At 43.2% G+C, this 57,671-nt stretch carries 52 protein-coding genes and 1 riboswitch (2 of these 53 only partly in view); of the genes, 4 read left to right on the plus strand and 48 right to left on the minus strand.

The features are described 5' to 3' along the window. The 10 genes from flgL to B9Y67_RS06625 all read right to left on the minus strand — a co-directional run. Window positions 1–740 carry the 5' portion of a flagellar hook-associated protein FlgL gene (gene flgL, locus B9Y67_RS06580; RefSeq protein WP_085505961.1) on the minus strand. The gene continues 142 nt to the left of window position 1, outside the view, so 740 of the gene's 882 nt are visible here — the first part of the coding sequence; its start codon is at window positions 738–740; its stop codon lies beyond the left edge, outside the window. Between the two features lie 9 nt (window positions 741–749). Next, window positions 750–2,336 carry a flagellar hook-associated protein FlgK gene (flgK, locus tag B9Y67_RS06585; RefSeq protein WP_085505962.1) on the minus strand — a complete coding sequence of 529 codons (1,587 nt, stop codon included), beginning with the start codon at window positions 2,334–2,336 and terminating at the stop codon, window positions 750–752. Window positions 2,337–2,354: 18 nt separating this feature from the next. Then, a complete protein-coding gene (locus tag B9Y67_RS06590) occupies window positions 2,355–2,846 on the minus strand; it encodes a flagellar protein FlgN (RefSeq protein ID WP_176223924.1) in 492 nt (163 codons plus the stop codon). A 13-nt stretch (window positions 2,847–2,859) separates the two neighbouring features. Next, window positions 2,860–3,126: a flagellar biosynthesis anti-sigma factor FlgM gene (gene flgM, locus B9Y67_RS06595; RefSeq protein ID WP_085505964.1), complete on the minus strand. Its 267-nt coding sequence runs from the start codon at window positions 3,124–3,126 to the stop codon at window positions 2,860–2,862. A gap of 104 nt (window positions 3,127–3,230) precedes the next feature. After that, a complete protein-coding gene (locus B9Y67_RS06600; RefSeq protein WP_085505965.1) occupies window positions 3,231–3,491 on the minus strand; it encodes a hypothetical protein in 261 nt (86 codons plus the stop codon). Between the two features lie 64 nt (window positions 3,492–3,555). Then, complete coding sequence (locus tag B9Y67_RS06605) at window positions 3,556–4,239, minus strand: ComF family protein (protein WP_085505966.1); 684 nt, start codon at window positions 4,237–4,239, stop codon at window positions 3,556–3,558. A 1-nt stretch (window position 4,240) separates the two neighbouring features. Further along, the gene (locus B9Y67_RS06610) at window positions 4,241–5,680 is read right to left on the minus strand and encodes an ATP-dependent helicase ComFA (RefSeq protein ID WP_254901731.1); all 1,440 of its coding nucleotides are present in this window, start codon (window positions 5,678–5,680) and stop codon (window positions 4,241–4,243) included. A 41-nt stretch (window positions 5,681–5,721) separates the two neighbouring features. Beyond that, window positions 5,722–6,564: a DegV family protein gene (locus tag B9Y67_RS06615; protein ID WP_085505967.1), complete on the minus strand. Its 843-nt coding sequence runs from the start codon at window positions 6,562–6,564 to the stop codon at window positions 5,722–5,724. Window positions 6,565–6,758: 194 nt separating this feature from the next. Further along, window positions 6,759–7,439: a response regulator gene (locus B9Y67_RS06620; protein WP_062441436.1), complete on the minus strand. Its 681-nt coding sequence runs from the start codon at window positions 7,437–7,439 to the stop codon at window positions 6,759–6,761. Between the two features lie 164 nt (window positions 7,440–7,603). Then, window positions 7,604–8,752, minus strand: coding sequence for a sensor histidine kinase (locus tag B9Y67_RS06625; RefSeq protein WP_085505968.1), 1,149 nt, complete (start codon window positions 8,750–8,752; stop codon window positions 7,604–7,606). A 159-nt stretch (window positions 8,753–8,911) separates the two neighbouring features. Between B9Y67_RS06625 and B9Y67_RS06630 the strand changes: the two genes are divergently transcribed. Then, entirely contained in the window at window positions 8,912–9,553 is a 642-nt protein-coding gene (locus B9Y67_RS06630; RefSeq protein WP_085505969.1) for a YigZ family protein, read from the plus strand. 190 nt (window positions 9,554–9,743) lie between these two features. Here B9Y67_RS06630 and B9Y67_RS06635 read toward each other — a convergent pair whose 3' ends face one another. The 12 genes from B9Y67_RS06635 to B9Y67_RS06690 all read right to left on the minus strand — a co-directional run bounded on the left by B9Y67_RS06635 (window position 9,744) and on the right by B9Y67_RS06690 (window position 21,288). Beyond that, window positions 9,744–9,956 (minus strand): helix-turn-helix domain-containing protein, encoded by a 213-nt coding sequence (locus B9Y67_RS06635; protein ID WP_085505970.1) that lies wholly within the window; start codon window positions 9,954–9,956, stop codon window positions 9,744–9,746. 232 nt (window positions 9,957–10,188) lie between these two features. After that, entirely contained in the window at window positions 10,189–10,680 is a 492-nt protein-coding gene (locus tag B9Y67_RS06640; RefSeq protein WP_085505971.1) for a hypothetical protein, read from the minus strand. Window positions 10,681–10,965: 285 nt separating this feature from the next. Further along, window positions 10,966–11,127, minus strand: a complete 162-nt coding sequence (locus B9Y67_RS06645; RefSeq protein ID WP_139823747.1) for an anti-repressor SinI family protein — start codon at window positions 11,125–11,127, stop codon at window positions 10,966–10,968. 26 nt (window positions 11,128–11,153) lie between these two features. Next, a riboswitch (cyclic di-GMP riboswitch) is annotated at window positions 11,154–11,262 on the minus strand. 85 nt (window positions 11,263–11,347) lie between these two features. Then, window positions 11,348–11,641: a hypothetical protein gene (locus B9Y67_RS06650; protein ID WP_085505973.1), complete on the minus strand. Its 294-nt coding sequence runs from the start codon at window positions 11,639–11,641 to the stop codon at window positions 11,348–11,350. A 113-nt stretch (window positions 11,642–11,754) separates the two neighbouring features. Next, window positions 11,755–13,479: a phospho-sugar mutase gene (locus B9Y67_RS06655; protein WP_085505974.1), complete on the minus strand. Its 1,725-nt coding sequence runs from the start codon at window positions 13,477–13,479 to the stop codon at window positions 11,755–11,757. Window positions 13,480–13,640: 161 nt separating this feature from the next. After that, window positions 13,641–14,597 (minus strand): mannose-6-phosphate isomerase, class I, encoded by a 957-nt coding sequence (gene manA, locus B9Y67_RS06660; protein WP_085505975.1) that lies wholly within the window; start codon window positions 14,595–14,597, stop codon window positions 13,641–13,643. Between the two features lie 176 nt (window positions 14,598–14,773). Further along, window positions 14,774–15,703, minus strand: coding sequence for a manganese-dependent inorganic pyrophosphatase (locus B9Y67_RS06665; RefSeq protein WP_085505976.1), 930 nt, complete (start codon window positions 15,701–15,703; stop codon window positions 14,774–14,776). A 130-nt stretch (window positions 15,704–15,833) separates the two neighbouring features. Next, window positions 15,834–16,700, minus strand: a complete 867-nt coding sequence (locus B9Y67_RS06670; RefSeq protein ID WP_085505977.1) for an ROK family protein — start codon at window positions 16,698–16,700, stop codon at window positions 15,834–15,836. 29 nt (window positions 16,701–16,729) lie between these two features. Beyond that, the gene (locus tag B9Y67_RS06675) at window positions 16,730–18,187 is read right to left on the minus strand and encodes a sucrose-6-phosphate hydrolase (RefSeq protein ID WP_085505978.1); all 1,458 of its coding nucleotides are present in this window, start codon (window positions 18,185–18,187) and stop codon (window positions 16,730–16,732) included. 76 nt (window positions 18,188–18,263) lie between these two features. After that, a complete protein-coding gene (locus B9Y67_RS06680; protein WP_085505979.1) occupies window positions 18,264–19,661 on the minus strand; it encodes a sucrose-specific PTS transporter subunit IIBC in 1,398 nt (465 codons plus the stop codon). Between the two features lie 188 nt (window positions 19,662–19,849). Next, window positions 19,850–20,839: a LacI family DNA-binding transcriptional regulator gene (locus B9Y67_RS06685; RefSeq protein WP_085505980.1), complete on the minus strand. Its 990-nt coding sequence runs from the start codon at window positions 20,837–20,839 to the stop codon at window positions 19,850–19,852. Between the two features lie 119 nt (window positions 20,840–20,958). Then, on the minus strand, window positions 20,959–21,288 hold the full coding sequence (locus B9Y67_RS06690; protein ID WP_085505981.1) for a hypothetical protein: 330 nt from the start codon (window positions 21,286–21,288) through the stop codon (window positions 20,959–20,961). Between the two features lie 297 nt (window positions 21,289–21,585). On the opposite strand from B9Y67_RS06690, the gene B9Y67_RS06695 reads away from it, so the two are divergent. Beyond that, window positions 21,586–21,996, plus strand: coding sequence for a hypothetical protein (locus B9Y67_RS06695; protein WP_085505982.1), 411 nt, complete (start codon window positions 21,586–21,588; stop codon window positions 21,994–21,996). Between the two features lie 44 nt (window positions 21,997–22,040). On the opposite strand, the gene B9Y67_RS06700 is transcribed toward B9Y67_RS06695, so the two are convergent. The 5 genes from B9Y67_RS06700 to B9Y67_RS06720 all read right to left on the minus strand — a co-directional run bounded on the left by B9Y67_RS06700 (window position 22,041) and on the right by B9Y67_RS06720 (window position 26,936). Continuing rightward, window positions 22,041–22,199, minus strand: coding sequence for an aspartyl-phosphate phosphatase Spo0E family protein (locus tag B9Y67_RS06700; protein WP_085505983.1), 159 nt, complete (start codon window positions 22,197–22,199; stop codon window positions 22,041–22,043). Window positions 22,200–22,239: 40 nt separating this feature from the next. Beyond that, complete coding sequence (locus tag B9Y67_RS06705; protein WP_085505984.1) at window positions 22,240–22,962, minus strand: hypothetical protein; 723 nt, start codon at window positions 22,960–22,962, stop codon at window positions 22,240–22,242. A 151-nt stretch (window positions 22,963–23,113) separates the two neighbouring features. After that, complete coding sequence (locus B9Y67_RS06710; RefSeq protein ID WP_085505985.1) at window positions 23,114–24,955, minus strand: M6 family metalloprotease domain-containing protein; 1,842 nt, start codon at window positions 24,953–24,955, stop codon at window positions 23,114–23,116. Between the two features lie 277 nt (window positions 24,956–25,232). After that, on the minus strand, window positions 25,233–25,595 hold the full coding sequence (locus B9Y67_RS06715; protein WP_085505986.1) for a hypothetical protein: 363 nt from the start codon (window positions 25,593–25,595) through the stop codon (window positions 25,233–25,235). Between the two features lie 405 nt (window positions 25,596–26,000). After that, the gene (locus B9Y67_RS06720) at window positions 26,001–26,936 is read right to left on the minus strand and encodes an LCP family glycopolymer transferase (protein ID WP_085505987.1); all 936 of its coding nucleotides are present in this window, start codon (window positions 26,934–26,936) and stop codon (window positions 26,001–26,003) included. Window positions 26,937–27,104: 168 nt separating this feature from the next. Between B9Y67_RS06720 and B9Y67_RS06725 the strand changes: the two genes are divergently transcribed. Then, on the plus strand, window positions 27,105–27,695 hold the full coding sequence (locus B9Y67_RS06725) for a hypothetical protein (protein ID WP_085505988.1): 591 nt from the start codon (window positions 27,105–27,107) through the stop codon (window positions 27,693–27,695). A gap of 68 nt (window positions 27,696–27,763) precedes the next feature. On the opposite strand, the gene B9Y67_RS06730 is transcribed toward B9Y67_RS06725, so the two are convergent. The 17 genes from B9Y67_RS06730 to B9Y67_RS06810 all read right to left on the minus strand — a co-directional run bounded on the left by B9Y67_RS06730 (window position 27,764) and on the right by B9Y67_RS06810 (window position 50,997). Further along, window positions 27,764–28,516: a sirohydrochlorin chelatase gene (locus tag B9Y67_RS06730; protein ID WP_176223925.1), complete on the minus strand. Its 753-nt coding sequence runs from the start codon at window positions 28,514–28,516 to the stop codon at window positions 27,764–27,766. 19 nt (window positions 28,517–28,535) lie between these two features. Then, the gene (cobA, locus tag B9Y67_RS06735; protein WP_085505990.1) at window positions 28,536–29,315 is read right to left on the minus strand and encodes a uroporphyrinogen-III C-methyltransferase; all 780 of its coding nucleotides are present in this window, start codon (window positions 29,313–29,315) and stop codon (window positions 28,536–28,538) included. Between the two features lie 51 nt (window positions 29,316–29,366). Beyond that, on the minus strand, window positions 29,367–29,696 hold the full coding sequence (gene nirD / locus B9Y67_RS06740) for a nitrite reductase small subunit NirD (RefSeq protein ID WP_085505991.1): 330 nt from the start codon (window positions 29,694–29,696) through the stop codon (window positions 29,367–29,369). Between the two features lie 16 nt (window positions 29,697–29,712). After that, window positions 29,713–32,124 (minus strand): nitrite reductase large subunit NirB, encoded by a 2,412-nt coding sequence (gene nirB / locus B9Y67_RS06745; RefSeq protein WP_085505992.1) that lies wholly within the window; start codon window positions 32,122–32,124, stop codon window positions 29,713–29,715. Window positions 32,125–32,236: 112 nt separating this feature from the next. Beyond that, entirely contained in the window at window positions 32,237–33,694 is a 1,458-nt protein-coding gene (locus B9Y67_RS06750; protein WP_085505993.1) for an MFS transporter, read from the minus strand. 54 nt (window positions 33,695–33,748) lie between these two features. Next, entirely contained in the window at window positions 33,749–35,884 is a 2,136-nt protein-coding gene (gene nasC / locus B9Y67_RS06755; RefSeq protein WP_085506712.1) for an assimilatory nitrate reductase catalytic subunit NasC, read from the minus strand. Window positions 35,885–35,911: 27 nt separating this feature from the next. Then, entirely contained in the window at window positions 35,912–38,263 is a 2,352-nt protein-coding gene (gene nirB / locus B9Y67_RS06760; protein ID WP_085505994.1) for a nitrite reductase large subunit NirB, read from the minus strand. Between the two features lie 228 nt (window positions 38,264–38,491). Further along, window positions 38,492–39,805 (minus strand): YjiH family protein, encoded by a 1,314-nt coding sequence (locus B9Y67_RS06765; protein ID WP_254901780.1) that lies wholly within the window; start codon window positions 39,803–39,805, stop codon window positions 38,492–38,494. A 99-nt stretch (window positions 39,806–39,904) separates the two neighbouring features. Next, window positions 39,905–40,891: an agmatinase family protein gene (locus B9Y67_RS06770; protein ID WP_085505996.1), complete on the minus strand. Its 987-nt coding sequence runs from the start codon at window positions 40,889–40,891 to the stop codon at window positions 39,905–39,907. Next, window positions 40,888–42,162, minus strand: coding sequence for an imidazolonepropionase (gene hutI / locus B9Y67_RS06775; RefSeq protein WP_085505997.1), 1,275 nt, complete (start codon window positions 42,160–42,162; stop codon window positions 40,888–40,890). Before hutI ends, B9Y67_RS06770 begins: the two co-directional genes overlap by 4 nt. 16 nt (window positions 42,163–42,178) lie before the next feature. Continuing rightward, window positions 42,179–43,843: a urocanate hydratase gene (gene hutU, locus B9Y67_RS06780; RefSeq protein ID WP_085505998.1), complete on the minus strand. Its 1,665-nt coding sequence runs from the start codon at window positions 43,841–43,843 to the stop codon at window positions 42,179–42,181. 209 nt (window positions 43,844–44,052) lie between these two features. Further along, window positions 44,053–45,516 carry a response regulator transcription factor gene (locus B9Y67_RS06785; protein WP_176223926.1) on the minus strand — a complete coding sequence of 488 codons (1,464 nt, stop codon included), beginning with the start codon at window positions 45,514–45,516 and terminating at the stop codon, window positions 44,053–44,055. Between the two features lie 132 nt (window positions 45,517–45,648). Then, the gene (locus B9Y67_RS06790) at window positions 45,649–46,359 is read right to left on the minus strand and encodes a LutC/YkgG family protein (RefSeq protein ID WP_085506000.1); all 711 of its coding nucleotides are present in this window, start codon (window positions 46,357–46,359) and stop codon (window positions 45,649–45,651) included. Continuing rightward, window positions 46,359–47,783, minus strand: a complete 1,425-nt coding sequence (locus B9Y67_RS06795; RefSeq protein WP_085506001.1) for a LutB/LldF family L-lactate oxidation iron-sulfur protein — start codon at window positions 47,781–47,783, stop codon at window positions 46,359–46,361. The genes B9Y67_RS06790 and B9Y67_RS06795 overlap by 1 nt, the downstream gene beginning before the upstream one ends. Window positions 47,784–47,804: 21 nt before the next feature. After that, complete coding sequence (locus B9Y67_RS06800) at window positions 47,805–48,518, minus strand: (Fe-S)-binding protein (protein WP_085506002.1); 714 nt, start codon at window positions 48,516–48,518, stop codon at window positions 47,805–47,807. Between the two features lie 113 nt (window positions 48,519–48,631). Then, window positions 48,632–49,339: a FadR/GntR family transcriptional regulator gene (locus tag B9Y67_RS06805; protein WP_085506003.1), complete on the minus strand. Its 708-nt coding sequence runs from the start codon at window positions 49,337–49,339 to the stop codon at window positions 48,632–48,634. 71 nt (window positions 49,340–49,410) lie between these two features. Next, window positions 49,411–50,997, minus strand: coding sequence for an L-lactate permease (locus tag B9Y67_RS06810; protein ID WP_085506004.1), 1,587 nt, complete (start codon window positions 50,995–50,997; stop codon window positions 49,411–49,413). Window positions 50,998–51,439: 442 nt separating this feature from the next. On the opposite strand from B9Y67_RS06810, the gene B9Y67_RS06815 reads away from it, so the two are divergent. After that, window positions 51,440–52,792, plus strand: coding sequence for a glucoamylase family protein (locus B9Y67_RS06815; protein ID WP_085506005.1), 1,353 nt, complete (start codon window positions 51,440–51,442; stop codon window positions 52,790–52,792). A gap of 89 nt (window positions 52,793–52,881) precedes the next feature. On the opposite strand, the gene B9Y67_RS06820 is transcribed toward B9Y67_RS06815, so the two are convergent. From B9Y67_RS06820 to B9Y67_RS06835, 4 genes are all read right to left on the minus strand, one after another. Next, window positions 52,882–53,865, minus strand: a complete 984-nt coding sequence (locus B9Y67_RS06820) for a quinone oxidoreductase family protein (RefSeq protein WP_085506713.1) — start codon at window positions 53,863–53,865, stop codon at window positions 52,882–52,884. A 688-nt stretch (window positions 53,866–54,553) separates the two neighbouring features. Continuing rightward, window positions 54,554–56,173: a long-chain-fatty-acid--CoA ligase gene (locus tag B9Y67_RS06825; RefSeq protein ID WP_085506006.1), complete on the minus strand. Its 1,620-nt coding sequence runs from the start codon at window positions 56,171–56,173 to the stop codon at window positions 54,554–54,556. Between the two features lie 266 nt (window positions 56,174–56,439). Next, entirely contained in the window at window positions 56,440–57,132 is a 693-nt protein-coding gene (locus B9Y67_RS06830; protein WP_254901733.1) for a YesL family protein, read from the minus strand. 26 nt (window positions 57,133–57,158) lie between these two features. Then, window positions 57,159–57,671, minus strand: the 3' portion of a protein-coding gene (locus tag B9Y67_RS06835) for a sugar phosphate isomerase/epimerase family protein (RefSeq protein WP_085506007.1). It continues 456 nt past the right edge of the window; only the last 513 of its 969 coding nucleotides appear in the window; its start codon lies beyond the right edge, outside the window; the stop codon is at window positions 57,159–57,161.

Consider the following 57,671-nt stretch of genomic DNA (forward strand, 5'->3'; position numbering starts at 1 on the left):
GCTGTTATTTCTTGCTGAGCCAGCCGGTCTTCCACCAGTTCCACACGGTTCATCCTGGCCCCTAGATCAGCACGCTCGTCCACAATATTATTGATATGCCCATCCACTATATTAAGGTAGCTGTTTAATTCCCCCTCTTCACCAGAAGACAGTGCTTCTTCCAAGCCTTTCAGATCACGAAATAAGTCTTCTGAAAATACTCTGCCTCCGTCAACATTGGCCTTTAAAGCATTACCTTTAGAAATCTCTATGTTCACTGTCCCTTTATTTTCACTAATATCAAGTTGGCCTTCTGTCAATTGACGGATAGGGGGGGTCAAAGTGTCATTACCATTGAAAATATATTTATTGTTCACTTTTGTATTAGCGATATCAATTAGATGATCCCGCAATTGGGAGATTTCTTTTGCAATATTTTCCCGTTGTTCTTTGTCATAAGTTCCATTGCTGGCCTGGACCGTCAGTTCCCGGACACGCTGCATCGCCTGTGTCGCTTTGTCCATGGCACTATCCGAATTTTCCATCCAGTTATGTATCTCTCCAAGGTTCCGCTGAAATTGCTTCACCTCATTAAGTTGGGTACGGTAATTCATCCCCTTCATAGCGACCACAGGATCATCAGAAGGGCGCGTGATTTTTTTTCCGGTGGAAAGCTGGTCCTGAAATTTCCCCATCCGCTCATAACTGTTCCCGAGGTTCCGGAGCATGTTATTACTTAACATTCCTTGCGTAACACGCACGTTACTCACCTACCTTCCCACTAATCCCATTTGATTGATGATACGGTCAAGTATTTCATCTACGGCAGTCATATTACGCGCTGAAGCGTTGTAGGCATGCTGGTACTTGATCATGTTCGTCATTTCTTCATCAAGGGAGACGGCACTGACAGATTGCCTGCGTTGTTCAACAGATTCTTTCAGAATTGTCGAGTTATCCGTCAGACGCTTGTATTCTTGTGCCTCGACACCCATCTTTCCAATTACGCCTTCATAAAAACTTTTTAGACTTACAGCCTTACCTAGTTCAGGAAGCACTTCATCCTTCACCTCTGCCATAGCGAGCGCATTACTTCCATCGCCCCCAAAAGGCTGAAGCCGGGATGCAGCAGCAATATTATCCGTATCATCCTTGATTGCCTGATGAACATTCAGACGACCAGCTGCACCAATAGATTCATCTTCATCCTGTGTCGAGTTTTTAGTACCAAAAGTGAAGAATGATTGGGAACGGAATGCTTTATCTGCCCCATTCGCTTTTTCTTCGATATCCTTCAAGGTTGCTCCGTCTTCGTGAACTTCATTGAAACGGTTGGCGAAAGCAAAAGCCATTTTATCCAAATCCTCAGACATACCGTGCAGCATTCCCTTTAATTCCCCTGCACTATCCTGGAACCCATGTGCTTCCTTCAAGGCCAGCAGTCTCCCTTGTGATAGGAAGTCTGCTCCTTCCTTTTCATTAGCGGATGGAACAAGGGATATTCCCGCCACCACTCTACGCCCTCCGACTTCTTCAAAAGTAACCTCGAATTGTGGAGTAGATAAAGACTCTTCATTAGAGCCTCCTTTTACAATGGTTTCCCTATCCCCCCCATTTACCAAAAAGACAGTTGCCTGTCCCATTGCTGCAGCATTGGGATTGCCTTGTCCTGACTCATATTTCACCTCTATATCAATCATCAGAGACAAGTCATCAATCAGTCTGTCGCGTTCATCATATAAATCATTCGGAACATACCCATGCGGTTCTACATTACCTATCTGGCGGTTAAGCTGATCGATTTGCTTCAAGGTGGAGTTAATATCTTTGATGGTGACATTCATCTCATTCTCCAAGTCTTTTTGAATTCCTTTTAACGAGCCGGAAAGGTGATTGAATGTTTCCGCAACAGCTATCCCTCTTTGGCGGACGACCGATCTCGCTCCGGCATCTTCCGGATTGGTCGCTAAATCCTGCAGTGATTCCCAAAAACGATCCATTGTCTTTGCCAGTCCTTGTTCGCTCGGTTCGTTCATCACTTCTTCCATTTTGCCGATCGAGCCAGCCAGTGTTTCCCAATAGGCAGTTTTATTTGATTCCCCGCGATATTGAAGATCGAGAAACTGCTCACGTACTCGCTCTATCGATCCTGGCTGGACGCCACTCCCTATTTGTCCCGGAATATTCGGCCGATTTCGTGAAGCAGGAGGAAAAGGAGCCGTCTGTTCAAAATTGACTCGCTGCCTTGTATAGCCTTCTGTATTAGCATTTGCTATATTATGGCCTGTTGTATGCAGTGCGGATTGCTGTGCAAACAGCCCGCGCTTCGCTACCTCTAATCCATGGAATGTCGACATCTTATTCAGGCTCCTCTCTTACGCTTTCGAATCGAATATGGACCGTTTATCACCATGTGGTATCTCCGTTTTTTTGCCGTAGTTCATTTGGTTGATATCCGGCTGAAGCATGTCCAGGGATATGTGAATGAACTGCAAGGATTGTTTAGTCAGCTCAGCATTCAACTGTTGCTGTCCCTTTAGTGCAAAAATGAGGGAAGTCATTTCTTCCAAATTATTTTGCAATATGTCTTTTTCCTCACCATCGTCTAAGATTTCAAGCAAACGGGATGCCTGGGGGGATTCTTCTACAATATTTTTCTGTCTGTACCATTCTGCTACTGCCTGTATGCGATCATTTTCTACCTTTTCTATCGCCTGCAGGTGCTTTCTTTCTTTCGGCAGCAATTGTTGGAGTTTATCCGTGTCCCCTGCTTTTAACACCCCTGTTCGTTCTTTTGTCAGCTGCAACAGGCTTACGTGTAATTGCTTCAGTTTCTCTATCTGCTGGTTTATCTTCACGATAGACACGGCAGGAGCCCCCTTATTTCCGACTGTTCCAGAATTCAATCATTTTCTGAGCCGTTTTCTCTGCATTTACTTTATATTCTCCCTGTTCAATTGACTGTTTGATATCTGCTACCTTCTTTTCTCGCGCAGGATCCGTGCTGGCGTTTTCTTGTAAACTCTTTGCCTTATGGGAGATTTCCACCTTGTCTTCCTGCTGGAAAGATTGCTTCATCGCCGTTTGCCTATTCAAACGTTTGTGATAAGGATTCAAATTAACATGATTTGATCCGTTTATTTTCATTCTCGTTCACCTCACTCTAATGTTTGCCGTCACTTATATTTACTCTTTTTATCGTCTTATCCACTCTATAGTTTAATGCTACTTTTTTCCCTTTTTCAAGGCTCTCAGGTTTGCGACTTATGCCTATCTGATACGATTGTACGTAGCCGCTCCTCCCTGACAAACTTCATAATACGGTCATGCGCTACACCTGTTTCGGCCATTACTTCGGCGACAGAGGCTTCACGGCTTTTCCGCTTCCTGATGAAATCATAGATTTTTCTATACTCGGCTTCTTCTTCTTGAAGACATTGCTGGCATAAAGCGTGCCTGTTTTGCACGAATATCTTCCCGCATCGGCGGCAATTAGATAGTTTGTCCTCCATACAAAACCCTCCTTGCTTTCCAGTTACTTAATATATCGGCAAACCAGCCATATCCGACAACCTTTTATCCACTCCGAACCAAAGTAAAGGAATAGACGGCCGGCGCTCCTCCTTCTTTCAACAGTTTAGCCGCATGTCTCAATGTGGTGCCAGTAGTATAAATGTCATCTACCAAAAGAACAGGCTTTGAGACTTGTTCTAGGAGTTGAAATGGGTTTTCCGTATTCACTCTTTCTTTTCGGCTCTTCTTCGACTGTTTTTCTCCATGGATGCGAGTCAGCACTTCACGCACCGGGGCCTTTATTAGTGATGCTATAGCCAAAGCCTGATTAAAACCTCTCTCACCCATACGTTCTTGGCTGAGAGGAATAGGTACAAGCAAAAGATCCTGTTGACTGAAATGCAGCTGAAATACCTCCTGGAGTTCATATTTGAACATTTCTATCAATATATAGTCGCCCCTATACTTCCAACGAGCTACGATACCTTTCATCGTTTCATTATAATTAAAAACAGCTACGTTTTTTTCAAGTATCCCCCGCCATGATTCTTCACTCTCCCAGCGCTCACAATCCTGGCAGATTCCATTAACATCCATAGGGCGGGCACAAATGGAGCATTGAGGGAGGCTGATCCTTTCCAACTGAGAAAAACAGTTTTCACATATTTTCTTATCGGATGGAGGGGAGAAGAGGTTGGACCAGGTAACCTGATGTAATATTATTTCATGACAGTTTAAACAATGCATGCTACATCCTCCGTCCCAGCTTGTTCATTTTCCAAATAGTCTCCACAGCCTTCACCATCGCCTCCGTTTTACCTTGATGAAAAAATATTACTTCTCCATCCGGGTCGTCCGGGCTTCGGCCAGCACGACCGGCAATTTGAATCAAGGCTGCCTGATCAAATACATGGTGTCCGCTATCAAATACCAGGACATCAACAGAAGGAAACGTAACACCTCTTTCTAAAATTGTTGTTGTAACTAAAGTTTCATAAGATTTATCACGGAAAGATTGAATTTTTTGGCTTCGCTCAGGGTCGGAAGCATGTACGGAAGTAATGGATGGGATATAGAAGGATAAGATGTCGGTAACGATAACTGCATCTTCAATCGTAGGAACAAAGATTAATAATTGACGGTCAGCATTAACTCGCTTCTTGAGCCAATTCAGGATTTTAGGTGAAAGCTCACGATGTTTTAGGGTCTTTCTGAAGTCAAAGGCAGTGATAAATTGGGGAACAGGTAGAGGGTGTCCATGAAAACGCCGCGGTACAAATACTACCGGAAGTCGTTTACGGGCAATCTCTCGTTCGTGTTTAGGACGGGGAGTAGCTGTTAGATAAATACGGGCCGCAGTTTCTTTTGCCGCACGGTCAGCAGCATAAGTTAGCGATTTATCCTTATGAAATGGAAAAGCATCAATTTCATCGATAATCATAACATCAAATGCTCTTCCAAAGCGGAGCAGTTGGTGAGTGGTGGCAATAATGAATGGAGCACTTCCACTTTTATCATCGCTGGTGCCATGCAGTGCCTGGATCTCTACGCTCGGAAATGCCGACTGGAAACGGGGAAGCAGCTCCTGAACAACATCAGCACGAGGCGTTGCAAGGCAAACCCGCTTCCCCTGGGCAAAAGCAAGGTTTAATCCTGGAAACAGCATTTCTGTTTTGCCGGCCCCACACACCGCCCAGACTAAAAGTCGAAGGCTGTCTTTACCAATGGCAGATAGAATTTGGTTTGCAGCATGTTGTTGAGCAGGCGTCAGTTCCCCATTCCATTGGCAGGCGTCAACATGCTTTGGCCATTGGACATCAGGTCGATAAGCATATAGGTGTTCCTTTTCGGAAACACGCCCCATCATAATACAGTTCCGGCAATAGACCGCTCCATCAGGAAGGGAAGCGAACAGATGACGTTTTCGATTACCACAGCGGCGGCATTTATATCCCCACGGGTGTTTTTCGATTGCGGGAATCGTGGCGAGCAGTTCAGATGATTCCATTTGCTGAAATGATTCATTATCTAAAGGAATTTCATTGCGTAGCAATAATTTGCCAGTCAAGAAGGCAGAGAAGTGCTCATGGCGAGGATCGGGAGGGGCTGTTGCTCTTTCCAGTGAGGAAGGAATCCAGGAGAAATCGTGGAAAAATGATTCCTGGAAGTAGGAGAATAACTTATTCAATTGGGATCACTCCAGTTATAAAAGGAGGAAGAAGCCCCTCCTTATTTTTTATACCAGCCAAGTCCAAGTGCGCCTTCACCAAGGTGCGTACCGATGACTGGCCCAAAATAGCTGGTTGTTACTTCAATATTAGGGAAACGTGATTCTAAATCCTGCTTGATCTCTTCTGCATCAGCTTCACAATTACCATGGATAACCGATGCTTTTATTGTATCTCCTTTTTTAGCGTCCTCTTCAAATAACGAAATAATCCGTTTAACTGCTTTTTTTCTCGTACGGATCTTTTCAAACGGGACAATTTTTGTATCGACAAAGTGCAGCACCGGCTTCACCTGCAACAGACTTCCGACAATTTTTTGTGCGCCTGATAGCCGTCCTCCACGATAGAGATTAGTCAAGTCATCTACCATAAAATAAGCACGCATGGTCTGTTTCATTTCTTCTAATCGAGACAAAATCTGCGCCGGTGTTGCCCCGTTATCTGCCATTTCAGCTGCCTCCAGCACATAAAAACCTTGCATCATAGCACTCAATTCAGAATCAAATGGATAGACATCGATTTCCTCGACCATTTCACCTGCTGTAACAGTCCCCTGGTAGGTTCCACTGATACCACTGGAAAGATGGATAGCCACAACCGCGTCATAGTCACGGGAAAGCTCCTCCAGTTTTTCTGTCACATAACCGATGGATGGCTGCGAAGTTTTAGGTAATTCTTCACTTTGACGCATCATGTCGTAAAATTCACCAGCCTGGATATCAATTTCTTCCCGGTAGGATTCATCGTTTATGATTACATTCAATGGAACCATATGTATATGATAGGCGTTGCGCAGGCCTTCAGGTATATATGCCGTACTATCAGTCAACACCGCTGTTTTCATAGGGCATCGTGCTCCTTCTGCTTATTTCTATTACTTGCTTTCATTTTACATGAACGACAGCCATTTTTCATCAAACTGTGCTATGGAAATAAAAATAATACTCCATGTACTACAAAAGTGAGTATCACTGTTATATCAACACGCAGATCATTTAAAAAGCCTCTGGACGAGTCGTCCAGAGGCTTTATCCACAATTAAAGTACTTCAACCCAGCCATTCTTGATAGCTGTTACTACCGCCTGCGTGCGGTCGTTTACATTCATTTTTTGCAGGATATTGCTTACATGGTTTTTAACCGTTTTTTCACTGATGTACAATGATTCAGCGACGCCCCGGTTACTTTTTCCATCAGCCAAAAGCTGTAGAACCTCGCATTCGCGACGTGTCAGCAAATGTAATGGCTTCCGGTATTCAATTGTCTGGAAGGACTGACCGTTCTCAGCAGTTTCGGAGAGGCGACGGTATTCAGCAACCAGATTGTGGGTGACCTTCGGATGAAGGTAAGAACCGCCCTCGCTTACCACTTTGATAGCTTCAATCAGAGCATCGGAATCCATCTCTTTCAACAAGTAGCCCTGTGCCCCGGTTTTCAGCGCATGGGTTACATAGTTTTCATCATCATGGATAGAGAGTACAATCACTTTCAATTCCGGGTAACGGCTGATCAGTTCGGCAGTTGCCTCAACCCCATTCATATTCGGCATATTGATATCCATCAATACAACATCAGGATCATGCTGTTCCACCAAATCCACCGCTGTATCCCCATCGTCACCTTCTGCTACAACTTCAAAGCTGGCTTCAAAGTCTAAAATTCGCTTAACGCCTTCTCGAAAAAGTTTATGGTCATCAATCAATACGATTTGTGTTGTCATTGTCCTTTTCCTCCCCATCTCATAATTTCTGGGTAAACTACGTGACTAAATTCCCTATACTTCCGCTCAAAAAACTTCAAATTGAAGTATCGAACAAAATATAAGTCTATATTCCTATATTATTATTCATTATAAATCATTTTTTAAGATTTAGGTAGTCTTGCCTAAAATTCCCTTTCCAAAGGAATCTGGATAATAACGGCTGTTCCTTCATCAATCTTAGAATCAATGGTAAGCTCGCCTTCCAGCATATCGACACGCTCCTTCATTCCTAAAAGTCCGAATGATTTATCTTTTTTTACTGCAGTGTCAAACCCCTTGCCATTGTCCTTAATGATTAAAATAGCAGCCTTCTGCTTCAACTCTACTTTTACCTGGATTTCAGTAGCCTCCGCATGCTTCACTGCATTCTGAACAGCTTCTTGCACCAGGCGAAACAACGCAACTTCATATTTGCTGTCGATACGTCTTTCTTTACCCATATTGGTAAAAGGCACCGTTAAGCTGTCGTTATATTCCTCTACCGTGTGTAAATATTTTTTCAAGGTAGGGATCAAACCCAAATCATCTAACGCCATCGGTCTCAAATCATAAATAATCCGCCGTACTTCATACAAAGCAGATCGAACCATCTGCTTTACGCTTTTGATTTCAGCCAAGGCTTCTTCAACACCGCGTTCACGGAATGTCCGGTCCACCAGGTCAGAGCGGATCATTACATTGGCGAGCATTTGAGCTGGCCCGTCATGAATATCCCGCGAAAGTTTTCTTCGTTCATCTTCCTGAGCTTCAATTATTCGCAACCCAAACTCCTGCTTTTCTTTAGCGTCTTCCAGCGCCTCCGAGACATTGCGAAAGTCTTCATTCAGGTAATTAAGAACAACCGATATCTTGCTTACCAGTCCTTCCGCCCGCTGGACAGTTGACTCCAGGCTTTTCAGCCGTCGCTCAAGATCATTCCGCCGTTCCCTCAACTGTTTTTCTTTTTCTCTCTTAACAGACAGATCCATTTGCAATTGGTGTGTCTGTTCATAAACCTCACGGATCTGGCTTTCTGAATATTGATCGAAATATTTGCTGACTTCTGATAGACGCTTTCGGGATAATCGGACCCGCTGTTCGAGCTTGTCCCCCTCATCTATGAGAGAAATGACCTGTCTTTTTGTCTCTTGCAGCTCTTTTTGAAGTATCTCAAATTCACTTCGGGACTCTTCTCCTATATGGAAGATCTCATCCTTGCTGTTCGTGACATTCTCTATCATTTCTTCAATGACATCATCAAGTGCTTTTTCCTCAATTCTCGTCTCTTTCATCGCTCGACTCCTCCATCAATATTCACATACTCATTCGAATTTCCTAAGTATTTTTGTGGGGGTGTTGCTGGAATTTATTTATTGGTCATCTTATGGTTAATTCATTTGCCGGTAGATAGAAACCCTTATATAATAAAGTTCTTAGGAGGTTTTATTACTATGTTAGAAAGCTATTATACAGTAAAAGCTGAAGGTTCTGAAGAAATAACCATCCAAAAGTCACGGTTTATTGGTTACATAAAACGTTGCGAGACAGAAGAAGCAGCCCAATTGTTTATCCAGGAGATCAAGAAAAAGCACAACGACGCTACTCATAATTGCTCCGCTTATTTAATTGGGGAACACGATTTAATTCAAAAGGCGAACGATGATGGAGAGCCAAGTGGGACTGCAGGAGTGCCAATGCTTGAAGTCTTGAAGAAAAAAGGGTTGAAAGATACTGCAGTAGTTGTAACGAGGTATTTCGGCGGCATTAAGCTCGGGGCAGGTGGTCTCATCAGAGCTTATTCCAGTACGGTTTCCGCCGCTATCGAGTCTACCGGGATAGTTAAACGACAACTGATGAAGGAAATGAAAATCACCGTAGATTATAAACTGCTAGGGAAGTTGGAGAACAGCCTTAGAAATTCAGATTACTTATTAAAAGAAATAAATTATTTGGAAAACGTGGAATTCATTGTATTTGTTGAAAATGAACTAGAAGATTCATTTTCTAAATGGGTCATTGACCTGACCAGTGATCAGGCCACTATCCAACCAGGGGAAGTTAGTTATATAGAACAAAATGTCTCCGGTAAGTAAAACTAATTATCTTTAATTTTTGACAAAATATTTCCTGGGAAATAAAACTATGGCGATAAAAACGTCAAATACTGAAGCTTATTATGATATTTACGGGAAAATGATTATTTTAACCGACAAAAAACAAGCCAGGTTCAGTAATTATACCGAGCCTGGCTTGTTCAGATCTTTATATAAATACAATGATAACTCAATCGCCTTTCCCCATTTTCCATGCTGCCAGATCATCTAAGGGAACATCCAGCGTTTCCGCTAATTTTTTCATAACAATTAAAGAAGGGTTTGTCTGGATTCCTCGTTCAATATTACTAATGTAAGACTTAGAAACACCCGAATATTTAGCTAGAGCACTTAAGGACAGGCCACGCTTCTCCCGCAACTCTTTTATACGATCCCCAACCATGAATACCCCCCCTCACCATTTTTCCTGAGAGACTTTAATATTAAAAATTCCTGTTCATTATAACGAATGATACTATAAGTATATAGAATTAACTAGGAAAAGAAAATAGGCAAATTATAATTCAGAAAACATTTTTCCTTCCAATCTCTTCACTTTATGTATCTATACTTATTTTTCTAATAAATAGTATTTCCAAAGAAAGACACTCCACTAAAAAGTGGAGTGCCTTTCTTCATGCAAAATTCTTTTTATCCAATAAATCATAAAATGTGTCCCGGTCTCGATTATCCAAAGCCATATCAATCATACGACTAAAATTAAGTTGCTCTAATTCCTTGAAAAGAACATCTAATTCCATTTCTTCCTTCTGATTTTTTGTTTTCATTACTGGATCTACCTTTCGTTTATTGCTTTTGGCTTCCGGTTTTTCATTCAAATACGGACGTACAATCGAATTTAAGTGAGTCAGAAAGTCAGGCAGTTGGAGAAGATCCGTGATGGATACATAAATCATCTTTTTACCTCGTTGAAATACAAAGATATCCAAGACATTGTGCACTTTCTTTTTATCGCGATCAATAATAATTTCTTTCGCTTCAAGCGGGACAAAATGATAGAGCTCTCCATCGACATATAACGAAAAATACTGGTAGGCCAGAACGACACGGACATAGTGCTCGTCGTCTTTAACATAATAGGGCTTCAACATCTTAATAGATAACATATCTGACCACCCTCCATTTAAAATCTGAATATTCAGTATTTTATATATATTATGACGTATTTTGAAAGATATGAAAAGTAAAAAATACTGGTAGTTAGAAAAACTTGGTTTATCGCCAAATTCTTACGGCTAAGTTTTAGTTTTACTTATTTATTTATAGAGATAAAAAGACAAGCCATGTGCTCTGAAGCCAACACAGCTTGTCTTTTTACTTTATATTCTCTTGAATTGTTCCTTGCTTTTACCAGATGCTACTGCTGTATGGGTCGATCTCCAGCCGATTTATCATTTGGTGAAAATCATATTTATTGGCTTCACATGGGCACTTTTTTCCCGCAACTTAAAAAACTGCTCCACTTCCGCTTTCGTAATCCCTAAGGCTCGGGCTTCTTCCATCAGCACTATCCACTCCAAATCCAACCGACTGTCCAGCTGACTTCTTTTCATGAATGATCCCTCCATCACTCATCACCCTAGGCAGCCCGGCGATCGTAGCCTTTAAATATGTAGTTACCATCGTATGCAGGCGTTAGACCCGTAGCTTTGCGTCCTTATCTTTAGATAAGTTTGCCTTTTCAAAAGCGACTTATTAAAATATTCTGATATCTTTAATTCTACTATGGTTTCCTCCATTTTTCTAGTAAAATATCATCATTTTTATAGTTCATTAGTCCTGTTTTTCATCCGGGAACATATGAAATAAGTAGACATTTTCGTGTTCTTCTGAAGAAAGCTGGAAGGATTCGATATCAACATCATCAAATTGAGTACCATCTTCCTGGATAAAACTGATGGATGTAACGAAACTATCCTCCTCGCTTGAAGGGGAAGGAGCAGGGTTTATGACTTCGATTACCCACTCGTAATCAAACCTTTCGATGCATGCTCGTTGAAAGGAAATACGTTGATCATCAAGCCGGATTTCTTTAAGTTTAAGAATATTCCTTTTGTTTTGGAGCATTTCTGTCCCTTCTTTCTCATTTCTTGATATAGTTATTTTCCCTTTTCAAGCAAACCAGAAACTAATGAAAAGGGACAACGCCCTGCCAATATATGGAGGACGTGTCCCACTCATCATAGTGCTGGTAAATAGGCGGCTAATGCTTGCTTTAATTTCTCCAGTCTTTCCAGGCTAGCAACTTTTGAAGATGATTTCACGCCGTAATAAAATTTTATTTTCGGTTCTGTACCAGATGGACGGAGACAGAACCAGCAATCATCCTCAAGTACAAATTTCAAGACATTCGATGCAGGAAGAGTAATGGTCTCTTCTACACCAGTCTTCACTATCAATCTGCGGGAAGATGCATAGTCTTCGACAGCTAGAACTTTCAAGCCGGCCACTTCAGTCAGCTCCTCATGGCGAAAGGTATCCATGATTGCTTTGATTTTCTCTTCGCCTTGCTTTCCATCTAATTTGATAGATTGCAAATCTTCCATATAATAGCCGTGGCGTTTGTATAATGCATCCAGTGCTTGAAGCAGCGTTTTTCCTTTTACTTTCCAAAACAATGCCAATTCTGTTGCCAGTACAGCTGCCTGCACAGCATCTTTATCACGAGCAAAATCTTTAGCTAGAAAACCGTAACTTTCTTCATAACCAAATAAAAACTCATATTCTCCAGTCCGTTCGAATTCTCGGATTTTCTCTCCAATAAACTTGAATCCTGTTAAAGTGTCGAGCGTTTCGATATTATAATAGGATGCAATTGCGCGACCGAATTCAGAAGTGACAATGGTTTTAATCATGATTCCATTGTCAGGAAGGTCGAGGTGCTGGGAAAGCAGGTAGTCAAGCATCAAGGCACCCAACTGGTTACCTGTCAGAACCCGGTATTCTCCATCTTCATCGGGCACTGCCACTCCAAGTCTATCCGCATCCGGATCTGTTCCGATTAATATATCGGCACCTACTTGTTTCCCTTGGGTGATTGCCATTTTGAAAGCTTGATGCTCTTCAGGATTTGGTGACGCTACTGTGGAAAATTCAGGATCCGGATCGGCCTGCTCAGTAACTACATGAACATTTTTGAAACCGGCTTGCTCCAGTCCTTTGCGCACTAATACATTTGCCGTACCGTGCAAAGGAGTGAAAACTACCTGAAAATCTTCTCCGGCATCATGGGTAATATGCGGGTTCATATTGACCCCTCGAAGCTCCTTGAGGTATGCCTCATCCACTTTTTTATCAATCCATTCCAAAAGGCCGTTGGCTTCCAAATCACCTTGATCGGCTGCTTCTACCTGTAATTCATTTTCAATCTGATTCACCATTTCGATCACTGCGCCGGCTTCAGCGGGCGGCAGTTGTCCACCATCTTCATTGTAAACCTTGAACCCATTATATTCTGGAGGATTATGACTTGCCGTTATGACGATACCGCCAACCGCATATAAATAACGCACCGCATAAGACAACACTGGTGTTGGACGGAGGGATGAAAATACATACGCTTTAATTCCATGATTGCCTAAAACTTTCGCAGTCTCTATCGCAAATTCCTTAGACATATGCCGGCAATCATAGGCAATGACAATACCGTTCTTCTTCCATTCTTCACCACGGGCTTCTATGTATCTAGCAAGACCTTCCGCTGCACGGCGGATGGTGTAAATATTCATCCGGTTGGTACCAGGCCCTAATTTGCCACGCATGCCTCCTGTACCGAACTCCAAATTTTTATAAAAAGCATCTTCCAGGGATTGTTCATCTGTTTGAATCTGGTTCAATTGAGTTCGCATTTCTGCTTCTAACTTATCAAAATCGTTCCATCGTTGATATGAAGTCTGCCAGGTCATAGGATCATCCTTTTTTGTTAGAATAATATACTCCTGCTCATTATATCAGAGTCCATTCGTTTTTTTATGACATATCGTGTCGAAAAGTATTAAAAAACATTTGTTATTGTGACGAAAGACCGTGAAATCCCCGAGGTGTTGGTTACACCTCGAGGTTTTACTTATATATTGGACCAGGAAACGACCATTTTTGCCTTTCCTTCCAGCTCGAACGGCTCCATCGTTGTTGGAAGAATGAAATGGCTCCCTTTTTTGATAGCATGACGCTGATTGCCAACTTTGACCATTCCTTTTCCTTCAATGACACTAACTAAAATATACTTTTCAAATCGAAATTCAGGAGAGCGACCGTCCAGTTCCCACAGCACAACACCGAAGTAATCCGCCTTCACCAGACTCTCTTCCTTCAGGCCTTTGTCTTTGCTCGACTCACGATCCAACTGAGGATCTTCATGTGGGACAGTAGTTACTTCTAATGACTCATTTAGATGGAGCTCTCTTTTATTCCCATCAGCTCCGACACGATCATAGTCATAGACACGGTATGTGATATCCGAACTTTGTTGGGTTTCAAGAATCTGGACACCTGCTCCAATCGCGTGGATCGTACCGCTCGGAACATAAAAGAAATCACCAGGATGAACTTTTACTTTTCGCAGAAGTTTGTCCCATTCACCATTTTCTACCATCGCCTGTAATTCTTCACGGGTTGTCGCATGGTGGCCGAAGACAATTTCAGCACCTTCTTCACAATCGATAACATACCAGCATTCTGTCTTGCCATATGCTTCGTTTTCTTTCTCCTGTGCATAAGTATCATCTGGATGTACCTGCACAGACAAGTCTTTTTTCGCATCAAGAATTTTGACCAGTAAAGGAAACTCTTCACCTGCTTGATCGCCAAACAGCTCCCTGTTCTCCTCCCACGCTTCCGTTAGCGTTTTACCTGCGAGCGGGCCGTTCATAATTTCATTCGGACCATTCGCATGGGCTGAAATTCCCCAGCATTCTCCAGTTTGATCGGAAGGAATGTCATAGTTGAACAATTCGTGCAGCTGTGTCCCTCCCCATATTCTTTCTTTGAAGACAGGCTTTAAAAAAATAGGTTCGTTGTACATGAATTCTGCTCCTTTTGTCGATAAGTCATAGTATGTTAATAAGAATTTTACTACACCATAGGAATGATACAAGTCATGGATAGAAAACAAAATAAAACAGGTTAAATCGAACTTGTATTAAAATGCTTTGAAATGCAAAAAAGCTTCCCCTTCATAATGAAAGAGAAGCTGATTTTTTATGAAGACAAAGCTTCTGTCAATGGAGGTACAATTTGTTTCTTACGGGAAACAACGCCTTCGAGGACTGCTTTGTTTTCAGATAAAGTCACATCAAAGGCTTTTTCGACAGCAGCGGACTTATCTCCCAATACTACCGCAGTAGAATCGTTTGAAAGGATGTCCGTTACGACGAACACGAACAAGTCCAGACCTTTTTCATCTATTGCTTTTTGCATTTCCGCTTCAATGTCCGCCTGGTTTTCGAGTACCTCGCTCGTGTCGACCGTATTAACCTGTGCAACTTCTACGTTGGCTCCACCCATGTCAAAGTTTTTAGCATCCAGGCTGATCAGCTCTGCCATTGTTTTATCGCTGATATCCGCTCCTGCTTTCAGCATGTCAAGTCCGTATTTTTCCGCATCAATTCCGGCGATTTTTTCCAATTCTTTTGCCGCAGCCACATCTTCTTCCGTACAAGTCGGCGATTTGAATAATAGAGAATCAGAGACAATAGCAGAAACCATCAGTCCGGCCATTTGCTTGCTGACTTCAACATTATGTTCCTTATAAAGTTTATTTAAAATAGTAGCAGTACAGCCTACAGGCTCTGCGCGGTAGTAAAGCGGGCCTTGTGTTTCGAAGTTAGCAATCCTGTGATGATCGATGACTTCCATTACCTGTACCTGGTCGATGTCATCGACACTTTGCTGACGTTCGTTGTGATCGACGAGGATCACCTGCTCTACTTCATCTGATGCCTTTTCGATAAGACGAGGAGCTTCTACACCGAACTGCTCAAGTGCGAATTGCGTTTCGCCATTCACTTCGCCCAGGCGAACCGGTTCCACATCTTCCCCGATTTTAGACTTCAGATCAGCATAGACAATCGCTGATGTAATGGTGTCGGTATCTGGATTTTTGTGCCCAAAAATTAACTTCTTTGCCATGATAAAACCCCTTTTTTTGATGATATATGTCGCTATTATAACAAACATTTTCTCCAGAAGGGAGAGAAAAGCTGAAACGAATCCCCGGATCCCCACCAAAAAGCGTGGAGGGTGCCTCCACGCTTTTTGTTTATTTAGCTGCTAAAATTAAAGCTCCTTTTATACCAGCCTCATTAGTTAAGCCAGGTGGCACAATATAGTTATCAACGCGATCCGGAGTCAATAACGGGGAGCTGACATAGCCATTCAGCATGTCCACTACATTTTTTCTGATTAAATCGAACAAGTGGGTCTGCTGCATAACCCCGCCGCCCATGATCACACGTTCCGGTGACAAAATGTAAATGTAATTGACGATTGCCTGCGCTAAATAATAGGATTCAATTTCCCATACCAACTCATTGTCTGCTAAGTCTTTACCAGGTTTTCCCCAACGTTGTTCAATCGCAGGTCCTGCTGCCATTCCTTCCAGACACTCGCCGTGATAAGGGCAAGTTCCGGCAAAATCATCTTTTTCATGCCGCCGAAGAGCAATATGCCCCATTTCCGGATGCGATAATCCTTTAAGCGTTGCCCCATTTACGATTGCCCCGGCGCCTATGCCAGTACCAACCGTAATATAAAGGCAGGAATTCACATCCGTGGCATTTCCCCATCGGGATTCAGATAAAGCTGCCACGTTAACGTCAGTGTCGACTACTACAGGAACCCCTGTATGCTTACTGACTTCATCTGCCAACGGGAAATCAATCCAATCCGTCTTTGGGGTCTTCTGAATCGTTCCATAGGTTCCTGTTCCTTCATTCAAATCAATCGGCCCAAAGCTGCCGATCCCCACCCGTTCAATTCCTGCGTTATCAAAAAACTCATAGACTTTCGGCATCGTTATCTCCGGCTTTTCTGTCGGTATGATAGTTTTCTCAAAGACCTCGCCTTTTTCATCGCCGATTGCGCAAACAAACTTTGTTCCACCAGCTTCAATTGCACCAAGTTTCATAGACTTTCTTCCTTCCGTAAAAGTTTCTATTATTTATTATACCAGTTACTTATATCTTGTTGGATGCAATTATCCTTCAACTTCCAGGCTGTCAACTTGAGTTGTTCCTTTCCTTTCTGTTTCACTTTCAGGAGTCGCTTCTCTGGATCAGCAAACATTCGGGTAGTGAAGACTTCTTTACCCTTGTTGATGAAAATTTCTACGGAAGAACGATCGATGAACACTTGCACATGTTTTACCCCTTCGATTAAGCGGCAGCTCCGTCTTTCCGTTTCTTCTGATGCTAAGTTCGGACGTTCCAAAGTTAAATACCCTTCTTCTTTACTATAGGACATGGTAAGAAAGTCAAACAGTTTAAGCTCCAAATGATCCAGGGAGCCTTCTGTTTCGATTATGAGTTCGGAAGTGCGGGCGATATCATGAGAGATTTCAGAACCAACCGCCTGCTCGAATAGTTTCTCTTCTCTCAACTGCTTCATTTCCTCGACCGGGAGCTGATAAAGGTTCCCCTGTTCCAATCTAAGTTCCCGTGGCAACGTCAAATTATGAATCCAATGATGCTTAATAGTCGGATGATGCTCTTCACCTTGATCCGGTACACCCATCCAGCCGACAAGAAGACGTCTCCCTTTCTCGTCTACCATTGACTGAGGCGCATAAAATTCGAAGCCGCGGTCTAATTCTGTGAAACCCCCATGTTCCATTTTTCCATTTTCATAATCAATCTTCCCAATCACATAACCTGTCTGGTACTGATTGTTAAAATCAATTCCTTGCGCCTTGACACCCTGCGGGGAAAAAATCAATACATCTTTACCATCCAATTGAAACGCATCTGGACATTCCCACATATAACCGAGCCCGTCAACAGGCCCAGCCAGTTCGCCTTTGTGTGTCCACTCTTCTAAATTATCGGATTCGAAGAACGCTACTGTACCTTCTTTTTCTAAAGTCTGGGCGCCGATCACCATATACCATTTGCCATCATGGTTCCACACTTTAGGATCACGGAAATGAGCAGTGTACCCCTCAGGTAGTTCAACTTGAACACCCTTTTTTATAAAATCAATGCCATTATCTGATTCTGCCAGGCACTGGTACGTTTCCCGATCACCTTTATCATTACGTACATTTCCGGTATAAAAAACTTTTAACTTATTATCGTGATCAATGGAGCTTCCAGAATAGCAGCCGTTTTTATCAAACCAGTCACTTGGTGTCAGTGCAATTGGCTCCAGTTTCCAGTCGACCAGGTTATCCGAACTGTAATGCCCCCATAATTTGGCTCCATGACCAGTATGAAATGGCATCCACTGAAAATACATGTGGTACTTCCCTTGCCATTGGATCCAGCCATTCGGGTCATTCAGGAGACCGACCGGGGGAGTCATATGGAACCCCTGGCGGTATGGGTCTTGTTGTGCTGTTTTCAATGATTTTTCTACCGCCTGATAGGCTTGTTGTCGCAAATCTTTGTCATTCATCATAGCTGAACTCTCCTAACCTTCCAATCTATAAATGGAAGAAGACCCAGGATACCGTGCCCCAGGTCTTCGTGTTCTATTATTTGTTGTCTACCATTTTATCGTTGAATCCAAACAGATAAGTCAATACAAACGCTGTCCCGATTGCAACAAGATTGACTAAAATGTACCCGAAAATCTGGCCATTCAAGTACAGCAACGTTCCTGGAATTACCGTAATCGCCATACCAGTTGCTTTCAATCCCATAATTGCAGCAAGGAACCCGGATACACCGCCTCCGATTAATCCCATAACAAATGGCTTCATATAGCGGAGGTTGATACCGAAGATAGCCGGCTCGGTGATACCTAAGAATGCAGACAATGCTGAAGGATAAGACAATGCTTTCAGCTTCTTGGATTTCGTTTTAACACCGACAGCAAGCGCGGCCCCACCCTGTGCTGCGATTGCACCTGTGATGATCGGGTTGAATGGGTTGAAACCGAGCCGTTCCAGCAATTGAATTTCCATAAAGTTGAAGATGTGATGAACCCCAGTGATAACAATAATTTGATTGAAGAAGCCAATCAGAAGGCCACTCAGTCCGAACGGCAGTTCCAATAAGAACATGGTTCCAGCGAAAATCCAATTTTCTACCGAATGGAAAACCGGGCCAATTGCAAATAATGCCGCTGCGATCATAACGAGTAATACTAAGAATGGCGTAAGAATCAAATCAAGTGCTTCTGGAATTCGTTTACGCAGCGCTTTTTCAAGCTTCGCCCCTAGGATACCGGCGATGAAAGCGGGCAATACCGATCCCTGATATCCGACTACCGGGATAAAGCCTAAAAACGTAAGTGGCGATGCATCACCGGATGCCACTTCCCAGGCATTCGGTAAAGCAGGGGACACCAGCATGAGACCGAGCACAAGACCGATGACCGGTGTTCCCCCGAAGACACGGAAGGTCGACCAGGCGACAAGCGCTGGTAAGAAGATAAAGGCCGTATCTGTCAAAACTTCTGTAAATAGAATGAAGTTTTCCGGAACGCTCTCAGGCGTTAAGCCAAATAACGAAAGAATCGCTTCTTGCATGACAAGTCCACGTAATCCCATGAAGAGACCGGTCGCTACCAGTACAGGAATGATTGGGACGAATACATCGCCAAATGTTCGAATCGCACGTTGGAAAGCGTTCCCCTGCTTAGCTGTTTCTTCCTTCATTTCTGATTTGGATGTGCCATCCACATTGTATTTCGTTATTTCTTCATAAATACGATTGACCGTCCCAGTTCCAAAGATAATTTGATATTGACCAGAGTTATAAAAAGCACCTTTGACCTTGTCAATTCGTTCCACAGCCTCAACATCCACTTTTTCCTTATCATGGACCATTACCCGCAGCCGGGTAGCACAGTGAGCAATAGACTGAACGTTTTCTTCGCCTCCGACTGCCTCAAGTACCTCTTTGGCAATTTGATCATTACTAGCCATCGTATAAATCCTCCTTTGGTAATCCTTTTGTGTAATCGATTACACACCCACGAAAAAAAATAGCAACATTTAGGGAATCGATTCCATATAAGCGAAAAAAATAAAAGCCATGTAAGCGGTTTACATTTTTGTTAAAAAAAAGAGAGAGATGTGTGTGTAATCGATTCCATATCGCTTGTTGATTTGTACTATACACTATCTCTCTTAATCAGTCTATAATTTTGCGTGATTTTTTTTCTGGTATTTTTACCCTGCAACTGTTCAAGCAGCAATTCTGCTGCTTTGCTCCCGGCATCTTTGTTGAAATAATCGATGGTCGTTAAAGGCGGAGTAATATACTTCGACATAACTGCTGCTCCAATACCAGTAATGGCGATATCTCCCGGAATGCGGTAACCCTGTTCTTTCAAATATTCCATAGCACCTATTGCCATACGATCGGTAACCACAAATGCTGCTGTGGGGGGATTTTCACGGTTGCTATTAATGATTTGTTTCATACTTTCGTAACCGGATTCTATACTGAAATCACCGTAACTGCACCAGTTTTCTTCGACGGTAATCCCGGCTTTCTCCATCGTATCCATAAATCCTTTTTTTCGAAGCACACCAACCGCAGGATCTTCTTCCCCGACACCGATATAGGCTATTTTTTCATGGCCTTTTTGAAGAATCATAGTTGTCATATCAACCGCTGCGTGGTAATCATCATAAACGATGGAAGTGACTCCAGGAAGTTCCTGACCAAGGGAAATAAATGGAAGTTTCGACTCCTCAATTGCATGCAGCAAACGATCGTTGACGTTCGTTGCTAATAAGATAATGCCATCAACATGGCGGCTTTGGAGAAGACGGATATACTCGATTTCTTTCTCGTGATTTAATTCTGTATCTGTCAAAAGAATCTGGAAGCCTTCTTTGGAGACTACTTCATTGATGCCTCCCACCACCCGGCTGGCTGTTTCCGTACTGATTTTAGGAAGGATGACTCCGATGACACCGGAACGTTTGGTACGCAATGATTTAGCGGACACACTGGGAATATATCCCGTTTCCTCTACTACTTTCATAACTCTTTTGCGAGCCGATTCACTGACGTACCCATTATTATTTAACACTCGACTGACCGTTGTGCGTGATACATTTGCCATTTTTGCAATATCATTGATCGTTGTCATAAAACTTTTCCTCCATACCAATGGAATCTATGTACATATTATTGCAAATACACCCGAATGTCCATCACAACAACACACCCCGGGTCCTCCAGATTCTGGAGGACCCGGGGTGTGACGTATTAAAAAGCAATTTTCTCTCCATCCAGCTCAATTACACGCTGGACCGGTTCCTGGAGGGGAGCACGCCCGTCCATGTATGCATCTTCCTCATACAAATTTTTAATCTTCACTTTCCCTATAAACACAGTAGACTCCCAGGTAACCATCGTAATTTCAAATTCCTCTTTATCAGCAAATAACTGCTTCGTTTCCTCCGTTACAGCAGCATGATTCACCATAACAAACCAATTCTTATTATTTTCTTCATGAACAATCAATGAGCCATGGTCAAATATTAAAGGCTCTCCATTCGGCATCACGATTGTTTGTAGTGAAAACGACAATGACATCGCACCATCACTCCTTCTCCCTAACCATTTCGACAGATTCCGCCTAAATCCTCTCCTTCCATTTTCATATTTTCGTATTACCTAACTTCTTTAAAAACTAATACATTTATCCCATCTATGAGATGCACCTTGTTATGCTGGTCGATAATAGCATGTCTATCCTCAAAAAATTTTCTACAATATTAATTATTTACCAGTTGCAATCTGTCGAAAAAATTAATATGACAAATATAAAAAATTCGTTTATGATAAAATAATACTATTACATTTTATAAAAAATTATAAAGGAGCATTCAAATGGCAAAGGGTAACAAAAAATACGATTATGACCTCAACCAAGTCAAACAACTCCTCGAAGAATCAGACAAAAACTACCGCCAGATTGCTGCAGAAACAGGCTGTCCCTACTCCAATGTAGTCTACCATGGCCGAAAAATCCGCGGAAAGCGATACAAAAACAATGTACAGGAAATGGTGTCCTTCGTAACTTCTGAAGATAAGGCAAAAGCACCAAATGATGTGCAATTAAATACTTCAAAGGTCTCTGAGCAAAAACAAAACAATATCGCAACGCCTTCTTTTGAAATTACAACAGCTAATCTATCTCTTGAACAAGCAGAGGCAAAAGCGAAAAACATGATTGAAGCAGCACGCGTGCTCGGTGTCGATAAAGTAACGTTGCAGATAAGCAGCCATGATGAAAACTAGAAAACAGCCGATGGTTTAATACCGTCGGCTGTTTTCTAATGTTTTTATATTCCGTGATTCATATACTGCCATCTGTTTAGCAATTCATCCAAAGCCTGGGAGACTGAGACGAGCTGAGGGTCGGAGGGATTGTTCTTATATAGCCCGTACATCTTTTGTCTTAACTTTTCAATTTCAACTTCCAGCTCTGCTGGTGCTAACATTTCCGAGCCTCCTCTTTTGAATTTCACTAATTTTTTTGAGTTATTCAGCATTTTCTTCGGACTCTTCTTCTAAGTCTCCGTTTTGGTCATACTCCCTCTTTTCTTTTTCCTCTTCATCCTCTTTATCTTTTTCCAAGTTATCTTTTTCTTCCTCAGTTAAAGGACCATCATCGACCACTGTTTCTTTTTTATCTTCTTCTTTTTGCACAGGATTTTCTTCTTTATTCCCTGTATTAGTATCTTTTTCTTCCTTATTTTCTATCTTATCTTCCTCAGTGGATTTCTTCCCATTATTTTTGCTTCTATCAGGATCTGTCGATGAGGATTTATTTGAATTACCAGAATTACTAGAACTGGCAGGTATGGAAGTCGAGCCAGAACTTGAGGTGCTCGTTTCTGAATTAGTAGTAGTGGTATTTGATTCCCAGGTGGAAGTTCCATTAGATTCTTCTTCTACTATTATTTCACTCTCTTCCTCTACACCCTCCTCCAACAGAGTATCTTCAGTTTCTAAATTTTCTCCAGAAGTTTCTTCTTCCTCATCAACAAAAAAATCTTCATCAATTATACGTGTATGTAATTCATAGTTGTATTCTTTTTCCCTATGTATATTTGCTTCACGTGGAAGTTGATAATTTGACTGGGCCGTTAGAACCGTCCGCCCATCTTGAATGCTTTTGACAATAAAGAAACTGCTAACCACCAGTCCAATTGTCAAGAAGACAGTTGCCACGATAGCAACTGTTTCTTTATTCATTTCCATTAACTTTCCACCTCCTTTTCAACTCTATTATAACCTGTCTTAATAGATAATGCTTTTATCTTATATTTCGACAGAATTATTAAAAAGTTAAGTTCCCATTCAAAATGAAAGGCCAGGCGTCAAATTCCGCCTGGCCTTGATGCTGAATTATTTACTTTTTTCCTTTATCTCCCGGAAACTCATAGAAGAATTTAGCTGTAATAGAGCCATCTTCATTTTGCTGGATGTCAGTGACATGGATGCCGGAATCAGCTGGTACAGGATTATCTTCTCTCCAGAAGTAATAGGATCCTGAATGAACATTTCCTGAATTCGGAGTGATTTGATCGCCAGTAGTGAAGAAGTCAGCTTCGTCACCACGGTTGTTATTACGCTCCAGGTCATATTCTCCATCTGCCTGCAATACAGACAATCCATAATGCGTGATCAACGTTCCATCAGAAGCTGTTGCCGATTGATTGTACTGGAAGCGTTTGTTCATCCAGTTTTCAACGTTGTTAGGACGCAGGCCAGCTGTCTGATATTTGTTAATGACATTTTCATCAACATGCCAGGCAACCAGGCCTTCCGCGTTTTCACCAACACGTGCCAGTCCTTTATTGAAGCCTTCCTGCTGTACATTTTCAAAAAGGAAGTATTCGGTACCGTTAGATCCAGGTACGTCCATCTTTACAACATCTTCGTATTCGTTAACTGGCCCAAGCGTCAATTCCTGGACGCCATCTTCTGGTGTAACTTCTTTCGGTTCCAGCCAGCCTAAGAACATCTTAGAAAATGGATCAAAACCGGTCGGTGAATTTCCGGAATACGCTGCATCATTTGGGTAACGCATCCAGGAACCACCCGCCATCATCGAGAAGTTTCCGACGCCTTCTGAAGTGTATTCTGTGTCATAGAAGTCAGGCAACCCTAGCGCATGGCCAAATTCATGAGCGAATACGCCAGGCTGTGCCGGATAAGGTCCTGCTACCAATTCTTCCTTGTACGCGTCATTTGCAAAGTCATAACCAGCTACGTTTCCACCGATTGCCGGCTCGACGGTATAGTTATTGACAACTACGCCATCATAAGTAAGCTCTTCTTCTGTTGTCTTCTTGATCCATTCAGCCTCAGACATTCCCTCTGCGTCAGGAGCGAATACACCATCGTCGTAATATGGACCATAGTACAAGGCACTTAAAACTCCCCATTTGTGAGACCAAACCTGTGCAGAATCACGGCTGAATTCTGCTCCTGTACCTTCATGAACTACAAATATATTCGGCACTTTTCCGTTTTCCGCATATTTGGAAAAGTCAACATGAGGATCAGCTGCTTTCAATAAATCACGGACCAGCTCTCCCATATGGGCATAACCATTGTCATTTCCATATTTATATTCGCCGCCGTTCGCATACTCACCAGTCTGATCAAGGTAGTATGAAGCTCCTTGAGGCAACTCCACCCAGCCGATATCTGTCATATCGTCATATGTAGTCAGTTCGACTTTCCCATAACTGGATTCTTTATAGATATTTTGCATGGTACTGTTAGTTGGAACTTTTTCTCCTTCAAACTCGGCATATTCCTTAAATACATCCATCTCATACGGATTATATACGTCCCCAAAGATGAGATCATTCAAGTATTTAGCTTGTACAGGCTCATCCAGCGCCCCTTTCGGCTGGTCACCCTTCGGATATTTAGCAAGCAGGACAAGCATCGGAACTTCTCCTTCTGCCTTCTGGTAAGCCACATGGTCTCCGGCAGCCTGTTCAAATTTCGAACCTTTATTGGCAAACTTTTCAGCTGGATCATGTTTTGAAATATCAATGCCAGCTTCTTTCGCTTGTTCAGCAAGTTCCGGTGTGGCCGGAACATAATGCGCCGGTTCCAGATTATAATCATTGGATGCCTCTACGTCACTTGCTCCTCCGCCCGCAAGCCCTGTTGTCAGTCCAGAAACTAACAACAAGGAAGCTGCAGCGGATGATAGAAATTTCTTGTTTAACATTCTGTGTTCCTCCCCCAAATTTCTAGTTGCTTCCAGTTAATTATAGAATATTCAGAAGATTTATAACACAGTATATGACAAAATAAGCATGATAGACTACCAATACTTGTTATATCTACAAGTTTCGACAATCAGTAGCGAATCCTTTTATCCATAGGCTGCCTCTAACCCATTTACAATGTCCTATGTAATAAACAATCATATAGACCCAGTCACCCAAAACAAAATACCCACCTTAAAGAAACATTCATTTCAAGGCAGGCAACATATATCCCTTCTATTCTTCAATTCGGTATTTTTCGTGATAATAACCTTTGTTCTTGTTCCAGTCTTCCAATGTTGTTTCAAACACCTTATTATCCTGATCATCAAATACTGAAACGGTACCTTTTTGTTTTTCTACGGTATAAGACGGTGCTTCATTTGCACTTGTTTGTTGGATTGCATCCATGTCGATCTCTTCGATAGTTGCTGCCGCTCCATCCGTAGGCTTTACACTCTCTGCCGCTTCTTCTATGTACTCTTCCATCTGTTTTGTCTCTTGACTGTATGGCGTGTCCGCTCTTTTCACTTCAAACATAGCTGCGAACGTCAATCCTATCATTAAAAAAGGGAAAGATAAAAATATAACTTTCTTCAACGGGATCTCTCCTAACTTAAAGTTGCCTGGCTAATTCCACGTTAATTATATGAGTGAAAATCATCGGCTTCAATATAATCCTGTAAAATGAATACCCCTATTACAGAATATAAATATTTCTTACTAACCTATGTAATATATTTAATATTCTCTTAATCGATTTCTGGATTTTTATTTATATTTTTTAATTTTCTGGAAGAAAGTTAGTTTATAAACCCGATTTTTTTAATATAATCTGGCTATTAATAAAAGCAGAGGCTTTTATACTACAAAAACTAATAGAATAGCTTAGCTGATCTGGATTTCTTTGCTAAGAATGAAGAAAAGCGACGATAAGAATTCCCTTTAACTTTCGCAAACTAAAAAATCGAGCAGGAAACTCAATGAGTTTCCTGCTCGATTAAATTAAGATTGATAATCCTCTATCATTCCATTAACTTTTTGTACTTCTTCATCCGGAACAATCAAATAGTAGATTCCACCGATGTTCGTACCACTGCCCTGCATTTGATAGGTTTCTGTATTTTTGCGGGCACTTCGATAATCTGTTCCCAGTTTTCTCATATCAGAAAAGTCCATGTTGGTACTTACATTAGAACCAAGTACGTCCATGATATCGCCAATTTTATTGACACCGCCGATGCTGGCACCTTTTTCGATGACCCCTTCGATGACTTGACGCTGCCTTTCATTGCGTCCGGCGTCCCCCTGAGGGTCATTTTTTCTCATCCTTACATAAGAGAGAGCTTCTTTCCCATTCAAATCAAGCTGTCCTTCCGAGAACGTAATGCCGTCCTGTTTGAACGCCATATTATTATTGACGGTAATTCCTCCTACAGCATCAACAAGCTGTTCGAGGCCTTCCATATTCATCCTGACATAATAATCGAGTTCGATATCGAGGAAGTTTTCTACTGTATCAACGGACATATCACTGCCACCAAAAGCATAGGCATGGTTAATTTTATCCTCGGTACCTCTACCTACAATCTCGGTACGTGTGTCCCGTGGGATGCTGACCATTTGCATCCGGTCATTGTCCGGGTCAAGCGTCAGGACAATCATCGTATCCGAACGGCCTTTATCATAGTTTCGTTCATCGACACCAAGTAATAATATATTAAGAGATTCTTTGCTCTCTACTTTTTTCTTTGTAAGATCATTATCAATAGAGGAAACAGGTTCATGTAAATCTTTATCGACTGTGTTTTTCACATTACTATAAATCGAAAAAGCATAGGCTCCCACTCCTATTAAAATCAGGAGCATGACCAGTAAAGTTACCTTCCACCACTTGCCTTTTTTCCGCTGCTTTTTCTTTTGATCTTTACGACTTCTCATTCGTCCACCTCATTAACTAAATATAAAACCACCATTACATTATACTTAATTAGTCGAATCTTGTAAAAGCAATAATCCATTTTCTGGAGGACCTGGGGTGTTTATTTTCTATCTAATTTACCCATACTTGTGATAATACTATTTGAGCTATGGCAGGTGGGGTGAATGATGAATAAATTAAGAGGGTTGCTGGCATTGGTATCTTTTATAGTTGTCCTTGTTTCAATTGGATCTTTACTATTATTAATGGTAAAAGTGCCGGAAGAGACAATGGAGAATGATTCTCAGGACATTCTTCAGCATGATTATGATATAGGCGTCCAAAAGGTCATACAATCGGATGGACCAATTACAGAGAAGCCATTCAGAAGCGTTGATTACGAAAACAAATCACTAGAGGAAGAAATTACGAAAGAGACAATTAAAGATAATTTCGAGCCGAAATTTGATGAGCTGGAAAAGCAAGTCAACGTTCAGGTTGACCAGCTCATCCAGGACGCGGTAACTGATTACCAAGAACAAATCGAAAGCGGTAAAGAGGTCTCGCTTATTCAGCTATATCAGAAATACACAAAAGCAGCACAGGAATTGGAAGGTAAGACGGATGAAGCTTTCCTTCAAATCTATAACGAGTATCAAGAAGAATTGAAAGTCAACGGGTATAGTACAACCGATGCTGATAATTTGAAAGCACAATACGAAGAAACAAAAGAAACCATTCGATCCAACCTGTTGCGCGAAGTTGCCAGTAGAAACTAACAGAAATACCCCGGAACCCTCCAATTTTTGGAAGGACACGGGGTTGGCTGCTTCATATTGTTTTGTTTTCAGACTGGTATTCTCTTTTTTTGAACTGCCTCCCTTCCTCTTTCTTTCAATAGTTTACACAGGTTAGGATGGCTGCCTATATAATCACATACAATAAAATCCTGCATCTTTGTAAGAGAAATTTCCTCCACTGCCTTGGAAATCCTTGTCATCAGTACACCTGTAAAGAGGAGATAGGGCAGGATAAACACATGGGAGGCACCTCTTTGAGCTAATTCTGACAATTTTTTCTCGAACCGTGGTTCTGCCGCTGCCAGGAAACAAACTTCGACTGTTTTAACAGGTACCTTTTTCTTTAATAAGTAGGCAATTTTCTTGATATCCCGAACAGATTCCTGATCACTGCTTCCTCTTCCTACTAACAATATCTCCGCTTCCGGACCAGCCTCCCCCTGTTCACTGATCCTCTCGACCAGCACATCCATGATTTTTTTATTGACACCAAGAACATCACCGTAAGAGAACTGAACTTCAGGGTACTTCTCCTCCATCCGATTAATTAGTTGAGGAATATCTTGTTTAGCATGTCCTGCTTTCAGTAGCAGCACAGGAACTACCGCTATCCTAGTTGCTCCCCTTGCGATGCAGCGCTCCACCCCCTGATAGACGTCAGGTTTTGCCAGTTCAAGGAAACAATTCTCCAGGATAGGAACATCCATCAATTCCATCGTTTTTTCCATGTAGTTCACAGCTTGTTCTGCCGCTTCTTTCCTCCTGCTGCCGTGACCAGCAAATAGGACAGCTTGCATCATTAAACATCTCCTCTGACTGTTAGGCTTCAGCTGCTTCAAGTTCATAATCATTCTGATGCATGAGACTAAACGACTGGATGCGCTCCCGGAAATGGACGACTTCTCCTATTATGATCATAGCAGGATTACGGATAGCTGCTCTTTCTACTTCATTTATAATGGTAGAAAGAGTACCTGTAACAACTTTTTGTTCTTCTGTTGTGCCTTGCTGGATGACAGCAACAGGAGTCTCCGGCTTTTTCTCATGTTGGAGCAATTGATCACATATATATGGTAAATTACTAACACCCATATAGATAGCCAGTGTGTCAACGCTTTTGGATAGGTTATTCCAATCAATTTCCTCATGCTTCCCTTTGCAGCGATGACCAGCAACAACGGCAAAGGAGCTGCTAATGTCTCTATGGGTGACTGGGATACCAGCATAGGCGGGTGCAGCTATGCCAGATGTAATTCCAGGGACGACTTCAAACGATATACCTTGTTTTGCCAGCGCTTCCGCTTCTTCGGCCCCTCTTCCAAATACAAATGGGTCTCCCCCTTTTAAGCGTGTCACTTTTTTACCTTGTTTCGCATATTTCACTAATAAATAATTAATGGTTTCCTGTTTTAACCTATGAAATTTAGGATGCTTTCCACAAAAGACCAGCTCTGCACCGGTTTTTGTCTCTTCCAATAACTGCTCATTCACTAACCGATCATATAAGATGACATCTGCCTGCTGAATACATTTTATTGCTTTTAAAGTGATTAAGTCTGGATCTCCAGGACCTGCTCCAACTAAATATACCTGTGCCATTTGGCTCCTCCTCCGTAATACTTGTTCTTGCCATAATAAAATACCTAGCAGTTACTTTCCGGGAACAATGACGTACACTTCATTTTTCTTTACTTCAGTTTCATAGGTTTGTACGCAGCCAGTGTCAGGTTCCTGAACCTTCCCGCTTCGCGTACTGATTTTCCAGTCATGCATTGGACAAAATACATGCTCCCCACTCACCATACCCTCTGCAAGAACACCGCCTTTATGAGGACAGCGATTTTCGATTGCCCGTACCTTTCCATCTTCGAGTTTGAATACAGCCAGCTCTAATTCCCCGATTATCACAGTCTTCCCTAATTTTTCTGGAAGGTCTTCCAGCTTTGATACGAATACTTTACTTAATAGCTTTTCCATCAATGGTTTCCTCCCCGGTTTAATTTGATCCTGCTGGTATTTTTACATTTTGATAAAGCTCACGAAGGAGGCGATTATCCTCGATCGCTTCTTTCCACGGGTCCTGTACAACGGATAATGCTTCATCCATGCGATGATTCAATTCCATGAACGTTTGCTTTTCATCTAATACAGATCTAATATGGTCTAACCCGACACGTTCTACCCAGGCAGAAGTCCGTTCCAGGTAATTGGCACTTTCACGATAATATTGTAAAAAGGCGGCTGTAACAGCAATCACTTCTTCCTCTGTTTTCACCTTATACAAGAGTTCTGCTTTTCTCATATGGGTACCGCCGTTGCCACCTACATAAATTTCAAATTCACCATCCAGCCCGACGATACCGACATCTTTCACTGACCCTTCCGCGCAGTTTCTTGGACAGGCAGATACACTCATTTTTACTTTATGGGGTGTATTCAGTCCTTCAAACTTTTTCTCCATCTTGATTCCCAGACCGATCGAATCCTGCGTTCCGAACCGGCAAAAGTCTGCACCGACACAAGTTTTCACAGTCCGTAGCCCTTTTGCATAAGCAGAACCTGAAGGCATATCAAGCTCTGACCAGATATTTGGAAGGTCTTGTTTTTTAACTCCAAGTAAATCAAGACGCTGCCCACCAGTAACTTTGATCATTTTCACTTCATATTTATCGGCCACATCGGCAATTTTCCGTAGATCCTCAGCATTTGTCACTCCACCATACATGCGTGGTACGACTGAATATGTCCCGTCATTTTGAATATTCGCGTGGAGACGTTCATTGACAAACCGTGATTCTTTTTCATCTTCATATTCAGTCGGCTTAAGCATACCAAGATAATAGTTCAATGCCGGCTTACATTTAGAACAGCCTTCTTCTGATTTCCAGCCTAATACATTCATGACTTCTCTTGTATGCGTCAAGCCTTTCATTTTTATTTCCTCGATCACTTCATCCCTTGATAAGGTAGTACAAGTACAGATTGATTCTTTCTGGTTTTGGTCATAGTCATCTCCCAAGGTATGCTCGAGCAAATCAGAAACTAAGGATTTACACCCACCACAAGAGCGGGAAGCACTTGTACAGCCTTTGACCTGTTCGACTGTTGCCAACCCCTGGTTGTGTATGGCTTCAATAATCGTCCCTTTCGTCACACCATTACAACCGCAGATGATTTCTTCATCCGGCATACTGGAAATTAGATCAGCTCCTGCTTCCTCAGAACGTCCGGATTCCGTATATTCTTCTATTGACGCCCCTTTATTGATTAGGCTCAATAACCTGTTGCCATCGCTCGTATCTCCGAAAAGTACTGCCCCGGTAACTTTCCCTTCATCTACCAGGACTTTCTTATAGGTACCATTCCATTCATCGAAAAGTTTCAGCGACTTGGTATGTTCATCTTCATTGATTTTACCTGTTGAAAAGACATCGACACCCGAGACCTTCAACTGGGTAGATAAAACAGAACCCTGATAGCCATCTCCCTCTATGCCGCATATCCGCTTGGCCATTTCCTTTCCCTGTTGATACAACGGTGCTACCAGCCCATAAACCATTTCTCTATGCTCCGCACATTCCCCGACTGCAAATATGTTTGGCACTTCTGTTTCTAAATAATCATTGACTATGATCCCGCGATTGACAGGAATTCCACTTTCTTTCGCCAAAGAAATATTCGGCCGGATCCCCACTGCCATAACAATCAAATCAGCCTCAATCTGTTGTCCATCTTTGAACTTGAGTCCCTCAACGCGATCCGTCCCAATGATTTCCTCTGATTGCTTTTCCAAAAGAAAATTCATCCCTTGCTTTTCCAATTCTTTTTGCAGCATTTTACCGGCTGTCTTATCTAATTGCCGTTCCATCAGATAGTCTGCCAGGTGGACGACATCAACTTCCATTCCAAGATTCAATAAACCGCGCGCCGCCTCTAAGCCGAGCAGACCTCCACCAATGACGACCGCCTTTTTGTAGTGATTAGAACATTCAATCATTTTTTCGCAGTCTTTAATATCCCGGAACGCAGTTACACCTTCTTTATCTGCTCCAGGCAGCGGCAGCATGAAGGGCAGTGACCCGGTTGCAATGATTAGTTTGTCATAAGCTGATTCGCGGCCTTTATCCGTCCTTACTATTTGTTTTTCTTTATCGATTTCCAGGACGGTTTCGCCTGGATACAGTTTAATATTGTTGTCTTCATACCACTGCCAGCTATTCAACGTGATGTCATGGATTTCCGTATCTCCCTGCAGAACTTTAGATAGTTCGATCCGGTTATAATTGGGATATGGTTCACTTCCAAAAACAGTAATATCAAATTGATCCGGTGTTGATTGAAGAACTTCCTCGATCGCCCGGACACCCGCCATTCCGTTCCCGATAAGTACCAGCCTTTGTTTGGACATGTAGTAAAAACCTCCGAATAGTAATAATTTTTAGAATAATTATCATTTTAATGGGTGTGATACTAACGTACAATTCTCATGTAAGAAAACCTCACACACTTTTGCTAAAGGTTCATATATTTTGTTCAACTTTCAAGCGATAGTTTCGTTCCGCAATATATTGACTGTCCGTAGAGTAGACCTGGGGCGACTCTTTGATAAAAAATGATAGGGCAAAACAAAGGAGTGCAGCAGTGCCGATGACTCCGAAAAATAAAGCAGGATAAGTTATGTTAAGTACCGCCAGAAAACAAACAGAGCCGATATTTCCGTAAGCACCTACCATTCCCGCAATTTGACCTGTTTTACTTTTATTAATGGAAGGGACCAGTGAAAAGACAGAACCAGAGGCCGCTTGTCCAATCATCGAACAGCACATGGTCAGCGCCACGGCTGCAAAAAGCGACCATTCCCCCTTTAAAGCAGACATCGCAAAATAAAGGACCCCTAACAAAAATAATAAGCTCATAAGTATTCGTTTCCGTCCAAAACGATCACTGAGCCACCCTCCTGCCGGTCGTGCAACCAAATTTGTGAAAGCAAAACTGCTGGCTATCATTCCTGCTGCAACGGTACCTAAAGAATAGGTATCCAGAAAAAACATCGGCAGCATCGAGATGACGGCTAGTTCTCCCCCAAATGTTGCAAAGTAGCCAAGGCTCAATATACTTACCTGCAGCATCGAGTATTTTTCTGACTCATGTATTTCAGCCTTTAAATAGGCTATGTTTTTCACCCATATTTTCCGGGCATGAACCAGGTAGAGAATTGCTAATAAAGCATAAAACCCAATTGCTGCTCCTTTAGCCAGTAATCCGGCCTGCTGCAATGACCATACAAGGATGCCCATCCCCCCATAAATAGGCAATGAAATGAATAGAAGAATGATAAGATCTGAGAAGCTGGTGACTTCCATTACCCCTGAAGATTTGGAACGCTTGAAGACCTTATTGGGAGGGGTGTCTTCCACTTGACGATAAAAAACTAGTCCATAGATTAAGGCGAGTAATCCGGTAGCTGCAACCGCATATCTCCAACCATTGTCTCCTCCAAATAATAAAGCTAGTACAGGGAGGCTAAACGAAGCGATTGCTGAGCCGAAATTCCCCCAGCCGGCATAAATCCCCTGAACGAAGCCAGCTTGATGCTCAGGAAACCATTCTGCCAGCATTCGAATTCCCACTACGAAACTGGCGCCGATAATCCCTAAAAATAACCTGGAGATGAGCAGCTGCCAGTAGGAACTGCTTAAAGCAAAAATAAAACAGGGTACACTCATAACGACAAGCAGTACAGCAAATACCCGTTTTGGACCGAACCTGTCCACCAACCGTCCCATAAAAATTCTCGCAGGGATTGCTAAGGAGAGGTTGACCAGCATTAAGACGCCAATTTCTTCCTTGGTAATCCCCAGTTGTTCCATAATAATGGAACTCAACGGAGCCAAATTGAACCAGACCATGACACTGATAAAAAAGGCCAGTGTGGACATGATAAGCACCTTTCGATTCCCTTCATAGATTTCTTGCACGTCATCCACCTTCCGATTGAACGTATTTATTTTTCCTTATGCCATTCGAGCAAGTTAACTCAGCACAGGTGTTATCTTTACAGCGGTTACTTTAAAGGCAGGCATGTGTGAATCAGGATCAAGCTTATCAGAAACAAGGCGATTCACATTTTGCCCCCCTGTCCAATGGAAAGGTACGAAGACTGTATCCTTCCTTATTTTTTCTGAGCACCTGTTCCTTACGACGATGCTTCCTCGCTGTGACTCGATTTTCACAAGTGAATGATCTTCAATAGAGTATTTAGCTGCTGTTTCCGGGTGAATTTCCATAAATGATTCAAACTCTCTGGCTGCCAAAGTAGTACTTTTCCTTGTTTGTTCGCCAGTTAAATAGTGGGCCATTACACGACCTGTCGTTAAAATCAGCGGGAAATCATCATTCTTGACTTCCTTTTCTACATCAGCAGCCATAGGAATAGCCATCTTCGCTTTCCCATCCTTGTGCTCAAAAGTTGTTTCAAATAATCGCTTCGTGCCTTGATGCTCGTAATCAGGACAGGGCCAAAGCACACCGTTTTCCTTCCTCAATTTTTCATAGGTCATCCCATAATAATCTGCCTTGCCTCCACGACTGGCTTTTCTCAGTTCATCAAAAATTTCTTCAGCTGTGGTAAAAGAAAAGTAGTCTCCCTTCCCCATTGCCTTTGCTATTTCACAGATAATCTGCCAGTCATGCTTCGCTTCCCCCGGAATAGGGCGGTTCGCTTCTCTCAAGGTCACCCGCCCTTCGACATTCGTCATAGTTCCTTGATCTTCCAGATACGAAGATGCCGGCAGGACCAAATCTGCTAATCTCGCAGTCTCTGAAAGGAATAAATCGGCAACGACCAGAAACTTAAGCTTCTTTAATGATCGTTCGATTAAATTAGAATTGGGATGGGAGATTACCGGATTGGAACACATGATGAACATTCCCTTGATCGATTCCTGATCGGCCTTCTTGAACATTTCATAAGCGGAGACTCCTTTTCCCGGCAACTCAGATTCTTTAATCCCCCAAATTTGTGAAATATGAGCACGGTCTTTTTTATTTTCAATGGAACGATATCCAGGGAGCTGATCTGATTTCTGTCCATGTTCCCTTGCGCCCTGGCCGTTTCCTTGCCCGGTAATTGCGCCATAACCGGAGTAGGGTTTGCCGACTTTCCCTGTCGCAAGCAGAATATTTAAAAAGGCCCGAACAGCAGCTGTCCCATCTGTCTGCTGTTCAACCCCCCTGGCGGTGAAGATCATCCCGGATTCTTCTTCACCAAAGATTTCTGCAGTCAAGTATAAGTCCTCCTCCGAAACCCCCGTCACTTCCGATACTTCAGATAGTTTAATAGAAGAAAGTCGGTCTGCCACCTTTTCAAAGCCATCAACCCGGCCTTCTATAAATGTTTGATCGATCAACCCTTTTTCAATGATTATTTTTAATAGGCCATTAGCCAAAGTGGCGTCTGTACCTGGTTTGTTTTTTAAGTGCATATCAGCTATGGAAGTCGTTGCTGTTTCTCTAGGATCAATGGCAATGATATAGGCACCATTCTCCTTCGCCTGGTCAAAGTAAGGCATAATCGTTGGCTGGCATTCCGCTATGTTGGTGCCCGCAAGGATGATGCAGCGGGTATGCGGAATCTCCTCTAAGGTATTCGTGAATCCACGATCAATACCGAACGTCTGATTAGCGGCTGTAGCTGCTGCAGCCATACATAAACGCCCATTATAATCGATATACCTGGTGTTTAAACCTACACGCGCAAACTTACCTAATAAATAAGCCTCCTCATTGGTAAGCGAAGCACTGCCATAAACCGATAGTGCATCATTACCGGCCAATTGCTGTATGTCCGTAAAATTTTTGCAGATATGCTCCAAAGCTTCCTTCCATGAAATCGGCTGGTATTCTCCCTTCACCTTCAACAAGGGCTGGGTGATTCGTTTCTGATGCAGGGCATGCTGGTGGGCATTTTTCCCCTTGATGCACAACCTCCCTTTCGTGGTTGGATTATCTTTTCCTATAGTTTTATAAATTTTCCTAGAAACGACACGCTGCTCGACAAGTTGCATTTTGCATTGCATACTGCAAAAAGGACATTGCGTGTCGTAAACCTTTTCGGATTGCACTTTCTGATGTTTATTTCGAAAGTACTTCAGCATTAGCTCAGTCAAACCGATCATCCTTTACTCTTTTTTCTTTCAACTATGGATCAATTGTTTTTTGTTTAAACCGCCAAGGTTGTTATTTCCCAGCAGATATCCTCGTAATTCTTCATCGAATAAAACTTCCCTTATATGGTACAGTCCCACACGAGAAAGCCAGGGGGAGACTTTTTCAAGATAGTTGGCTGACTGAAGGTAATATTGCATTAATGCCATTACCATCTCTCCAGCTTCTTCAACTGTTGTGACCACACAAAGTAAATTGATGGAACGTATGCTGGCCCCATTCGCCTCCCCAACATATAATTCCCAGCCCCTTTCTGCTTTGACAATATTGATATCCCTTGCATCATCGGCGGCTTTTGCGTGGACACAATGAAAGACAGCAATTTTTGTAGGAGCTGGAATCTTTAAACGCTCTGTCTGTTCATCTAACACAGCAGCGAGTTGAATTGCCCGGCTTTTGTCACACGAACATCCGTAGCTATTTATGCTGGTTTGAACGGTACCGACACGATGCGTACCTAATTGCAGAACAGGCATGTCGAGTAAAACTCTTGCTCTATTCCACTCTTCTCTTTTCATACCATGGATATGAATTCGCTGGTCTGAAGAAAGGGCAAAACGAGCGTGGGGGTATGTGTCTGCCAGGTCAGCCAGTTTCCTTAGCTGACGAGGATTAAGAACCCCGCCATAAATCTGTGGGATGATTGCATATTCTCCATCAGTCTGAACCAGCTCTTGTTCACTATTGTCCGTATCGCTTGCTTGTTTTTGGCAGCTACCATTGGTAGAAGTCACATCCAGATGATAGGCAATAGCAGAACGGCAAACGGAACATCCCGTCTTTGTTTTCCAATTTAGAGTTTTTATAACTTCCTGTACTCCTTTAAGGTGATCCCTTTGGATCGCATTCACTACCTCATCTTCTGCCAAGGTAGTACATGGACATAAAGACATGGATATCGCTTCTTCCTCAAACTGAGCACTATGGATATAGGTGAGCAGGTCGGACACCAAAGGTTTACAACCTCCACAGGAACTGGAAGCTTTTGTGCATGTTTTTACCTCCTCGCAAGTAGTAAGCGACTCGTTTTGAACAGCGTGGATAATATCACCTTTGGAAACATGATTGCAGGTGCAAATTTCAGCATCTGGTGATAATTCAGCCAGGAATGTATCACCTGAACCCGCAGTATCGAGTAACTGTGTTTTATCACGGTCGGACAACACTTTTTGTTTAATGATGGCATCTCTCAACTTTGGCCCGTCTTTTACATCCCCATAAAGAACCGCCCCGATTGCTTTATTCTTGCGAAACACTATTTTTTTATAAATACCTTCCATGTCATTTCGATAATGAACAGATTTCGTGGAATCATCTTGTTTAAAGTCTCCTGCAGAAAAAACATCGACGCCGGAAATTTTTAATTGCGTAGATAAAACAGAACCATGATAACCATGTGTTGGATGATTGCAAAGATGCTTAGCCAGCACTTTTCCCTGTTCATATAATGGATCTACCAGCCCATATATGATTCCATCATGTTCTGCACACTCTCCAACTGCATATATGTCCTGTTCTGTTGTTGCCATCCTGTCATCAACCAGGATGCCCCGATTTGTTTCGATTCCACTTTCTTTCGCCAAGTCAATATTAGGTCTGACACCTACAGCCATCACGACAAGGTCTGCTTCAACAGATGACCCATCGTCAAAACGAATGCCTCTGACATGTCCATTACCAAGTATCTCCTGGGAAGATTTTTTTAAGAGGAAATTCATCCCCTGCTTTTCCAAATCCTTTTGAAGCATAACGGAAGCTTCCGAATCCAACTGCCGATCCATCAAATAATCAGAGAGATGAACCACGTCCACTTCCATCCCAAGGTTCAATAACCCCCTTGCAGCCTCCAGCCCCAATAACCCTCCTCCAATTACTACTGCTTTATGATAGGATTTGGAAGCTTCTATCATTTGTCGGCAATCTTCCATGGTACGAAAAGCCAGGACACCCTGTTGATCAGCCCCCGGCAATGGCAGTATAAACGGCTTTGAACCGGTCGCTATAATGAGCTTGTCGTAATCCACCTTCCTGTTTTGGTCGGTAGCTACCTGTTTTTTTTCTTTATCAATCGCCGTCACTGTTTCACCAGTAAATAATCGGATTCCGTTTTTTTCATACCAGCTGCGGGAATGAAGCTCAATATCTTCGAAAGACGTTCCACCCTGAAGAACAGACGAGAGCATAATACGGCTGTAATTCACATGCGGTTCACTTCCAAAAATAGTAATTTCATACATATCCGGATTTTCAGTAAGTATTTGTTGAATGCAATGCACTCCCGCCATTCCATTACCGATCAGAATCAATTTTTGTTTCTCCATAAATAACCTCCGACTGTAGAAAAAGTAAAGTTAAAATGTATTTACTGAATATAGTTACTCACCCTATCATAAGAATTTTCCAGAAGTCCCATTATGTGTGAGAAAATCTATCAGAGAAAATTTAGAAAAACTTGGCTTATACTTTAATCCTTTAACAAAGTTAAACTTCGTTAAAGTAAAAAAAACCGGAGCCTCCAAAATTTGGAGACTCCGGGTGGTGCGTTCATTTTACAGTAGCAGGTAGGCAATTGGTGTGACAATGATAATGGTGAGAATGGTTCGTTCAATCCAGATGACAATCAGTTTCGGGATGCTGACAGGAATTTCCGTGGACAGGATGCATGGGATAAGCGCTGAGAAAAACAAAATAGCCGAGACCGATAATGTTCCAATGACAAACTTCGTGATTATCGGTGCTTCTGCTACAAGAAGCGCTGGCAGAAACATTTCCGCTATTTCAATTGCTGAAGCCTTAGCGGCTAGTAAAGGTTCCGGAACTTGCATCAACAAGGTAAACGGGTAAAAAATGAAACCTAATATATCAAATACAGGAGTATATTCTGCCAACACTAACCCCAGCAGCCCTATGGACAGAATCGAAGGTAAGATCGCCATGGTCATGATAAAACCGTCTTTCAGATTCATCCAAATATTTTTACCGATGGATGGCGATTGTGCCGCTGCCTCCATCGCCTGAGACCAGGCTGCTTTTATTCGATTCTTTTTTATCACTTCCTCTGGATTGCCTTTCCCGTCTATATAAGTATCACTGATTGTGTTCAATGGCCAGATACGAACGGTAATAGCAGTCACTAAAAAAGTGACAAACAATGTTACCCAGAAGTACGTATTCCATATTTCCATTAAGCCTAGCGTTTTAGCAACAACAATCATGAACGTAGCAGACACGGTAGAGAACCCAGTCGCAATGATGGTCGCCTCTTTGACCGTATACTTCCCTTCCTTAAAAACACGGTTGGTGATCAATAGTCCGATCGAATAGCTACCGACAAAAGAAGCAACTGCATCAATTGCTGAACGTCCAGGTGTTTTCCAAATCGGACGCATAATCGGCTGCAGCATGACACCGATGAACTCCAGCAGACCGTAGCCAACTAGCAAAGCAAGAAAAACTGCACCAATAGGAACAAGAAGTCCAACTGGTATTACCAGCTTTTCAAACAAGAATGGCCCCATGCTTGGGTCGAACAGCCACCCAGGCCCAAAATTGAAAATAAGCATTACGGCCACGAGCACACCAAGGAGTTTAAAGAAGGATAATACCATATTGACGGCATCTTTATTCCAGGATTGATTATAAAATGGGTAAGTCGCTCCTAACACGATGACTAATAGAGCGTAATAAGGGACTAAACTGCCGAATGATGTCTGTATGAAGGTAACGATATGATCGAGTGGTATGGATGAGGTGCCATTGATTGTGATCGGGATAAAAAATGTAAATATACCAATTAAACTGAAAAGAAAGAATTTAAGTATAGTAGTTCTACTAGGAGACTTTGGGGTCTCCTGGATATTCATATCCTTTTGAACGTTTTCCATGTATTCAACCTCCTGTTATTTGAATTATCAGAAAATAAAGGGTTGAAAGAAAGAGCGAGTGAGGACCTCGCTCCATCCTTAACGTTTGCAGTATCCAGTTAAAAAAGAAAGCATCACATGGACAGCGCTTTTCACTGCCATGTCCCCAACATCCTTCCTAGGGTCGAGACAGACGATATCCATCGCTTTCACTTTTGGATGCTCACCGGCAAGCTGTACTGCTTCGAATAATTCTTCGGTATACATCCCTCCCGGTGTTGCTGCCGGGGCCGCCGGATTTTGAGTAATGTCTAGAACATCCATATCAACGGTAAGGTAAATCGTATCCACCTGACCCGATAAATGAGCAAGTGCGCTTGTCACGACAGCAGCCATGCCTTTTTTTCTCGCCTGCTTCATCGTCGTATAATGCAGCCCGACTTCATCAGCGTAATCCTTCAGTTCCTTTGCATTGAAAAATCCATGCAGCCCAATATTATGGACATGCTTTCCTGCAACAGTTCCACTTTCAATTAAATTGCGAATCGGTGTTCCATTGGCAGGTCCCAACTCACTCAGGTCCCGCAAATCGAAATGGGTATCCAATTGCAGAATCCCCACCGTTTCTTCCGGATGAGCTTCTCTCCAACCTTTAACCAGCATAGCTGTAATTGAATGATCTCCCCCCATAGCAACAGGCAGCGTATTCGGATGATGTTTCCTCATGGCAGTCATCACTTCGCTGATCTGCTGATGGGTGTAAGCAATATCGGTAACATGCTGCTTGACGTCACCTAAGTCGACCGCTTTCAGTTGGGCAAGGTCGATATCTTCATCTAAGTTATAGGTCCCGAAGGACTTCCATACTTTTCGCATCGCATCCGGGTTCTCGCTGGCAGCGGATGTACTGATCGATGACTTGGAAAGTGGCACCCCTAAAATCGCGACATCAATAGAACCCCAATCAGGAGTTTCATCGCCAAGCGTCTCAATCCATTCGTGTACTTTAAGGTCAGCCCGCTTATCAGTTTGTTTCGTCCAAATCATCCCTGGCCTGTCAAGCATCGGATAAGGATAAGCCGTCATTGCAGCTGCCCTCCTACAACCAGCGGCTTGCCTGCTTTTACAACCGTGTCAACATGATTCATACCATATTGATAAGACAGCACAAGGTAATTCGGCACATCAAAAATAGTTACATCACCTTTTTTACCAGGCTCAAGGCTGCCGACTTCCCCTGCTGCTCCTATCGCATGAGCAGCATTGATAGTGGTTGCTGTTAATACTTCTTCCGGTGTCATTCCCATTTTCAGACATCCCAGGTTCATAATGAATGGAAGCGAAATCGTCGGAGAAGACCCTGGATTTGCATCGGTCGATAAAGCGACAGCTACCCCGCCATCAATCATCTTTCTGGCATCAGCAAACTCTGCCATCAGGAAAAAAGCAGTACCTGGCAACAAGACACCTACGACATCTTTTTCCGCCATGTCCTTTATGCCCTGATCAGATGCTTTCAACAAATGATCGGCTGAAATCGCCCCTACCTGTGCGGCAAGTTCAGCCCCACCGTACGGCTCAATTTCATCAGCATGAATTTTCGGAATCAGCCCATGTTTATTTCCTGCTTCCAGAATCCGTTTCGATTGTTCCGGTGTAAAAACGCCGCGTTCACAAAATACATCATTAAAAACGGCCAGTTTCCGCCGTGCCACTTCCGGTATCATTTCGTTGATGACCCTGTCGACGAATGGCTCCGGATTATCTTTTTCATCCATCGGCACCGCATGGGCGCCCATAAAGGTGGAAACGACATCAATCGGATGGTCTTCATCCAACTGCTTTGCTACTTCTAATTGCTTCAGCTCATGTGCCAGCGTCAGACCGTAGCCACTTTTCGCTTCAACAGTAGTCACCCCATGCATCAAAAACTGATCGAGCCGCTTCCTTGATTCTTCAAATAATTGTTTATGGCCGGCTGCCTGTGTTGCCCTCGTTGTTGCGTGAATACCGCCTCCGGCCTGCATGATTTCCATGTACGTTTTGCCCTTCAACCGCATCGCATATTCATTTTCCCTTGTACCGGCATGGACAAGGTGCGTGTGGGGGTCAATCAACCCAGGTGTGACAACCTTACCTGTAGCATTTATATGCGAATTCGTACCAATCAAGTCTTCATAATTTTTGCGGAGTTCTTCATCAGGACCAAATGCCACAACTTTCCCATCTTCGATATAGACGGACCCATTCTCAATGATTTCTAACTGTGCCATCGCCTCTTGTTTCGCTGGCTGACCGTTATGACCGGCCATCGTAATCAATTGGGCTGCATTGGTAATCAATAATTTTTGTGTCATAAAGCTCTCCCTCCAGTTACTTTTTCAGCATTGGTATATGAACGCCTTTTTCTTTCGCTGTCTTTTCGGCGAGCTCATAGCCTGCATCAACATGTCTCGCTATCCCCATTCCTGGATCTGTTGTTAATACGCGTTCCAGTCGCTTTTCTGCATCTTTTGTGCCATCAGCAACAATCACCATTCCCGCATGCAGGGAATAACCCATTCCTACACCGCCGCCATGGTGGACACTGACCCAGCTGGCGCCACCGACACTGTTGATAAGTGCGTTCAGAATTGGCCAATCAGCTACAGCATCACTGCCATCTTTCATCGCTTCTGTTTCCCTGTTTGGTGAAGCGACAGAACCGGAATCAAGGTGATCCCTTCCGATGACGATCGGTGCCTTCAACTCCCCACTCCCCACCATATCATTGATGATTTTTCCGAATTTCGCCCGCTCTCCATAACCGAGCCAGCAAATCCGGGAAGGGAGACCCTGAAAGCTTATTTTCTCCTGTGCCATCCGGATCCAGTTGCACAAGTGTGTGTTGTCGCTGAATTCTTTTAAAATCACTTCATCGGTTTTATAAATATCTTCCGGGTCACCCGATAATGCTACCCAGCGGAAAGGCCCTTTCCCTTCACAGAATTGCGGGCGGATGTATGCTGGAACAAACCCCGGAAAATCAAAGGCATTAATAACTCCTTCGTCCTTTGCCACCTGGCGGATATTGTTACCATAATCAAATGTGACCGCGCCTTTCTCCTGCATGGAAAGCATCGCTTTGACATGAGCGGCAATACTCTGTTTTGAAAGCTTGATGTACTCCTTTGCGTTTTCACTTCTTAAACGGGCAGCCTCATTCAGCTCCATGCCCATTGGGACGTACCCATTCAACGGGTCATGAGCAGAAGTCTGATCTGTGAGTACATCTGGAATGAAGCCTTTCGCGATCATTTCCGGTAAAAGTTCAGAAGCATTACCGAGAAGTCCGATGGACAGGGCTTTTCCCTGATCACGAGCTTCCTCTGCCATTTGTATAGCTTCTTCGAGATTGTCAGTTGAAGTATCCAGGTACTTCGTATCGAGGCGTCGCTGAATCCGATGCGGGTCTACTTCGATAGCAATACAAACACCCCCGTTCAAGGTAACTGCCAGTGGCTGGGCACCACCCATGCCCCCCAGTCCCGCCGTCAAAGTAATTGTACCGTCCAGCTTTCCATCAAAATGCTGGCGGGCACATTCTGCAAATGTTTCATATGTTCCCTGCACAATTCCTTGGCTGCCAATATAAATCCAGCTTCCCGCTGTCATCTGACCGAACATCATTAATCCTTTTTGATCGAGTTCATGGAAGTGGTCCCAATTCGCCCAGGCAGGTACTAAATTCGAGTTGGCAATCAACACTTTCGGGGCGTCTTTATGGGACCGGAATACCGCAACCGGCTTTCCGGACTGAATCAGTAATGTTTCATCTTCTTCCATCGTCTTTAATGACGCTACGATTGCATCGAAGCTCTCCCAGTTCCGTGCTGCTTTTCCAATCCCCCCGTAAACAACCAGCTCATCTGGATTTTCTGCAACATCTGGGTGCAGGTTGTTGCTCAGCATACGCAGTGCTGCTTCCTGTATCCATCCTTTGGTATGCAGTTCTGTTCCCCGGTATTGCTTCACTCGTCCCGATTTCGTATCACTCATCTTATTCATCCCCTCCTGAATTATCTTTAATTAAAGCTTAGCAATGTGAGGAAACGGATAATAGATAACTAACTTTAGAATAAGGATACTTTGTTATTAAAAAGATAAATAAATATTGTTAAACACTTTCATAAAATAGCATTAATTTTAGATAAAGATAAAAAATAACCACCCCAGGTCCTCCAGATATTGGAGGGCTCCGGGGTGGTTTATAATTTTATGTTCCGATATTCCCGTGGGGTTTTACCAGTCATTTTTTTAAAAACACGGCTGAAATAATTAGGCTGATTGAAACCGACCGCACCAGCAATTTGCTGGATGTTTTCATCCGTAGATTCAAGTAATTCCTTCGCCTTCTGTATGCGTACCTGCAATAAAATTTCACGGAAAGTCTGGTTATATTTTTTAGACAATAAGTGACTGAAATAGGCCGGACTACGATTAATATAACCAGCTACATCACGCAGTGACAGTGCTGGATTCATATAGTGTTCTTCTATATAGGAAAGCGCCGCTTCTCCTACATTTACAATCGCCCTTTCCGATTGCTCTTTTAGTGTATGAATCAGTTCATTGATGAAAAGGACCATTTCCTGGACGATCCTGTATAAAACCGGACCATATAAAATACTCTCAAACACCTGTTTATAACGAATATCCCTGTCAGGAGAGTCCAGCCCTTTGCGAATCATGAACCTCCGTACTTGTGCCAGAATGCTAGTCAGCCTGGTACGGAGTAAGCCGGGATTTGGGTAAGGGGCTCTAAGATCCAAAAACTCCTGATATAACCAGGATTTAATTTCATCTGCATGCCCATCATCCAGATGGTGGACCCAGAAACGTTGTTCATCCATCGTTAAAAACGGGTCCATGTCACGCCACAGATATTTTTCTTCATATCTCAGCACTTGTTTATATCCAGTAAAAAAAGTAGCTTCCATTACCTTGCGCAGCTGTTGGTAAATACTATGGATCGATTTCCCGTTATTTTTATCATGAACAGCGACTGCCACTGGCCCGCCATTGTTTCGCTCCCATTCACTTAAAAAACGCTGTGCTTGTTGGAAAGGTTCTGGTATTTGCTCGTGAAAGACAAGTGTAATTTGGTCCGTTGTTGAAAATATGGTCGGAGCATCATAAAAATCGAACTGTCCAATGAAATCTCGCAAGTTATTTAGCTGCTCCCCATATTCCGGTCTTATTAAATATACCGGATATGGATAAGGAAGGTCGCTTTCAATAAAAAGATCTTCATAATAGATAGAGTGGGTATGTATTTTCGGGTGGCTATTATCCTCTTTGACTGCCAGCTGACGACATCCCTGCTGAATCGTACTTTTCACGCGGGAAGGTGATAGTGGCTTTACTAAAAGGTCAATGGCACTGATTTCAATCGCCTGCATGGCACGTTCAAATGTAGGTTCTATGGTTAAGGCAATAGTTATACCGGCATGGCGTAGAATAAACTTTTTTACGATTTCCCACTTTCCTTCAGGAACCATATCAAGTTCCATACATAATATATCCGGCTGTTCACTCTCAAGTATATTCAATGTCTCCGCTAAGTCACCTGATTGCTTAATATCGGAGATAGGAAAAGAATATTTCGATAGCAGCCATTCAATGCCGGAAAGCTCCTGGCGATCACGATCAGCAATTAACAAGTGGTACATAAGCCACCCTCCTCGTCTTTCATTGTAACGTAAACACCCCGTGTCCTCCAGATATTGGAGGACACGGGGTGTAAAAATCCATTGTCGATTTCCCAGGAAATAATACATTTTTTGCATGGTTGTGTCACATAATCATTTATCTTCGACGACGATATAAGTCACTTTGATCGGTCCATGAACACCCACAATCAGGTTCATCTCAATGTCGGCACTGTTACTTGGCCCTGTGATGAAGCTGACACAGGAAGAAACTTCGTGCCCTTGCTGATTCGCTTCATGGATATGTTTCGCTGCCTGGGTTATCCTCGGGACTATGGAGCTTTTTGGAATGATAGCAATATATGTTTTAGGCAGAAGGCTGATTGATCTTCCATTCCCTTTATTATTGAACAAAGTCACGGTGCCGGACTCGGCTAAGGTAACATCACTGAATGTAATGCCAACATCCGCCCGTTCTGCGAATACTTGATTCTCTTTTCCTTTCACAGCATCCCAAATGCGGACTTCCAACCCTTTGGCATCGAGCTGCTGATATAGACTGTCCAATTGATATTCGGAATTACGCTCATCATCAGCGGCTATAATCGCCTTTCCCTCGTAATGATCAATTGTTTCCCGTAGTACTTTATCCAAACCAGCTGCGCTCGTTTTCCGAAAGTCGGTATGGATGACTTTACATTGTTTTTCTAGTACATCCACTAATTCATCCTGTGTGGCCCCTTTAAATACTTCCCATTGAGGGCGGACACTCCATTCTGGTCGCTCTACTCCTTCCGTCCGACGGCTTCTTCCAAGGTTCTCCGCTAAGTTATCCAGGAAAGACTCTCTATTTTGAATGGTCATCAGGATTCATCTCCCTTCTTACGGGTTTTATACCATGAACGGAACGACTGCTTGCTTGGCGCCGGGAAGTCACGGACATTCGTCCAGCCTTTCATCGGTCCAGGACCATTTTCAATTTTTTCATCTTTTGTCCATGGCTTTAATGCAGTACGAGCCATTTTTGTGCTCATCTTATAAGCGGCCGGGCTGGAACCCCATTTTGCAAAACCCTTCATGGCAAGCTTCTCACCTTTGGGGGCTTTGTTTTCCTTTTCCACGATTATTTGGCGATGTCTGATCAAATGTTCATGGAGAGGGATTTTCACCGGGCAGGCTTCCGTGCAGGCGGCGCATAAAGTCGAAGCATAAGGCAGCTCTTTATGGTCCTCATAGCCATCAAGCAGTGGGGTCAATACCGCCCCGATCGGTCCCGGATAAATCGATCCATAGGAATGGCCACCGACATGGCGATACACTGGACACGCATTGATACATGCGGCGCATCGGATACAGTGAAGTGCTGACTGAAACTCAGTTCCCAGAATTTTCGAGCGGCCATTATCTACGATTACGAGATGAAATTCTTCCGGCCCGTCCACTTCGTCTTCCAAACGAGTACCAGTCAACGAAGTGACATAACTGGTCAATTTTTGACCGACAGCCGACCTGGTCAATAAACTGACTAACACTTCCAGGTCTTCCCATGTCGGTACCAACCGTTCCATCCCCATGACGCTAATTTGTGTATCGGGTAGCGATGTGACCAGGCGGGCGTTTCCTTCATTGGTCACCAGTGTTACTGCCCCTGACTCGGCTACAGCAAAATTACATCCCGTAATCCCTATATCGGCCGACAAAAAGTCTTTCCGCAATTGTTCCCGTGCAAATAATGCAAGCTCTTCCGGTTTATCGGTTTTATCATAGCCTTTTTTTGCAGCAAACGTCTCACGAATCTGTTCTTTGTTTTTATGCAGTGCGGGCGTCACGATATGGGAAGGCGGATCCTCATCCAGTTGCAGAATCCACTCACCGAGGTCTGTTTCGACCACCTCAGACCCCGCTTCTTCCAAAGCTTTGTTCAACCCGATTTCTTCTGTAACCATGGATTTGGATTTGACTACTTTCTTCCCGTTTTTATTCTTGATGACATTCTGGATGTATTCATTCGCCTCTTCCGCTGTTTCTGCAAAGAAGACATTTCCGCCACGTTTCGAAACCTGATCGCTCAACTGCTGAAGATAGTAATCAAGATTTTCCATTGTATGATTACGGATCTCTTCCCCAAGTGTACGCCAGTCTTCCCAGTTGCCAAGCTCTTCTGCCGCCTTAAGACGTCCGCTGCGGAACCTGCCTTGCGCTGACGAGACCGCTCCTCGCATGAAGTCATTTTTGATACCTTCCTGGATCCGCTGTTCAAACGAATTCGTGCCAATCCGGATACTCATAGAATCCCCTCCATTCTATTATTACTGGTTAAGTATATTGGCGATATGCAGGACTTTGACAGGCTGACCGTTCCGTGTCATGCGACCGCCGATATTCATCAGGCAGCCCATATCTCCGCCGACTAAGTATTCTGCTCCTGTTTCTGTCACATGCTCTGTTTTTTCTTGTACCATTTGTTCCGAAATCACCGGATTCTTCACTGCAAACGTTCCCCCGAATCCACAGCAGTCTTCTTTGACGGGAAGCTCGACAAACTCAAGTCCCTTTACGTTTTCCAGTAGTGTCATCGGAGCATCTTTTACCCCCAATAACCTGGTCATATGACAGGAAGGATGGTAAGTGACTGTTCCTTTAAATTTAGAACCGACGTCGGTCACACCCAGGACATCGACTAAAAACTGGGTCAGTTCATAGGATTTCCCTGCCAGGTCATTCGCCGCTTCTTCCCATTCCGGGTCTCCTTTGAAAATGTGCGGATATTCATGCAGCATCGCAACACATGACCCCGATGGGCCCACCACATATTCGGAATCTTTGAACGCCCGCATCATTTGTTTCATCGATTCTTTTGATTCTTTTAAATAACCACTGTTGTAAGCGGGCTGTCCACAGCAGGTCTGCAATTCAGGAAAGTCCACTTCACAGCCCACTTTTTCTAAAATTTCCACCGTATCTTTTCCGACATCGCTCGACATGATATCACACAAACATGTAATGAATAAGGATACTTTCATGCCTGTCACTCCCCTATGTTTAGTAAAAAACGAATAACTTTCTTACCCTTCCTAACCGCTCTGATAAAAACAGGTCATCTGATGACTTCTGCTATAGAAAAGGCGGTAGCTTTTTATTCGATATAATCCGCCAACGCCTGCTCTACACCTACGAGATGGTCCAGCATATGCTTTTGCGCCAGATCAGTATCTCTTTGCTTGATTGCTTCGAAAATTTTCCAATGCTCTTCTAACAGCCGGGCTGTACTTTTTTCCGAATGCAGCCAATGCCTTCGCGTTTCCCTCATCGTTTCCATCATGATTTCGGAAACACTGTTCATCAGGTTGATCAGCATTTGATTATCGGTCGCACGAGCTATTGCCATATGGAACGCCAAATCAGCTTTCTCCCCAAGCTCTCCATTCCCTTTGGCTTGTTCCATAGCATGGAGTGCTTCAACCATAGCCGATAAGTCTGCATCCTTATGTCTTTCGGCAGCAGAACTAACCGCCCCTGCTTCGAGAATCTTTCGTACTTCCAGCAGTTCTTTGACATCCTCGCGTTTCATGATAAGAGCCGCGGCCACAGGCAGCGAAAACCGGGAGGCATCAAACTCTTTGATATACGTGCCTTCTCCCTGCCGCATTTCTACAAGCCCCATCGCCCGCATAGCACTGAGAGCTTCTCTGATCGCAGACCTGCCGACATCAAAGTTCTTTGCCAGTTGTTCCACCGAATCTAACTTATCGCCTGGTTTCAGATCGCCATTTTTCAACATGGCAACCAATGAATCTGCTACTTCTTCATATATTTTTCGTGCGCGTATCCGTTTATATTCCACTAGTTCTTCCTCCAACTGCTTAATACCTTCATTTTAATGGAAACAGAAGAAATTGGAAAGGTGAAGCTCATTTACAAAAATTGTATCAGAACAAATCCTCCGACACCGGCAAGTAAACCATATAAAAGAGCCGGGCCTAAAGTCTTTCGGATGATATCCCCTTCCTTACCGGACAACCCGACGACCGCTGATGCCGCAACGACATTGTGTACACAAATCATGTTACCTGCTGCAGCGCCAATCACCTGTGCCGACAGGACTACTTCAGAATTCAGGCCAGTTTGGTTAGCAATACTATATTGAATTGGCGAAAAGGTCAGTGTTGATACCGTAGCGCTCCCCGTAATAAAGGCGCCTAGTTCACCTAGGAATGGTGCCACAAAAATCCACATCGGACCGAAACCTTGTGCAAGTGCAAGGGCGATATATTGTGGCATACTCAATAAATCATTCATATTCATCCCGGAATTTGTGAAAACCTGTACCAGGGCGAGCGTTGATATTAACGCAAGTCCCGCATTTTTAATGGAACGGAGTGACTCTTTTGATGCTTTTGTAAAATTAGAAAAAGATTTCCGCTGAATCAGTACAGCTAAAATAGCGGCCAGTACCAGTACCGTTCCCGGTGAATATAAAAGCTGCCAGTCCGATGTAATGCCCTCAATTCCGAGAATATTACTCCACGTAAGGTCGATCGCCCTCATCGTAAAGTCTTTGACAACCGGAATAATCCGGGTAACTAACAACAATCCTACAACAACCAGATACGGAGACCACGCTGTAACCAGCCCCATCTCAGATCTCTTCTGTTCAGGTTTGAACCCATCCTGTAAGGCATCCGTCCATTCTTCCTTCGGCAGCAGCAAACCCTTTTTAGCGGTAGCAGCAGCTACGATAAGTCCTGTCAATGATCCTAGAATAGCAACGAATTCATGGCCGAACAGCGTAGCATACAGTAGTGCGGAAGCCGTATATGTAACTCCGATTAATAACGTCCATGGCAGCATAGCTACAGCGTCTCCAATTCCTTTTCGTTTTCCAAAGAAAACAGTCAAAATAACAATTAGAATGAATGGAATAAAGGTCCCCGCGAACATATCCATCATAGCGATTTTGACACCGATGTTCTGAAAGAAAGGAATATCCGCCCCTGGTATGTTACTTAATCCTACTTGAATCGGCGTCCCGACAGCCCCAAACGAAACGCCAGGGCTATCTGCAATAAGCGCCAGGGCAGCAGCCGCCATTGGGTTAAATCCTAAGGCCACCATTAGCGGACCAGTTACTGCAGCGGGTGTACCAAATCCTGCAGCCCCTTCTATCAAAGCACCAAATAAGAAAGCGACAATGATTACCTGGACACGCATGTCCCCCGAAATACTCCTAAATCCCTGGTTGATCCTATCGACCGCACCTGTATGACGAAGTGTATTCAACAGTACAATAGCCCCAAATAAAATCAATAGAATCGTAAACGCTTTATGCGTCCCCTGTAAGATGGATGCGATGACAACTGGCCCTTCCATCCCCCAAGTCGTAAGCGCTAACAAAATAACGATGATTGCACTGTAAAACATTCCTTTGAGCGCTGACATTCTTAATAACACCAGGAAAATAAATGGCGCAATGATGGCACTCAAAGCCACGAGCAGCAACATAGCTGAAAACTCCCTTCTGGTTGATTACTAGATTCATACTAAATCGTTTTCAAAAACATATAATCTTATGGTCATCTGATGACCTGTTAACTAATTTTATTCTAGACTCAGAAACACCAAAATACAAGCAATTTTTGAAAACACTTTCATTCCCTATTTTTGATCCTCGTTACTCTGATGCTGGTGGCACTAACTTATACAACGGGCTGCTTGTAATCAATCGAAACGTTTCGTAAACATAAAGAAAGAATCATCATAAGTATTACAGGATCCAAGCTCTCTTCATTACTTTCCTCACAGATTGTACTATCAATAGAACTACAACCTATTAACCATTTTGAATTTTCTGATTAATTTCCTGTGAAACTCATTTACGGGTTCTTTTAGATACTGTATACTTTAATCGAAACGTTTCACTAAACTACCTAAAGGAAGTGTTACTGTGCAAAAAGTATTTTCGATTTTATTGGTGCTTTTATTAGGGCTAATTGCAGCTTTACCCGCAGGAATATCTGCAAAATCCGAAAGTAAAGGAAAAGAAGCTGCTTTATCCAAACAATTGAAAGCGGTATCAAAGCAAACCTACCGTTACTTCGAAGATTTCACCAATGAAGAAACCGGGCTCACAGATGATGCTGTCAGGCTGGACGATGGCACAATTAAACCTCAAACCCATACGTCTCCCACCAATATTGGTATGTACATGATGAGTACGATTTCCGCTGAAGAAATGGGCCACATCTCAAGAGATGATGCAGTGGATAGAATTCAGACCACATTAAATACAGTAGAAGAACTGGAAACATGGAATGGGTTATTTTACAACTGGTATAACACCGAGGATGGATCCTTAATGACTGACTGGGGACAGTTCATTTCCACCGTGGATAATGGCTGGCTGTCTGCAGGCTTGATCGTCGTGGGACAAGCCTATCCAGAATTATACGAACAAACCAACAACATTGTAGAAGCGATGGACTATTCCACACTCTACACTCCGGAAGTAGGACAGATGAGAGGCGGTTATGATGTAGAAACAGAGAGCTACACCCCACACCATTACGGTGCTTTTTACACAGAACCTCGTGTCGCCAGCTACATTTCTATTGGGAAAAAAGACGTTCCAAGCGAACATTGGTGGAAGATGGAGCGAACCATGCCTGCCAGCTGGGATTGGCAATCCCAGGAGCCTGAAGGCTATATGGTAACTTATGATGGTGTGGACGTATTCGAAGGGCACTATAGCTATAACGGTACGAAATATGTTCCAAGCTGGGGTGGCAGCATGTTCGAAGCATTGATGCCTCAACTTGTACTGAAAGAAAAAGAGCTGGGTAAAAACGCCCTTGGCCTCAACAATCAACGCCATGTCGACATCCAGATCGAATATGCAAAAGAACAAGGGTATGATGCATGGGGCATGTCACCAGCAGCAACGCCCGAAGATTATTCTGAATTCGCGGCAACTCCGTTAGGTATGGATGGTTATGAAGCTGATGGCACGGTTACGCCACATGCTACTTTCCTTGCGCTCGAGTACGCGCCAATGGAAGCTTTTGAAAATATGAAAACACTAAGAGAATATGATATGTATGGAAAGTATGGTTTTCTTGATTCCGTCAATGTGGAGACAGGAGAAGTTACCGAGGCTTACCTGGCATTAGATCAGGGAATGACTATTGTTGCTATAGCAAATTACTTGAAGGATGGGGTCATCCGGGATTACTTCCATCAAGATGAAATCGGAAAATCGCCGGAGGAGCTACTAATAAAAGAAGAATTCTCAATTAAATAGAATGCTATTTCTTTAGCATATACACGTTTAACAGAACCAAGTAAAAAGGCCAGAGACTCTAATTATAGAGAGCCTCTGGCCTTTTTACATTATGGTGTTAAAATCAATTTTCCTTTTGTCTGTCTTCCTTGCAGCTTTCGATGTACTTCAGCTGCATCTTCGAGAGAAAATACCCCGCCGATTTCTAATTTAATTTGACCTGCTTTAATATAAGCTAGTAATTCTTTTAAACTATCAAGGAACAGGTCCGGCTTTTTCATGATTTGTGGCAGGAAAAAGCCAGTAACTGTCTGATTTTTTGCCATCAAACGGGATGGATAAAAGTGAGGCTGCTCTCCGCTTGCAACACCATAGATGACAAGCCTTCCAAAAGAGGCAAGACAATCAAGTGTCTGATGAAAAATGTCTCCTCCAGCCATTTCCAATGCGACATCCACACCTCTGCCATCATTCAGTTGGCGTACCTCTTTTGCCCATCCTTCTTTGGTATAATCGACAACCTCGTCTGCTCCGTATTCTTTCGCAAGCGCTCGTTTTTCTTCACTGCTTGCTGTGCCGATTACTTTTCCAGCACCGAAAAGCTTCGCCAGCTGAATAGCAAATAAACCGACGCCCCCAGCGGCAGCATGGATCAGAATCGTTTCTCCTTTCTCCAGCCGGCCCATCGTTTTGATAATATGATAGGCGCTCAATCCTTGGAGCGGGATGGCTGCAGCATGGTTTTCATCCACTCCATCCGGTATCGGAATAAGTCCACGCTCATCAGCAACAGTGTATTCAGCATACCCGGTTGCCCGTTCATTTCCTATTAGCGTAACGACACGATCGCCTTCTTTAAAACGCTGGACACCGGGTCCTACTTTTTCGATAACGCCCGCAACTTCTGATCCTGGTACATAGGGGAGTTTGGTTTCCACTACATACTGACCTTCCCGCCTTGCCGTATCAGCGTAATTTACGCCGATGGCTTTTGTATTTATTAATACTTCTTGTTCGCCAGGCTCTGGGATTTCCATATCAATCAGTTCCAGTACTTCAGGCCCGCCGAATTCTGTGAATTGTATTGCTTTCATAATTACCTCCATGTTCTCGATTAAAGTTATAGCTCCCTTTAATGGAAGACTCAGTTTCGAGAGAAACTGTTTCCGTTTCTGTGATAAGTGTTTGGAGGTCCGGGAAATCACTCGCTTTCCATGGGCGTACGGTGAGCTTCCTCGGGCTAAAGCCCTGCGGGATCTCACCATGTACTATCCTCCCATCGGAGTCTCGCAATTTACCGGACCTCCTTGCTTTATTGAGGTAAACGGAAACACCGGTTTTCAGTCCTTCATACACAGGGAGAGCTACTTATAAAAGCCTTGTAACCAGTGATTGGGGAAGAGTATCTCTTCTATAACATGGGTTCGTTAATCTCCATCATAGAATGGGATGGATGGGAAACTGCGAGACTCACGTAGGAGAAGGATCTAGGCGAGATCCCACAGGGCGATAGCCCGAGGAAGCTCGCCAGTTCCCCCACAGGAAAGAAATGAATGCGTAATCGCCTTGGGAGACACGACACGCATAAGCAGAACAGCAAAAGGGAAGTGGTCTTTCTTCCCGTTGATGGACTGCTTATGTCGCGAGTGTCTAGGCGATGAAGCTGGAAAGCGATTAGTTTCCCAGCCGCCCCTGACACTCTTAAGGTGAAGAACCGTAGATACCTCGAAATCAAGTCTTCGACTTTTTGGCTGAATAGGCATCTTATATTTTTTAAAGGGGCTATTGTTTCGCTTTGCTTACGGCTTCTTCCCGGATTTTCCGTCTAAGGATTTTCCCGACATTCGTTTTTGGTAGTTCGCTTCTGAATTCTACGGATGAAGGAACTTTGTAGGCTGCCATATTGTCACGGCAATATGCGATTAGCTCCTCCTCTGTTGCTGATTTTCCATCTTTCAACACTACAACAACTTTCACGGTCTCCCCGCGATATCCATCGGGAACTCCAACTGCAACCGCTTCCTGTACCGATTCGTGTTCGTAAAGGATTTCTTCAATGTCACGCGGGTAGATATTAAAGCCGCCTGCGATGATCAAATCCTTTTTCCTATCGAGAATATATAAATATCCTTCATCATCGACACGGGCGATGTCCCCAGTGTAAAGCCAGCCGTCACGAAGAGCAAGCGTTGTTTCTTCGGGCATGTTCCAATACCCTTTCATCACCTGAGGTCCCCGGACAATTACTTCTCCGGTTTCTCCAACTGGAACCTCGTCCACTCCGTTGCCGACATCGACAATTTTATAATCAGTTGATGGTACACCAATTCCAACACTTCCAGGCTTTCGTTCGGCAAACATAGGATTGCAGTGAGTGACAGGAGCAGTTTCTGATAGTCCATATCCCTCATAAATACGGCCGCCTGTTTTTGCTTCAAAACTTCTCATCAATTCCTGAGGCATCGGCGCACTGCCGCTGTTACAGACGCGAATACTGTCTATGCCATATTGCTCTGCTTTCGGATGACTGGTAATAGCAACATACATGGTCGGTACACCTGGGAAGTACGTTGGCTGTTCACGCTTGATTGTTTCCAATACCTCTTCCAGTTCAAACCTTGGCAACAGAATCATACTCGAGCCAGAATGGATCGCCTGATTCATACAGACCGTCATTCCAAACACATGAAATAGAGGTATAACTGTTAGGTAACGTTCCTTTCCAGGTTCAATATCATCTTTAAAATATTCATGGGTCTGAATCACGTTAGCGACCAAATTTCGGTGAGTCAGCATCGCTCCTTTGGATCTGCCTGTTGTTCCTCCTGTATACTGAAGCACAGCGACGTCTTCCGCAGGGTTGATTGCTACTTGTTTTGGAGGACCTGGCGCGGTTTGCAGGAAAGTGGTAAATTCAATTTCATCGCTTACCGGTTCATACTTTTGCGCAAAGTCTACCACGATGACTTTTTTTACTGGCGTGTTTTCTTTGATTTTTTCTAAAACAGGTACCAGCGGAGCATAAATCACAAGTGTTTCCGCTCCTGAATCCGTTAAAATATGCTCTAGTTCCCGCCCCACCAGCATCGGGTTGACCTGCGTGACAACAGCTCCTGCCTTTAAAGCTCCATAAAAACTAATGACATAGTGAGGACAGTTCGGCAGCATAATAGCGACCCGGTCACTTTTTTGTATTCCACGATGCTGCAATGACGAGGCAAAAGCCGCCACTTGCATATTTAATTCTATATAGCTGATCGTTTTGTTAAAAAAGGTGATTGCCGTGTTGTCGGGAAATTGCTCTACTGACCTTGTTAAAAACTCTGTAAGTGCTATGTCAGGAATATCAACTTCACTCTTGATACGATCTGGATAATGCTTTTTCCATACCTTCTCCAATATGTAACCCCCTATAATTTAGTGTAAACGCTTACAAATAAAGCTGTTTAAACCTTCCTGCAGTTACTTCCAACTATATATTAATTGTTCAGAATATTCAATTAAAACCATCAGCATAATTGCTCGTTTACTAAGACAACTTCCACCATTAAGACCGTAACTCAAACGATTAGGGATTTTGTTCGCACAATTAGTCGGACAGGACGCACACTTACAGTTTTAAAGGAAATCATAGAAAAGCTGCAGGCTTAAGGCAACCTGCAGCACGACTATCGGTTTAATTTTTTCGCTATTATTTCCAAATACAGCCGGTAGAAGGCGGAAAATGCCAGGAAAGCAATCAAACTTCCTGAAAACAGCGGTATGATAATCGGAAATACATTAAGACTAATATACAAAACGATGCCGCTTGTAATCGAAACTGCCAGAAATAAAAGTGGACTTCCTACGGTGATGAAAAAAGTCTGGCGCAACAGCCCGCGGAGTTTCATATTATAGTGAGCACTGACCGAGAAGAAATTCACTGTAAAAATAAACAGTAATATTCCCAGCACGACGAACAGATTCATGATCACCTGGTTCTTATCCGAAAAGTAATAAATATCAGCAAGCCAGACGACCCATAATGTGACAAAAACAATACCTGCCAGCAGGCTGGTTATGTAATTTTCTTTATAATAGCTGATATATTTCCGAGATTCCCTTTCCACTTCTGCCTCGCGTACCCATTCCCGTGCTTTGGCGAACATCGCGGTCGTTGCCGGGAAAAACAACACGGGTACAAGTACGATGAGAGGCACCGCTAAATAAAAGAGGTCTTCTGTTTTTTCTATATATAGCATGCTGATGAGAAGGAGGGCGATCGGTAAGTTGAAGACGACCCATTGCAAATTGAGGAGGGAAAATCGCATAATCCACTCGCTTACAACATAGAGTCCTCCCATAAATCCTGATGTTTTCACCTGATCTCCTCCTTCAACTCATCAACTTACGCCCACCACATATCTGCCGGCGGTTCTTCGATATTGACTGCTTTCAAATTTTTCACGGCTTGATTGAACCCTTCATTGATCGACATGATTGGATCTTCATGCTCAATCGAGATGACATGATCATATCCGTAAGTTCGAAGCGCACTTACAATATTAGACCATTCCTGGATGCCATGTCCATAACCGACAGACCGGAAACTCCACGCCCTCGACTGAACACCGCCGTATGGCTGCATATCCGTAAGACCGTACATGTTGACGTTCTCCTGATCGATATACGTATCTTTGGCATGGAAATGATGGATAGCGCCCGCTTTGCCAAGAATTTTCACAGCGGCGACCGGATCGATTCCCTGCCACCACAAGTGACTAGGATCAAGGTTTGCCCCGACGGCATCACTCGTCTCTTCACGCAGCTTCAGCATCGTATATGGTGTGTGCACAAGAAAGCCGGCATGCAATTCCAAACCGATTTTCACACCATGCTCTTCAGCAAACTTGCCTTGTTC

It is taken from the genome of Thalassobacillus devorans, assembly GCF_900176565.1.
GTDB classification, from domain to species: domain Bacteria; phylum Bacillota; class Bacilli; order Bacillales; family Halobacillaceae; genus Thalassobacillus; species Thalassobacillus devorans_A.

What these genes read in the sequence shown, in the direction of transcription:
- B9Y67_RS06700 (WP_085505983.1), bottom strand. Translation starts at nt 22,199, where the DNA reads ATGTTAGCACCAGCAGAGCTGGAAGTTGAAATTGAAAAGTTAAGACAA.
- B9Y67_RS06705 (WP_085505984.1), bottom strand. Translation starts at nt 22,962, where the DNA reads ATGGAAATGAATAAAGAAACAGTTGCTATCGTGGCAACTGTCTTCTTG.
- B9Y67_RS06605 (WP_085505966.1), bottom strand. Translation starts at nt 4,239, where the DNA reads ATGCATTGTTTAAACTGTCATGAAATAATATTACATCAGGTTACCTGG.
- B9Y67_RS06625 (WP_085505968.1), bottom strand. Translation starts at nt 8,752, where the DNA reads ATGAAAGAGACGAGAATTGAGGAAAAAGCACTTGATGATGTCATTGAA.
- B9Y67_RS06665 (WP_085505976.1), bottom strand. Translation starts at nt 15,703, where the DNA reads ATGGCAAAGAAGTTAATTTTTGGGCACAAAAATCCAGATACCGACACC.
- B9Y67_RS06725 (WP_085505988.1), top strand. Translation starts at nt 27,105, where the DNA reads ATGAATAAATTAAGAGGGTTGCTGGCATTGGTATCTTTTATAGTTGTC.
- B9Y67_RS06820 (WP_085506713.1), bottom strand. Translation starts at nt 53,865, where the DNA reads ATGAAAGCAATACAATTCACAGAATTCGGCGGGCCTGAAGTACTGGAA.
- B9Y67_RS06800 (WP_085506002.1), bottom strand. Translation starts at nt 48,518, where the DNA reads ATGAAAGTATCCTTATTCATTACATGTTTGTGTGATATCATGTCGAGC.
- nirB (WP_085505992.1), bottom strand. Translation starts at nt 32,124, where the DNA reads ATGTCCAAACAAAGGCTGGTACTTATCGGGAACGGAATGGCGGGTGTC.
- B9Y67_RS06810 (WP_085506004.1), bottom strand. Translation starts at nt 50,997, where the DNA reads ATGTTGCTGCTCGTGGCTTTGAGTGCCATCATTGCGCCATTTATTTTC.
- B9Y67_RS06650 (WP_085505973.1), bottom strand. Translation starts at nt 11,641, where the DNA reads ATGCTCCAAAACAAAAGGAATATTCTTAAACTTAAAGAAATCCGGCTT.
- B9Y67_RS06680 (WP_085505979.1), bottom strand. Translation starts at nt 19,661, where the DNA reads ATGGCTAGTAATGATCAAATTGCCAAAGAGGTACTTGAGGCAGTCGGA.
- B9Y67_RS06640 (WP_085505971.1), bottom strand. Translation starts at nt 10,680, where the DNA reads ATGTTATCTATTAAGATGTTGAAGCCCTATTATGTTAAAGACGACGAG.
- B9Y67_RS06685 (WP_085505980.1), bottom strand. Translation starts at nt 20,839, where the DNA reads ATGACAACGATCAATGATATTGCAAAAATGGCAAATGTATCACGCACA.
- flgM (WP_085505964.1), bottom strand. Translation starts at nt 3,126, where the DNA reads ATGAAAATAAACGGATCAAATCATGTTAATTTGAATCCTTATCACAAA.
- B9Y67_RS06670 (WP_085505977.1), bottom strand. Translation starts at nt 16,700, where the DNA reads ATGAAACTTGGTGCAATTGAAGCTGGTGGAACAAAGTTTGTTTGCGCA.
- B9Y67_RS06710 (WP_085505985.1), bottom strand. Translation starts at nt 24,955, where the DNA reads ATGTTAAACAAGAAATTTCTATCATCCGCTGCAGCTTCCTTGTTGTTA.
- cobA (WP_085505990.1), bottom strand. Translation starts at nt 29,315, where the DNA reads ATGGCACAGGTATATTTAGTTGGAGCAGGTCCTGGAGATCCAGACTTA.
- B9Y67_RS06690 (WP_085505981.1), bottom strand. Translation starts at nt 21,288, where the DNA reads ATGTCATTGTCGTTTTCACTACAAACAATCGTGATGCCGAATGGAGAG.
- B9Y67_RS06790 (WP_085506000.1), bottom strand. Translation starts at nt 46,359, where the DNA reads ATGACCATTCAAAATAGAGAGTCTTTCCTGGATAACTTAGCGGAGAAC.
- B9Y67_RS06785 (WP_176223926.1), bottom strand. Translation starts at nt 45,516, where the DNA reads ATGTACCACTTGTTAATTGCTGATCGTGATCGCCAGGAGCTTTCCGGC.
- B9Y67_RS06675 (WP_085505978.1), bottom strand. Translation starts at nt 18,187, where the DNA reads ATGATGAATGACAAAGATTTGCGACAACAAGCCTATCAGGCGGTAGAA.
- B9Y67_RS06600 (WP_085505965.1), bottom strand. Translation starts at nt 3,491, where the DNA reads ATGGAGGACAAACTATCTAATTGCCGCCGATGCGGGAAGATATTCGTG.
- B9Y67_RS06615 (WP_085505967.1), bottom strand. Translation starts at nt 6,564, where the DNA reads ATGAAAACAGCGGTGTTGACTGATAGTACGGCATATATACCTGAAGGC.
- hutI (WP_085505997.1), bottom strand. Translation starts at nt 42,162, where the DNA reads ATGACACAAAAATTATTGATTACCAATGCAGCCCAATTGATTACGATG.
- B9Y67_RS06630 (WP_085505969.1), top strand. Translation starts at nt 8,912, where the DNA reads ATGTTAGAAAGCTATTATACAGTAAAAGCTGAAGGTTCTGAAGAAATA.
- B9Y67_RS06655 (WP_085505974.1), bottom strand. Translation starts at nt 13,479, where the DNA reads ATGACCTGGCAGACTTCATATCAACGATGGAACGATTTTGATAAGTTA.
- B9Y67_RS06720 (WP_085505987.1), bottom strand. Translation starts at nt 26,936, where the DNA reads ATGAGAAGTCGTAAAGATCAAAAGAAAAAGCAGCGGAAAAAAGGCAAG.
- hutU (WP_085505998.1), bottom strand. Translation starts at nt 43,843, where the DNA reads ATGAGTGATACGAAATCGGGACGAGTGAAGCAATACCGGGGAACAGAA.
- flgK (WP_085505962.1), bottom strand. Translation starts at nt 2,336, where the DNA reads ATGTCGACATTCCATGGATTAGAGGTAGCGAAGCGCGGGCTGTTTGCA.
- manA (WP_085505975.1), bottom strand. Translation starts at nt 14,597, where the DNA reads ATGTACAACGAACCTATTTTTTTAAAGCCTGTCTTCAAAGAAAGAATA.
- nirB (WP_085505994.1), bottom strand. Translation starts at nt 38,263, where the DNA reads ATGGAGAAACAAAAATTGATTCTGATCGGTAATGGAATGGCGGGAGTG.
- B9Y67_RS06765 (WP_254901780.1), bottom strand. Translation starts at nt 39,805, where the DNA reads ATGAATATCCAGGAGACCCCAAAGTCTCCTAGTAGAACTACTATACTT.
- B9Y67_RS06770 (WP_085505996.1), bottom strand. Translation starts at nt 40,891, where the DNA reads ATGACGGCTTATCCTTATCCGATGCTTGACAGGCCAGGGATGATTTGG.
- B9Y67_RS06730 (WP_176223925.1), bottom strand. Translation starts at nt 28,516, where the DNA reads ATGATGCAAGCTGTCCTATTTGCTGGTCACGGCAGCAGGAGGAAAGAA.
- B9Y67_RS06620 (WP_062441436.1), bottom strand. Translation starts at nt 7,439, where the DNA reads ATGACAACACAAATCGTATTGATTGATGACCATAAACTTTTTCGAGAA.
- B9Y67_RS06695 (WP_085505982.1), top strand. Translation starts at nt 21,586, where the DNA reads ATGGCAAAGGGTAACAAAAAATACGATTATGACCTCAACCAAGTCAAA.
- B9Y67_RS06645 (WP_139823747.1), bottom strand. Translation starts at nt 11,127, where the DNA reads ATGAAAAGAAGTCAGCTGGACAGTCGGTTGGATTTGGAGTGGATAGTG.
- B9Y67_RS06635 (WP_085505970.1), bottom strand. Translation starts at nt 9,956, where the DNA reads ATGGTTGGGGATCGTATAAAAGAGTTGCGGGAGAAGCGTGGCCTGTCC.
- B9Y67_RS06795 (WP_085506001.1), bottom strand. Translation starts at nt 47,783, where the DNA reads ATGAGTATCCGGATTGGCACGAATTCGTTTGAACAGCGGATCCAGGAA.